The organism is Anaerostipes faecis (assembly GCF_910574135.1).
Classification (GTDB): Bacteria; Bacillota; Clostridia; order Lachnospirales; family Lachnospiraceae; genus Anaerostipes; species Anaerostipes hominis.
In genome coordinates, this window is record NZ_CAJSYK010000006.1 from 1 (window position 1) to 57,671 (window position 57,671).

The following is a 57,671-nucleotide window of genomic DNA, read 5'->3' on the forward strand; positions in this document are numbered from 1 at the left end:
AATACTCAAAACATCAAGCTCACCTTCTGTTGATTGTTCTAAATTTAATATTCTCAAACCAATTCGTGTTAAATTTTCAAGGTACAAACAAAATCAGATATTTATTAATGTGTCTTTTGACACCCTAATCCAACCAGAGAATTAAGTGAATCTGCTGGCGGTCCAATTCTCATATCTTTTTTTGTTTCACCATATGGAATATTTGTCCCCGCAACAACAAAAATAACATCATATTCACTTTGTATGCGGTCAAGTTCTGCTGCCTCTGGAGAAATAAAATTAGGCTTGATTTCAAGTCTGGAACCCAATGATAAATTCCATACTTTAATATCTCTATTTGAGGCGACAATGTTTCGTATCATTTTCAATACAGTAAACGAACTAAAACCCTTATGTGTTGCAACACCAAAATGTCGTACTCGGAATCTGCCACACCCATCATCAAGTGACGGATTACCTTGCGGACCATCTACAATAATATAACTTACTTCTGTTCCATGCTCATAATCTTCTGAGGTCAAAGGAATATTCGGATCAAGTAAATTTTTATATTCCACCCACTCATGAAAATACACCTTTTCATTAAATTGTGTGTCAATAACTCCTATTACAGGTTCATTGGTCGGATGAGGTATTAGGCTTTCTTCATTACTAGGCTCCTCCTTATCATCTAACACCTCATCTCTCGTAAGCCGGGAAAAATCAGTGACACTCATCGCAATCAGATACGAAGCGTTATTATATAACAGTTTCGCTTCATCTGGATTAAGTCTTAACGTAGTGCCATCAATAATACGTTCATCAACAATATGAATCCCAAACTTTGACAACAATTTCTTTGTTTCAATGCCCGTCTGATAAATTGTGATAATGGACTCCTCTGTTATCTCTTCTGTTGCGCGATCAATATCAAACCTTTCAACGTAAAATCCATCCACCACAGCATTTAAAAATTTGGATTTAGAAAATTCACGAAATCTATCCGCCGGCGTCTCTGCTATCTTTTCTGTCTCCTCGCTAGTAATATCTCCATTAAAGTATTTTTCAATAACAGATATTGTTTCATTCAAAACTACGATTGCTTTTTCAATCGTTTTAAGCGAAACATAATGAGTAAACACATGCTTTTGTATCTCTTTACCATCCTCGTCTGGTTCCCATATAAACTTAACTCCTCTGATAGATTTCGTAGGCGATTTACTATTCTCAGACAACAAAATTTTCAGTCTATTACTCTTTGCAACAATATGCGTATAGTGTACGCTAACCAAAGCACCATTGATATCTGTATTGGTTCCCCAGTATTGCAAAATTCTTTTCAATTGCTCAGATAATTCAATAAGATGTAACGAAGACACACTTCTTCCCTTTGGAAGTCTCGGCGAGCCAGGTTTGGAGCCATTAGGCCTTTGTTCAAACCTTCCTTTTAATTGTAAAATGTTATTCATTCATTACACCTTCTTTCAGTTCTCTTGCAACACTACTTTTTGATTTTCCAACCAGTATTTCTATTTCTCTAACTGTAAATTTCTGACTCTGAAGTTTTTTCAAATCTTCCGGTTTTTCATTGCAAACTGCATAGTAAAGCCTTCTAAAATAATCCATACCATCACGTGGATTGCTAAATGCGATAGACGTTTTAATCAAATTTTTCAATTCTCCCGGATATGGTATCTGTGGCATTAGTTTCATTATTTTACGGAACAAGCGGATATCCCTATTTGCCAGTTTTAATTTATCAAGATATTGATCTAACATCTTCTCTGCAATCGTAAGAAGATCTTCTTGGGTATATCTATCAAAATCAATAACTGAATCAAATCTTCTAATTAACGCTTTGTCAAAATATTTATAAAGATTCGTCGTTGCAACTAAAACAACATTTTCATTCATTCTATCGAATCCCTTCAACATAGCAGAGGTGGCGCGTCCCATTTCCCGTAAATCATTCTGATTCGTTCGATCTAAAGCCAAGGCATCGATTTCATCAAACATGACAATTACCTTATTTGGTTGAACAAAACTATTTATTTCCTTGAATAACATAGATAAATTCTTTTGTGTCTGTCCAAGCTTACTATCAATCACTGCTGAAAAGTCCACCATAAAAATTTCTCTATTCAATATTCGTGCAACTTGCTTAACTGCCTCTGTCTTCCCTGTTCCTGGCGCTCCCTGAAATAAAAACTTATTAATTCCAACATGACGTTCAATTGCATTTACTACGCCCAATAAATCACTGGTAATTACATCTGGAAGTAACAGAACCTCTTCCTTTCCCTCAATTTTTTCAAAAAAGGGAGAAGTATTCTCCGACATCTGTGGTACAAACGTATTCACATTGGACAATAAGGACATAATATACTCCGAAAGCTGATAATCTCCAGAAGCATCAAATCCTTTAGCAATTTCATAAGCTTCATTTCGAAAGCCCGCATCATTCTTTTCTACATAATACTTTATTAAACTTATCACATTTTTTTTCTTCATGATACGCACTCTCCTCCTCATTTTTCTATGCTTTAGCTTATCATGTTGGGACATTTTTGTCAATATTGGGACAAATATCACAAAAACTAAAGGAGCATTTACACACGATCCTGTAAATGCTCCTTTAGTTTTTATCCTATAAATTTATATACAAAGCAGTTTGCCGCTGTTACACCGCTTTCTGCTGGTGTCTCCTTGTTACCTTCCCATCTTGAAATGGATGAATACGCTCAAATCTCACATGAAATTCAATCATTGTTTCTAATGTTATATTTATAGTACTGTTATACCACATCAACAGTTTTTGCATTTCATTATGAACATTTTCTGGAAGAACAGTTTCCATCCCGCCCACTTCATTTGGCAGAGTTTTATAATCACCAACTAAAAACCAGTCTTTTCTGGAATCACTGGTCCCCGATTTTAATAAAAAATGGAGTTCTTTGATAAACTTTTCTGTCAAGTCTGCTTTTGACTGTTCGATAATAAAATCAATTCAGCGGAAATGGTTTACGGTTTCGATGATATTATCTACATTTAGGCTCTCATTCTCAATACCAACCGTATTTGTTTCAAAAATATATCTCGTCTGATCATGGGTCAGTCTGCTGCCTTCAATATGATTGGAGTTATATGTCAGATCAATCTGAGTCTTATGATAAATACCCCCGGATTTTTCCGTCTTCTTTTCATACTGTAATATTTCTAAAAGTGTTTTTGGCTAATTGCCTTTTTTATTTTTACGTTCTGGCTTCACTGCATTTTCTGGTATATTCCATATTTTTCCTGTAAGAAAGGCCCCTTGTACCCGGCCATTAGCACAATAATTCCGCACGCTGCGCTCAGAAATTCCCCATTTGTCTGCCATCTGTGATACAGAATAATAATCCATTTTAAATCCCCCACATCATATAATTATCTATTCATAAATCCAATTCTTGTACCAGTATACCACATTATCGGCAATATTCCATTATGTTTTTTCGATTCCATAGCGTTTATTGCCGATATCAGTCAAAAACATCCATCCAATTTATTTTTGGAGATTCCATTGACAGACAAATCCTATTGTCGGGCTATGATTAGTTTTTATAATAACTGCTTAATTTCCATGTTTTATTTGTTCTTACAAATACAGCTGTGGCAGGATTAGCCGTTTCCGAATCTTCGGGAATAAAAACAAGAAAATAGCACACATCATTAGGAAGATATTTTTTCTCTTTATCATTAATCTGGTCTTCCGGAAATATTCCATATTTATCGTAGCTGTTTTTTTCATAGTTTATAGATTCAAATTTGATCTTGTTTTCCTTCAAATATTTTTTCAATTTTGCTTTCATCTTTTTAATATCCGCCGGACTCTGATTCCATGAAATTTTGCTTTCTGCAACCTGTTCTGTCGATTGTGTCTGTTTCTTTTCAGTAGACTGTATCGTTTTCTTATTGTTACAGGCAGTAAGAAATACTGCTAACAGTAAGCAAGTAATTAAAACTTTTTTCAAGATTTTCTCCTACATTTAAAGAAGCCCTCATTTCATGTATCTTAATTAAAATAAAGATAACGAAAGAAGGCCTATAAATCAATACAATTACAATAATTTTAGTTTCTGAGCTAATCTTAAAATAGCATGTCCCTTCGGCATTTGTTTCAACTCTTCTTCTGAAAAAGTTTGAAATTTAATTACAAATATAAAGTAAATAATCATACCAACAGGCACCGCAACAGCCAAGCAAGCCGCATAACCTAAGCTAGATCCAGATATAAACTGTTCAAAAGCCCAGGAAATGATAAATATTACAATTCCCATGATTCCAGCACTGAAAACAGGTTTTAATACAGATTTTTTTACATCCTGTCTATACCCTGTAAATTTAGTGAGCGCCCGGGCGTTCAGCATGCTCATGACGACTGAAAAAGCCACCGTTGCCAAAACGATTGCATAAACATTGGCATTTGTGGTCTGAATTAAAAGTACCAAAACTGCAACATTTGCTATAACTGAAATTGCCGAATGCTTTACCGGTACTCTCATCTTCCCAAGTCCCTGTAGGATACCGTTTGTCATAGTAGACAGACAATAAAATACAATAGAAACAGCTCCGACTTGCAGCATCCTCGGACTCAATCCCTCAACTGCATATTTGGGTCCGAACAACAGTCCAATCACAGGTTTTGCTAAAACCGCAATTCCAACTGCGCATGGAATAGCAATCAATAATATAAACCGGACGGCTGTATCAATATTTCTTTTGATTGCATCCTGGTCATTGACCGCATAAGACCCTGCAATGTCAGGTACAATCGCATTGGATAAAGAAGATGCGATCGCGATGGGAACATTGATCAATACATTATACTGGCTTGAAAACAGGCCGTAAAAAGCAGATACTGTTGTCTCCGGCAATCCTTTATTCGTCAGCAGATGTCCAAATAAAGTAGAATCTATACTGGCACTGCAGTTATATATAAATGTACTGAAAATTACCGGGGTGATCGTAAAGAGCAGAATCTTTACAATTCGTTTGTAGGATTCGGTCTTTTTTGTTTTATCGTGCTTTATCTGTAACTTTACTTTTGGTCGATAACTTAAATAAACAATAAAGCAGAATAAAAGTCCGATCAAAACACCTGCTCCAGTACCTATGGCACTTCCTGCTGCTCCGTGTTCAGCCAATTTAAAAGCTGCTGCTTTTGTAGCATGTCCTACATAAGGCGCAACTAATACATATGCCATGACAACGCTGACCACAGCATTAAGCAGTTGTTCGATGATCTGTGATACGGAGGTAGGCACCATAGTATTGTGCCCTTGGAAATATCCCCGCAGTACACCTAAAATTCCGGAAAAGAATATTGTTGGCGACATAGTCCTTAGTGCAAAGACAGACCCCTCATTCGGAACAAGAAAAGGGGCCCCAACATATGTGAAGATGAACCCTGCACCGCCAACTACTGTCGCGTATACTAAAGCTCCATGAAACACTCTCTGTGCATTTTTATACTGTTTCATTGCAAGCCTTGATGCAATCGCTTTGGATACTGCCAGTGGAATGCTAAACGATGCTATCAGTAAAACCACACTATAGATCGTATATGCAAATCCATAGTATCCCATTCCCTGCTCGCCAATAACAGAAAATAATGGTCTTCTATACAGTAATCCAATAATTCGGCAAAGCATCTGAGCCGCAATCAATATGGTTCCTTGTACTAAAAAACTGCTCTTTTGTTTTTTCCCCATAGTTACCTCTAATCTCTCGTGTAGTGGACCAGCTGCAAGATCTCTTCCTGTTTCTCTTCCATCACCGCACGTTCTTCATCTTCCATGTGGTCATATCCAAACAGATGAAGCATACTGTGGGCGATCAAAAAGGCATATTCTCTCTCCAGGCTGTGTCCGTAAGCCTCGGCCTGTTCCTTTGCCTTGTCCATGGAAATCACAATATCACCCAGCATCAGCTCCCCTGAATCCGGGTGAAACGCTGCCGGATCTTCTTCCAGTCCGTCGAAACATCCCGGCTTTTCGTACTCGACCATCGGAAAGGAAAGAACGTCCGTGGGACGGTCAATGCCCCTTTGTTCCAGATTGATCCGATGGATCTCATTATTTCCCACGAGCATGAGATTCACTTCGCACTCAAAAGGGCATGTTACATAATCCACAGCAGCCTCAATAACTTGTCCGGCAATCATTTCACAGTCTATGCCTGCTGTTCCTTCATACTCATTCTCTAAAAAAACACTCATAACTTTACCTGTCTTTCGTTCGTTTCCGGGGAGTTTTCTCTTTTTTCTTTCGGTTTTTGCTTTCTTCATATTTATCATATGCCGTGACGATCTGCTGTACCAGAGGGTGCCGCACGACGTCCTTGTTTGTCAGCTTACATATTCCGATATCCGGAATTTTCCCAAGTACTCTTACTGCTTCTTCCAGGCCTGAAATACTGTCAAACGGGAGATCTTTCTGGGTCAGATCACCGGTAATGATCGCCTTTGATCCAAAACCGATCCTGGTTAAAAACATCTTCATCTGGGCGGGTGTCGTATTCTGTGCCTCATCCAGGACGATGTAGGAATTATCCAGTGTCCTTCCCCTCATATAAGCCAGAGGAGCTACCTCAATCAGACCCTTTTCCATGTTCTTCATAAAGGCATCTGCCCCCATGATCTCATAGAGAGCGTCATAGAGCGGCCTTAAATACGGATCTACCTTGCTCTGCAGATCCCCCGGAAGAAAACCAAGCTTCTCACCGGCTTCTATGGCCGGCCTGGTGAGGATGATGCGGTTCACTTCATCATTCTTAAATGCAGTGATGGCCATGGCCATGGCCAGATAAGTCTTTCCGGTCCCTGCCGGTCCGATTCCAAACGTGATCATCTTCTCTGAGATCTGTTCCAGATATTTTTTCTGTCCCAGTGTCTTGGCTTTCACAGGCTTTCCCTGGACGGTGTGGCAGACCACATCCTTATCCAGTTCCAGCAGATGGCCGCTTTTTTCTTCCATGGACAGGGACAAAGCGTAATTGACATTCTGTTCTGTGATAATGTTGCCTCTCCTGGAGAGTTCCAGCAGTTCCCCGATCACAGACTCCGCTTTTTTCACAGCTTCTTCGCCGCCCACCACTTTCAGCTGTCCGTCTCTTAAAATCAAGTTTACATGAAGAGTCTTTTCGATCTTCTTCATGTAAACATCAAATTGTCCAAATACATTTCCTCCATGCTCAGAAGGAAATTCCAAATCTATTTCTATTGGATTCATAGGTACTCCTCAACATTTTATTTTCTTATATTAATAGTAGTTTACCATTTGCCTCCGATCTTTTCAACATTTTGTCATACGGCAGCAGACAGAATTACTGCGGAGCAGCGGTTGTCGGCGTAATTTTTTCTACCTGTTTTTTCGTCAGAGATTTTATATTTCTGATCTTTCCAACCGGCTCCTCAACATCAATCGTCCCCTTGGCAATGTAGTCATTTCCCTGTCTCTCATATTGAATGTTGGTTTTTATCACTTTAATTCCCTTTTTCTTCTTGTCATTGACATATGCGGAGAGCCGTTTTTTCAGCTTATCCTGAGCCTGTGCTTCCGTCAAAACTCTTCTTTTGGGTTCGTATCCTTCAAACTTCTTTGTTGTGATGCCGATTGGAAAATACAGATCACCGATGTGCAGCAGTTTCTTCTCACCTAAGACGTCATAATCCCCTTTCTGCTCCTTGATCGGAAGCTTGAGCTGCCAGTTTAACAGCTGTATACTTTCCACCCGCGTACTTTTCGATATAAACTTTTTCTCATAAGTGGCAATCGGTATGGTCTCCTTGTAATCTTCTTTGATTCTCAGAATAATTTGCCCGTCGGCTTTGATCTTGCTTGTCTCGGTGACCTGATAATCGTCACTGTAATAATAGATCATTCCCGAAATGAGCGTATCTCCCCTTTTTACTTTGTCTCCCACCTGGACTAAAGGAGTGCCGCTTTTTACTGACATAGAAGTAATTGTTCCCTTTTTATTGGAAACAATATCACATGGCTTTCTGGGATTTTGTTTCGTTTTCCTGTCCAATGATTCCTTTATGTCAATATGTAATCTGGTGCCGTTGATGGAACAGGAAACCCATGCAATGCCTTCGTGGTCTTCCCGGATATGTTCCTCTAACAGGTTGCAGTCAATCTTTTTCTTATACGTCCCGATTTGATAAAAATTGCTCTTTACATATTTCAGCATATCGCTTTTGGAATACCGTTCATTTCCCGACACTGTGATCTCCCAGATAAACTGGGACATTAAAAACATCAGGACTAAGGCCATGCCGATGCCGAAGAAAAACACCTTTCGTTTCCGGTGCTCCAATAAAAAAAAGGGAAGCCCCTTTCTCCCCAGAATCCGGACTGAAGTCCCGGTTTTTTCTGCAAGTGCCAGAACAGTTTCATAGGCTCTCTTTTGTACGGAACACTGATATCCATTCCCACCCGGCTTCAGATTCCAGAGCACCAGGTTTTGTTTTGCACATAGGTTAAGAAAACGTTCCACGGAAGGACCTGATATCTCTAAAAATATACTTCCGAAAAAATACTGTATTAATCTGACCATCCTGATTCTCCTTTATGCGTATTCCAGCCGTGTGATTTCGCCGGTCACCTTCATAATTTCCATGGAATAATATTGAATGACAAGATTTGTCCCTATGATCCTCAAAACCACGTGGTTTCCCTGGACGGCGATTTGATTTTCTTCGTAAGACAGGATTCCCTTATAATTTTCAATCATCACCTGTTCATTGCCGGTTAAGGTAATAATAAAATCGCCAAAGACCACATCTCTTGGAAGGGATAAACCTTTGGCTAATGCCTCCTTTGGCTTTTTCTTCATATAGACCCTCACTATGCTTTTTGGCGCAGCAGCACACTTAAGCATCCTATCGTTGTTTTAATATATGCAAAAGAAAAGCACCGTATACCTCAAGTATACGATGCCTGCTTCTATTATTTTACTTTTCTTTTACGAGCCGCTTCAGACTTTTTCTTACGACGAACACTTGGTTTTTCGTAATGCTCTCTTTTGCGGATTTCCTGCTGAATACCTGCTTTGGCACAGTTTCTCTTAAATCTGCGAAGAGCGCTGTCTAAAGATTCATTTTCTTTAACGATAACGTTTGACATTCTTAATTCCTGACCTCCCCTCCAGCCTTATATTGTGCATTATGACTGTTTGGGCACTTTCTTGCACTAGATTATTATACCATAATTGGGATATTCGTCAATAGTTAAAATCATGTTTTTCAACGGAAAAAATGAGTTTTTATAATTGACTTTAGAGAGGATTCCAGATCTCTTTAAGAAGATGCTCGGGCACCTTTGTCTTTACCTCTTCTTCAACTGCGTAAATACAATAATTTTTTAAATCTTCTGCGGCTACCCCTGCACTTCCGGTAAAAGCCCTCGGTGCCATTCCCTGCTGCCGGCCTAAAAAGGACAGCGGTGAGTCGCTTCCAGTATCATTGACGGTGTCTTTTACCTGATATGTATATTTTACATGATAGATGTCTAAGATATCCCGGATTTCATTGAATTTCTTTACGGATCTGCCCTGATAGATCTGCTGTTTTTTCTTTAGCATATAACATTCTCCTAATATCCGAATCGTTAAATTGGTTCCACAAACTTTTCATATATTATATCATTCTTTTAATTTTCAATCAACTATTTATACAATCACAATATCATGAGTATTTTAATAGCTTTTCATTCTATTTTTTTCTAATATATGTTAATATAGTATTAATTATAAATTTATTAATCTTTATAAATAAAGATTTATGAAACAACTAGTTCATCTAAAAGAAAGGAAGGTACAAATGAAAAAATTGAAACAAATATGCAGCGTAATGTTATGCATGATTATGGTGACCGTATTTACCATAACTCCAATCCGTGCAGACGATGTAACAACACCTCCAACTACTACTATTTCAGGAACTGCTTCTATCACAGGAACCGTTTCACAATTTTCCGAGACTAAGGATGTAAAAGTTTCAATCTTCATGTCCTCAAAAATATCTCTGTCCATAAAATTCCCCGCAGTCTTTATCTGCTCCTGCGTGATTTCCTTACTTTGAATACGCCAGCCAGCAGACCAAGAGATACGAACATTAGTGCAAGCCATGTTGTCATATTCGTGCTGTCGCCGGTCTTGGGGCTGTTAGCCGTTGTCTGCTTATCTGTACTTTCCGGTTTCTTATCTGTATCCGTTGCAGACGGTTTCTTGTTATCGTCTGTTGTTGGCTTCTGTGTGTCTTTTTCCTTGACAGTCAATGTAACTTCAACATCTTTTACAGTATTGTAATTATCCGTATCTTCTGGTGTATAAGTTACTTTGAATGTATTCGTTCCAGCACTTCCAACAGAAGTTGTTGTAGCGTCCTGCCACGCAAAGCCCTCTGGAAGTGCTACGTTTGCAAGGGTCTGTCCGACAGTTGCCGTCAAGCCAGTTGGTGCTTTATAAGTCGGGTCTGCCTTGCTGATTGTAAACTCTTTCCAAGCTGTCTCCGCTCTCTTATAAGTATCGTCTTCTGCAACAGTCGCTTTCACTCGATATGTGCCAGCATTTTTTGGAGCAGTATCAATATCATTCCAATTATTACCGTCTTTGACCTGATAAGAGAATGTAACATCTCTGTTATCGCCTGTTACGATACAATCATCTTTTGATAATGAAACTGGGGTTTTATCATAAATCCTATCAAGATTAAGTGGGTTTTTGAATGTAATTGAGTTGTCAGCTTTTTCAATCCATTTAGCCTGATAAGTATGACCGGAATTATCCAACTTGTTTACCGGGGAGTTTATTATGTCAATTTCTTCCCACCCATCAAAAGTGTATCCAGATTTTACAGGAGCTGCATATTCATCAAGAGAAAACACCGTATCCTCTGGAAAAGTCCCCCCATCTGTAATAAGAAATACGTGGCTATATCCGCTATTCGTATTTAGGTTATTATGGGTACCACCAATGTTTGCAACTTGCGCTTTGTCAGAAACATATACAACAGCAGAGTTACTGCCCGTGTAGGTAGCGAAAGAGTTAGAAACAAAGGTTGTCGGGATATTTTCGGTCATGTTAAAAATGACCTTATTTCCAAAGTTGGATAATCCATACTTTCCAATACTGTTTAAAGTTTTAGGTAGTCTAATGTAGCCTGCTAAATTGCAGTTGTTAAAGCCATATTGTTTGATTTCTGTTAGCGTGTCGGGCAAGGAGATGCTTGTATTCGTGCTCCAATTTTTAACATTCTTAAATGTTTGGTCTCCTACGCTAGTAATCCCCTCAGAAATAATTACCCTGCTGACATCGTTTTGGTTCCACGGTTGTTTGCCTACTATCACATCTCCACAAGTAGATATTTCCCCAGATCCGGAAAAAGTCAAGGTGTCACCTTCAACATTGTATTCAGTCAGTCCGATTACCCGAATGGTGTAATCGGCTTGTGGTTTATTTATATAATATTCAGTAAAATCAGTACTTCCTGCACGGCAATCCGCTACCCAGTTACCATCAGCATCAAAAGCAGCGCATGCAAGAACTGCATTCTGAATATTGTCAGCATAAGTAACTGATAAAGAAACTTTTGCGTCTTTGGAAACAGTTATTTGCTGGGCGTTATCTGTATTTGTAAATTTAATCTCATTGATAACATCGCTATATTTGCTAAAACTATCAGAGTCAATTGTTACAGTAACGTTATTGCTAGTATCAGACTGTGGCACAATGCCTGTGCCGGAACCGTCATCCAGACTAGCAGGAGCAATACTACGGTTCAGATTCGTAGGTTCGCTCTCTGTTTCCGGGTTTACATCATCTTTGCCTGTAGTGTCTGTATCTTTGGTGTCGTCCGTTGTTGCACCAGTCGTATCATCTGTTGTATCAGTGTTATCTGTCATATCCGTCGTATAGTCAGCTTCATTTTCCTGCACTATAGTATCATCATTTTCCTGTGCGAAAGCAAGATTAGACTGTACGCCAATGACCATACATAAGACGAGCACGCAGGCGAGTAGGCTTTTCAATTTTTTTTGCTTCATCTTATTTCTCTCCTTTTTGATTTTTCATATTTGTGGAGGTCTTGAACCAGACAGGGCAAATCCTGCATCTCCATGAGCCGTTGTTTCTCTGGTTCGCTCTCCCGATTTCTCATTATAAGAAATCTTCGTTTTGCCGTTATCTCGTTTTCCCCCTCCCCTCAATGTAGATTATGATATTCACATCAGGATAAAAGGATTGAGTGGTCAGAAATACACACGGCACAAAAAGCAGACTTTTTGTGCCGTGTGTGTTATCATTTAGTATAGGATAATTTTGGATAAAAATTGTGGTTTTAAACTTAAATCAGTACAAAAAAACAAAGTTTAGAAGTGGTGTAGAAAGTCTGCTTTTTGTGCCGTGTGTATTTCTGACCACTCAATCCTTTTATCCTGATGTGAATATCATAATCTACATTGAGGGGAGGGGGAAAACGAGATAACGGCAAAACGAANNNCTTCGTTTTGCCGTTATCTCGTTTTCCCCCTCCCCTCAATGTAGATTATGATATTCACATCAGGATAAAAGGATTGAGTGGTCAGAAATACACACGGCACAAAAAGCAGACTTTCTACACCACTTCTAAACTTTGTTTTTTTGTACTGATTTAAGTTTAAAACCACAATTTTTATCCAAAATTATCCTATACTAAATGATAACACACACGGCACAAAAAGTCTACTTTTTATGCCATTTCTCTATGCCTTTGGTTGCTGGTAACGGGCTATCCACCTCGCAAACGTGGTGTGATGATAGATTTCTTCAAAATCCTCCGGGAAATCATGTTTTGGTCGCCCGAACTGTACGCCTTTTTCCTTTGCGATACGTATTCCCTCCGCCTGCCTTTGTTTTGTGTTTTCTCTTTCAATCTGGGCGACGTAGGAAAATATCTGTAATACCAAATCCGCTATAAATTTTCCCGTAACGCCATTGCTCCAGTATTTCATCATAATCACGTCCCAGACGGTCTATGGACTTGATATAAAGCTCGTCGCCTGCTTTCAGTTTCCTCACCAGCCTTTGATAATTCCTGCGTTCAAAATCCTTTCCCGACTGTCTGTCAATATACATCTGTTTCTTCGTCAGTCCAATTTCCTGCATGGCTTCCACCTGTCTTGCGATATTCTGGTCTTTGCTCGAAACTCGGATATGTGCGTATTTCGCCATGTTAAATTCCTCCTTTGTCTGTTATCCACAAAGGAAATTATAATCAAGGCAATATTTCAAAATATGAACAAAACAATAAACAAACGACGTACAAATCTATGAAGAAATGTACAAGAAATAAACCATACTATTTTTCCATAATCATCCTTTTTTATTGATATGAAATTATTTACTTTTTTTAGAATAGCACAATTAAAATAGTAGTTTTTTGTCCTGTCATAGATATCATACAAATTCAACTAATTCTATAATTATATTTTAAATACGCTCATAACAGTAAAAACCATGGAATGCAACCCTTTGCTGCACGTCCATGGTTTTTTAACTTAGTTCTATTTACTTCAGCTGTCCGGCCAGTTCTTCCTTCGCCTTCGCGATCGCATCATCGATTCCTTCCGGCTTCTTTCCGCCTGCCTGCGCCATATTCGGACGGCCGCCTCCGCCGCCTCCGACACATCCTGCGATGCCTTTGATCAGATTTCCCGCATGGGCTCCGGCTTTCTGTGCCCCGTCGGTAGCCATAGCCACAAGGAACACTTTTCCGCCCAGAGAAGATGCCAGAACTATGACGCCCTCCCCAAGTTTTTCTTTCAGGGAATCACCCAGCTCGCGCAGGCCGTTCATATCCACATCGGTCACTTTTGCCGCCAGAAGTTTCACTCCGTTTACTTCCTGCACCTGATCCATCACATCCCCGAGAGCATCTTTCGCCAACTTGCTCTTTAGAGACTCGTTTTCGCTGTGAAGTTCTTTCAGCTCTGCCATCAGGGCTTCCAGACGTACCATCAGTTTAGACGGGGTTGATTTTACAACCTTTGCGGCCTCCATAAGTTCTTCTTCCATCTTCTCATAATACTCAAAGACCGCTTTGTCTGTGATAGCCTCGATCCTTCGGACTCCGGCCGCAACTCCCGTCTCTGAAAGAATCTTGAATGCAGTGATGGTGCCTGTGTTAGAAACATGGGTACCTCCGCAGAGTTCCACAGAGAAATCTCCCATAGAAACGACACGCACTTCATCCCCGTATTTCTCGCCGAACAGAGCCATAGCACCGGTATTCTTGGCCTCGTCCATAGACATCAGCTTCGTCTCCACCGGCAGACTGGCAGCAATCTCCTCATTTACGATATCCTCCACCTTTTTGATCTCATCCGGTGTCATCGGAGAGAAATGAGTAAAGTCAAACCTCAAATGCTTTGCATTGTTGCTGGAACCGGCCTGTTCTACATGGCTTCCCAGCACGGTGCGCAGCGCCTTCTGCAGAAGATGGGTGGCACTGTGATTCTTCTCTGTCTGACGGCGGTTTCTCTCATTAACATTTAAAAGAACCTTCTCACCGACACTTAAATTTCCTTCATTTACATATCCTACATGTCCGAATTTTCCTCCGGAAAGCTTAATCACATCTTCCACGGCAAAAGAGGAATTTTCGCTCAGGATCACGCCCTGATCCGCTTCCTGTCCTCCGCTTGTGGCATAAAACGGCGTCCTGGAACAGATGATCGTTCCTCTCTGCCCTTCCACTAAAGAGTCCGTCAGCTCTTTATCCGTCGTCATGGCAATGATCTCTGATTCGCAGGTCAGTGAATCATATCCGACAAACTCAGAGGTCATAGCAGGGTCCAGCTGTTCATAGACTGTTGCGTCAGCTCCCATGTAGTTGGTCGTCTCCCGGGCCTCTCTCGCCTGCTTTCTCTGCTGTTCCATGGATTTCTGGAATCCTTCCTCATCTACGGAAATGCCTTTTTCCTCAAGAATCTCCTTTGTCAGATCCAGAGGGAATCCATAAGTATCATAGAGCTTAAAGGCATCCTTTCCTGCAAGCTCCTTCTTTCCTTCTTTGGACATGGCTTCTTCCATGTCCGCAAGAATCTGAAGTCCCTGGTCGATAGTCCTGTTGAACTGTTCTTCCTCTGTTGTAAGAACCTTGTAAATAAATTCTTCTTTTTCCTTCAGTTCCGGATATCCGTCTTTGGACTCTGCGATCACGGTCTTACTGAGTCCGGCCAAAAACAGATCCTTCATGCCAAGCATCCTTCCGTGTCTTGCCGCACGGCGGATCAGACGGCGCAGCACATATCCGCGGCCTTCATTGGACGGCATGACACCGTCGGAAATCATAAAGGATGCAGACCGGATATGGTCTGTAATCACTCGGATAGAAATGTCATTCTTCTCATCAGCGCCATAAGTCACGCCTGCCAGTTCACAGATCCTGTCACGGATCGCTTTGATCGTATCCACATCGAAGATAGAATCCACTTCCTGGACTACGACAGCCAGACGCTCAAGCCCCATTCCGGTATCAATATTTTTATTGTCTAATTCTTCGTAATTGCCGTTTCCGTCATTTTCAAACTGTGTGAAGACATTGTTCCATACTTCCATGTAGCGGTCGCATTCACAGCCCACCGTACAATCAGGGCTTCCGCATCCGTACTTCTCTCCCCGGTCATAATAAATCTCTGAACACGGTCCGCATGGTCCTGCACCGTGCTCCCAGAAGTTGTCCTCTTTTCCGAAACGGAAGATCCTCTCAGGAGCAATGCCGATTTCCTTCTCCCAGATCTCGAATGCCTCGTCGTCATCCAGATAGACAGAAGGATACAGACGTTCCGGATCAAGTCCCACAACCTCAGTCAAAAACTCCCATGACCAGCGGATTGCTTCCTTCTTAAAATAATCCCCGAAAGAAAAGTTTCCGAGCATCTCAAAAAATGTTCCGTGACGCGCTGTCTTTCCGACATTCTCGATATCTCCGGTACGGATACACTTCTGACAGGTCGCAACTCTGGTCTTCGGGGGCACTTCCTGGCCTGTAAAATATGGCTTTAACGGGGCCATACCTGCATTGATCAGCAAAAGACTCTTATCATTCTGAGGCACCAGAGAAAAACTCTTCATCACCAAATGATCTTTGCTCTCAAAAAAATCAAGGAACATTTTCCTTAATTCATTTACTCCATACGATTTCAAATCTCCATCCTCCTAAAAATTAATATGAAACTATTCTGCCCGGACAGATGCCTATGGTGGCAGCTTCCTTTACAGCAAAGAAAAACCTTCTGCTGCATCAGAAGGCTTTCCATTCTATCTTACACATCTTATTCCTGATCCGGTTTCTGCTCATTCTTTGCTTTCTGCTGCGCTTTCTTCTGCATCTTACCGACAGCCATCTTCTTTCCGAAAAAAACGCCTCCTACCGATACGGCAAGCAAAAAAATAAACTTGATCAGATATGTGACAAACTCTGATAAATATGCGTGCATGTCCTGCCTCCTTTATCAAACCACGGTTCTTTGGTTTGCTCATGTGGCAATTATATCAAATCGGACAGCGAATGACAATTATTTTCTTTCAATTAATTCCCTGGTCACCTCGTCCCAGGTCATACCCCGCTCTGCCATCAGGACCATCAGATGGTACAGGAAATCAGAAATCTCATACTTCATTTCCTCCACATCCGGATTTTTCGCCGCAATGACGATCTCCGTGGCTTCTTCCCCTACTTTTTTAAGGATCTTATCAATTCCCTTTTCAAATAAATAATTCGTATAGGAACCTTCCTTCGGATGCTTTTTGCGGTCCATAATCACATCGTAGACAGACTGGAACACTTCCATCGGGTTGTCATCTTTGTATTCCTTCTTTACAAGATCCGTAAAAAAGCAGGAATAGCTCCCTGTATGGCAGGCATTCCCCAACTGCTCAACCTTAGCCAAAAGTGTATCTTTGTCGCAGTCAATGGTCAAAGACTTTACATACTGATAATGTCCCGAGGTATCTCCCTTGGTCCACAGCTCATTTCTGCTGCGGCTGTAATAAGTCATGATACCGGTCTCGACGGTCTTTTCAAACGCTTCCTTTGTCATATAAGCAACCATGAGCACTTCATTGGTCTTATAATCCTGAGTTACCACGGTTAGCATTCCATCACTGTTTAATTTAAATTCATCAAAGCTCATAGAACTTTCAAATGTGTTGACGCCGAATTTTGCAGCCCTGCACTCGTGTTTCAGTTCCATGACTCCAAACGTCTCTCTGGATGCCACCGCCAAATCGTCGGCACCGGTAAGTTCTAAGATGCGGACAGCTTCTTTCGGATCTGAAATGCTCACCATCACCGGAAGGCCAGATACTTCTTTAATTTCTTTGATCAGGGATGCAAATGTTTCATACCCTTTGTCTGCCAGCAAAAGCAGTTCTCCAGCTCCGAGCCTCGCCATTTCCTTCGCAAATGATACCGGTTCTTCCTGGCTTTCCAGATCCACGGACACGATGATCTGATCCTTTCCGAACCGGTCCCCGGCCTTTTTAACGATTTCCTTGTCCACAAGGACTGTTTTTCCAAGGCAGACCTTATCGGCTCCGGCATAAAGAATCTTCTTCACGTCTTCCAGGTCTTCAATGCCTCCTCCGGCATAAAGCGGGATGTCAATATCCTTTGCAATCTCTTTCACTGTCTCCGCAGTTATTTTCTCGTCGTAATAGCTGACGGCATCTGCACCTGAATGATCGTATGCCTTTGCCGCTTCTGCAAGCTTTTCCCCATAAATGCAGGGAATGATTTTTTTCTGTCGTTCCATCTATAATGCCCCTTTCGTGGAAAGCACATCCGCAATCCGCGGGTCCATACCGGTTGCCTCGTCCAATGCCTTTGCAAATGCCTTAAATGCCGCCTCCATCAGATGATGGTTATTGGTGCCGGAGAGCTGCCTGATATGCAGATTCATGGCACCGGCATAAGATACCGCATAGAAAAATTCCCGGACCATCTCCGTGTCAAATCCTCCGACCCTGTCCGCAGTAAAGCTAAGGTCCGTGTCAAAATACGGCCTTCCGGATAAATCCAGACCGCACAGCACGAGAGTTTCGTCCATCGGCAGTACAAAGGAGCCATACCGTTTGATGCCCTTTTTATCTCCTGCCGCCTGTTTGATCGCTTCACCAAGAACGATCCCCGTGTCTTCAATGGTGTGATGGCTGTCCACATGCAGGTCGCCGTCCACCTTCACTCTCAGGTCAAAAAAACCATGCTTTGCAAAACTGATCAGCATGTGGTCAAAAAAACCGATCCCTGTGTCCACCTCAGAGGCTCCCCTGCCGTCCAGGTCGATAAACAGTTTAATCTTCGTTTCACTTGTGTTCCGGATAATTTCCGCGCTGCGACTCATATTGCTTCCTTTCTCTATTCGTTTTCAAATCTCACTTTAATAGAATTGGCATGGGCTGTCAATTCTTCCTGCTCTGCAAATGTTTCGATATCTTTGTGGACCGGTTTAAGAGCCTCTCTCGAATAATAAATCACACTGGATTTCTTGATAAAATCGTCCACACTCAGTGGTGAGAAAAACCTTGCTGTTCCGTTGGTGGGGAGTACATGGTTCGGGCCTGCAAAATAATCCCCCAGCGGCTCACAGCTGTACTGTCCGACAAAGATTGCCCCCGCGTTTTCGATCCTTGTCATGACATCAAACGGATTTTCCATCATGATCTCCAGGTGCTCTGAGGCGATAGAATTTGCCGCGTCCACTGCTTCTTTTAAATCTTTGGCGATTAAAATATATCCGAAAGAATCCAGAGATTTTTCCATGATCTCCGTTCTTGAGAGCTTTTTCAGGAATCCATCCACTTCTTCAGAAACCTGTTTTGCCAGTGTCTCACTCGTCGTCACCAGGATAGCGCTGGCCATCTCATCATGTTCTGCCTGGGATAACAGGTCCGCGGCCACATACCGGGGATTGGCGCTGTCATCGGCCAGCACGAGGATCTCGCTCGGTCCCGCGATGGAGTCGATACTCACATTGCCGTACACTGCTTTTTTCGCCAGAGCCACGTAGATATTCCCCGGTCCCACGATCTTGTCTACCTTCGGGATTGACTCTGTGCCGAAAGCCAGAGCCGCTATTGCCTGGGCGCCCCCTGCTTTGTATACCTTTTCGGCTCCGGCTTCTTTGGCCGCCACGAGAGTATTCGGATTGACCTTTCCGTCCCTGCCCGGAGGTGTCACCATGATGATTTCTTTCACTCCTGCCACATGAGCCGGCACAACGTTCATGAGCACAGAAGACGGATAGACCGCCTTTCCTCCCGGCACATACACTCCGCACCTGGCAAGTGGAGTCACCTTCTGTCCAAGTAAAATGCCGTTCTTTTGTGTGTCAAACCAGCTGTTCTGCTTCTGCTTTTGATGGAAGTCCCGGATATTGACGATAGCCTTTCTGATGATGTCAAGAAGCTTTGGCTCTACTTTTTCATACGCTTCCTCGATCTCAGCCTCCGTCACCAGCACAGTGTCTGCCGTAAGCTTTGTTCCGTCAAACTTCTCGGTGTACTCAAACACCGCCTCATCGCCTCTGGCTTTTACATCATTGACGATGGCATTTACCTGCTCTTCGTACCCCTCGTAGTGATTCGGGCTTCTCTTCAGCAGATCGTTTAAAATATCCGCAATAGAATCTTCATTTACTTTTACAATTCTCATGGCACTACCCCTGTTTCTTCTCGTCTAACAACTTCTTTAATGCAGTCACAATTTTACTGATCCTCTCCTGCTCCATTCTCTGACTCACCTGGTTTACGACCATCCTTGCAGAGAGCGGACAGATCTTTTCCAGCACTTCCAGTCCGTTCTCCCTTAGTGTAGACCCCGTCTCCACGATATCCACAATAACCTCTGAAAGGCCGACGATCGGTGCCAGTTCCACGGAACCGTTGAGCTTTACGATCTCCACGGTCTGGAGTTTTTTATTATAGAAATACTCTTTCGCGATATTCGGATATTTGGACGCCACCCGGATCAGCTGACTGCCGTTTAAATACTTTTTGGCTTCTTTCGGCCCGCAAACGCACATCCTGCATTTACCGAATCCAAGGTCCAGCACCTCGTAAAGATTCCGTCCTTCTTCCAGGATCGTATCCTTTCCGACCACCCCGATGTCTGCTGCCCCGTATTCCACGTAAGTAGGCACATCGCTGGCCTTGGAGAGGAAAAATTTAAGCTTCAGATCTTCGTTTACAAAAATCAGTTTTCTTGTTTTTTCATCCTTCATCTCTTCGCAGGTAATCCCTATCTGTTCCAGCAAAGATAATGTCTTCTTGGCAAGCCTTCCTTTTGCCAATGCAAATGTTATATATCTCATCTCACTGCCCTTTCGTTAAATCCCTGACGGTATCCCCGGTTTCATAGTACAAAACGCATCCGATCCGGTGATCCGAAGACATGGTCATATAATCTTCCAGATTCCTGTCCTTCTTTTCCAGTATGACTGTCTTTCCTTCTTTCCGATAGCCCACAGCTGCCGGGATGGCGGCTTCCATGGCCTCCTCTTCATAGACGATCAGCATGTCTGTGAAATCGGCCTCCATTTGGATCTTCTGGCGTTCCAGCGCCATCATCAGGCTGTCTAGCACGATGGCAAAACCGATGGACGGTGCTTTCTTTCCGAACTGTTCGATCAGGTTGTCGTAACGGCCTCCTTTTAAAACTGCGTCTCCGGTTCCGTAGGTATATGCCTTAAAAATAACCCCGGTGTAGTAATTATGACGGCTCAGCATGCCCAGATCAAAGCTTATGTACTGCTCCAGCCCGTACACCTTAAGCATCCGGTAAACTTTTCTCAGCTTCCGGATGGCTCTCTTTGATGTCTCATTAGACACAAGGGCATCGGCCTTATCTAAGATGTCTACATCGCCGTTGAGCTCATTGAACTGGACAAAAACATCTTTTACGGCCTGGGGAATATCTAGGCTTTCCACAAATTCGATCAGGCCGAAGAAATTTTTATTGATGATCAGCTCTCTTAACTGCTCTTTTACGTCTTCATCTTCTATACACTCTACGAGTCCCTGGAAATACTCGACCTGGCCAATGGTCAGCCGGAAATCTTTCAGTCCGGCATTCAGGCAGCAGTCGAGCGCCATGGCGATGATCTCTCCGTCTCCGTGGCTGGAAGGATCATTGATGAGCTCTGCGCCCATCTGGCAGGTTTCCTTTAGTTTCAGCTGATAGCTGGAATTATTCAAAAAGACATTCCCGGTATAGGCAAACCGCAGATTCCGTTCCTCACTGTCATAATACTTTGCCACGCACCGTGCCACAGAAGGCGTGATGTCCGGCCGCAGGACCAGGGTATTTCCCTCCCGGTCAAAAAATTTGTACATCTCTTTAGAGGAAACAGTTCCTTTCTCACTGTTAAATATATCGAAAAATTCAAAAGTTGGGGTTATGATATTCTCATAGCCGTAGAGGGCAAATACATGATTTAATTTATCCTTTAACCTGAGTCTCTTTTTACATTCCAATCCGTATATATCCCTTACTCCTTCCGGCGTATGGACCCTCTTCTGATTCATAATTCTTCTCCTTCTTCACTTCAATACACTAAAGTGGTAATTCACTACCATGTTAAATACTTTAGTTATCATACCAGTCTATCTTTTCGTTGTCAACCGTTTTACATATCTCTGTCCGCGAAATCTTCCTCCATATGGCTGCTTGCGCCGTACATATCGCGTCCCACAACCCGTTTTGCGATCCGTTCTTCCTCGATCCACCGGCTCAGAAGATCCTTTACCCTTCTGGAATCAGCAATATTTTTAAGTTCAATTACCGGGTTTGAGGCATCCCTTGTGGTAAGGCGGATCGTCCCGGTGCCGAAAATGCGGTTTCCGAAAGTTTTCTCATAGGAGACATCCATGACTCTGTATAAGAGGCATTCTTCCTCATGTGTTGACAAAAGCCCTGTCTGCGTATATAATCTTTGGTTCTCAACTCTGTATTTTGTAAAGGTAATCGGCCACCACAGCAGATGACTGCGGTCTGACCATGTTTTATTTTGTTCATCTATCATTGGCTCGGTCCTCCATATTCTGAAAATTACCTTTCCATTATACCTGCATTAACGGCAAAAAATCAACCAAAACAGGGCGCGGCGTGATATAATACGATTAACTAAAAAATGGAGGTGCAGCTATGGCATTTGACGGATTTGTCATTTCAAATATCGTAAACGAACTAAATGAAAAAATATTAAACGGAAGAATTTATAAGATTTACCAGCCTGAGGCCGATGAGATCACCCTGGTGATCAAACAGAACCGGGAAAATTTAAGGCTCCATCTTTCTGCCAGTCCGGGCCTGCCGATCGTCTATCTGTCGGATCAGGGCAAACAGAACCCGATACAGGCCCCAAACTTTTGTATGCTGCTGCGAAAGCATCTGAGCAACGGCCGTATCGTCTCCGTAGAACAGCCGGGCTATGAGAGGATCATCGAGATCACCGTGGAACATCTGGACGAATTAGGCGATGTATGCCAAAAGAAACTGGTCATCGAACTGATGGGCAAGCACAGCAACTTAATCTTCGTGGGACAGGACGGAATGATCCTCGACAGCATAAGACACGTGGGGGCCAACATGAGCTCCAAACGGCAGGTCCTGCCCGGCATGGCTTACTCTATGCCTCCCACACAGCATAAAAAGGATATAGATTCTTTGACTCTGGAAGACTTTTTAGCCGGGATCAAGCCAAAACCTGTACCAGTCACCAAGGCACTTTACTCGTCCATCACAGGCATGAGTTCGTTTTTGGCAAATGAGATCTGCTACCGCGCTGGAGTCGACGGCAGCCAGTCCACAGATTCCCTCACGCAGGACCAGTGCTCCGGTCTCTACTCCCAGCTGAAAAAACTGGCTGTTTCCGTGGAAAAACACGAATATGTGCCCAATATTATTTATCAAAACGGGGAACCGAAAGAATTTTCCTGTTTTCCGATGACGTCTTATGAGACATCTTATGAAGTGAAAGTCTTTCCCACCATCAGCGATGTCCTGGTCATCTATTACTCTGAGAAGGAAAAATATGCGAGAATGAAACAGAAGTCTGCCGATCTGAGAAAAATTGTCCAGACGTCCATCGAACGCACGAGCAAAAAATATGATCTGCAGAGAAAGCAGCTGCTCGACACGGAGAAAAGAGATAAATATAAAACATATGGGGAATTAATTCAGGCATATGGATACGGCCTTGAACCTGAATCCAAATCCCTCACGTGCCTGAACTATTACACCAATAAAGAAGTCACCATCCCTCTTGACCCTTTCAAGACTCCTCAGGAGAACGCGCAGAAGTACTTTACCAAATATAATAAACTGAAACGGACCTATGAAGCTCTCTCCGAGCTTACGGTTGAGACAAAGGATGATCTGATGCATCTGGAATCGATCGCATCTTCCCTGAATCTTGCAGAGAACGAACAGGATCTTTCCTCCATCAAACAGGAACTCTCAGATTATGGATATTTGAAAAAGCGCGGTTCAAAAGGGGCTAAAAAACCGACGAAGTCAAAGCCTCTCCACTTTTTGTCCTCCGATGGATTCCATATGTATGTAGGCAAAAATAATTATCAGAATGATGAGCTGACATTTAAATTTGCCAACGGCGGCGACTGGTGGTTTCACGCAAAAAATATGCCTGGCTCTCACGTCATCGTGAAAAAAGAGCAGGCAGATACTCTGCCGGATGCTACTTTTGAAGAGGCCGGGCGGCTTGCCGCTTTTTACTCCAGCGGCCGTCAGGCGCCAAAAGTAGAAGTCGACTATGTACAGAGGAAGGAATTGAAAAAACCGCCGAAAGCAAAGCCTGGATTTGTTATTTACCATACGAATTATTCTATGATGTGCGTCCCGGATATCTCAGGCATCAAAGAACAGTAACCTATAAAGCATTCTGGCGGTTATCCTCTTGATTTAAGAGGCGTTCATGTGATATTCCAGCCTGAGTTTATCTGCGATCAGCGCAATGAATTCAGAATTTGTCGGCTTCCCTTTGCCGGCACTGATCGTATATCCGAACATCTCTTCCAGCAGCTCGATCTTTCCTCTGCTCCATGCCACTTCAATGGCGTGGCGGATAGCTCTTTCCACACTGCTGGAAGTAGTTTTATATTTCTGTGCAATCGTTGGGTATAGCAGCTTTGTTATGTAGTTCATCATGTTGACGTCATGGATCGCCATGATGATGCCTTCCCTAATGTACTGGTATCCTTTGATATGAGCAGGAATCCCCAGATCTCTGATGATCTTTGTCACATCTTTCTGGATATCATATTCTGTAAACGTTTTTTTGACCGGCTCGCTTTTCACCTCAAATGTCTTTTGGTAGTTATTATTTACTCTTTTCATTCTCATCATCTGATTGATCCTGTCCATTAAGACATTCGTATGAAACGGCTTCATCATACAGTAGTCGACACCCATAAGGCTGATACACTCGATCAGTCTCTGATTGCCGATGGAGGTAATTGCAATAAAAGAAGGTATCTTGTCGTCGTCCATCGTCCCGTTACACTGTTCAATCACACCCAGTCCGTCTAAAACCGGAAGGACAATATCGATCACTACCACATCGGGCTCATTTTCCTTAATCAGCTTTACTGCGGAAGCACCGTCATAAGCCACTCCCACTACCTGCATTTCATTTTCCATTTCTCTGCAAAGTTCCTTAGCCTCATTTTGACTGCTGACGGCGATCAAAATTTTTCGTTTATCATACATTATGTATACCTCTCCATCCAAATCTAACCATTCTAAGAGAGAAATATATCAAGCATATTCCCCTTTGTCAATCGCATAATCAAACAATATTTACTATCTTCCATCATTTTCAGACATTTTTTGCGACACGATTCGATCTCCGTATTCAAGTCTGATTTTATCTGCAATCAGTGCAATAAATTCTGAATTTGTCGGTTTGCCTTTCCCTGCATGGACTGTATATCCGAACAGAGCATCGATCGTATCCATTTTTCCGCGTCCCCAGGCTACCTCGATGGCATGGCGGATCGCCCGTTCCACTCTACTAGATGTAGTACCAAACTGTTTGGCAATTGTTGGATATAGTTGTTTCGTTATGGAGTTCAGAATATCCATGTCGTAGATGGCCAGCATGATTGAATCTCTCAAATATTGATAGCCCTTAATGTGAGCCGGCACACCTATTTCATGGATAATGTTTGTGATAATGATCTCCAGCTGGTTCTTATTCAGACCTTCCTGCTCCTTTAATGCGACAAAAGGCTTCTGTACTTTTTTGTCTAATTTTGCTTGTTTTATTTTTCGGATTACCATTTCCGAATCAAATGGTTTGAGGATAAAGTAAGATGCACCCAACTCCATCGCTTCTTCGGCAACACTTTCCTGACCCATGGCAGTCACCATAATCACCGTCGGCTGTTTTTCCAGTCTCTCATCGCGAAGCTTTTCCAACACCCCGATTCCATCAAGCTTCGGCATGATAATATCCAAAAGAACAACGTCCGGCTTTTTCTCTTTGATAATCTCCACGGCAGCTTCCCCGTTGCCGGCACTTCCGATGACCTCAATCTCCTGATCTAAGTTTAAAAGCTGAGTCATCATACTGACCATTTTCTGATTATCATCCGCGATTGCCACATTAATTTTGCTCATGTTAAGTCCTCCGATTCTGTTTTTATTTACAATATAATTATATATTTTTGCAAACTTTACAAACACCCCTTATCCTTCGCAAGTTTTTTGTAAATAACAGCAAAATCATCTTATTTAGAGGAATTCAGCATGTTTTCAATGAAGGTTGCGTACCCTTTTGTCGAATCATCCACAAACACATGGGTTACCGCACCTATAATGTGGTTATTCTGAATGATAGGAGTCCCGCTCATTCCCTGAACGATACCATTCGTCAGCCTTAACAGTTTTGGATCTGTAATCTCAATCTCCATCCCTTTCAACACATCATGGTTGGATTGATCCACACTTTTGATCTCAATGTCATAGGTCTCTCTCCTGCCGCTGATGCAGCTTATGATCTGCGCTTTACCTTTCTTCACTGATTGTTTATAGCCGATTCGGTAAGCCTTGTCTTTCTTATCCGACTGAGTCGTACCGTAAATACCGTATTTGGTATTCTTGCGGATGGTTCCCAGAAGATTTGCCTCCTTGTAAAAAATGCTTCCGACTATTTCTCCAGGAGATCCAGATTTCCCCTTCTGAATTGTGTCAATCTGCGGAGACAGCAGGTATCCGCCCTTGATGTCCATCAGCTTTCCGGTATCCATATCACAGATACCGTGTCCTAATCCTCCGAATTCGTTTCCGGCCACATAAGTCATAGTTCCAATGCCCTGTGTATTATCCCTGACCCAGGCGCCGATCTTGTACTGGCTGTCTGTGACAGACTGAACAGGCTTGACTTTAATCTTTGTTTTTTTATGGTTCCGGATCACTTCCAGGGTGACTTCCTTTCCGTTGCATTCGTTGATCTTTTTCATAAAATCAACCTTCGTTTCAACCTTTGAACCATTCACTGACAGAATATAGTCACCCTGATATAGTTTATTGGAGCTTGGGGAATGGTTTCCTCCGTCCACTCCGGTGATCATATCTGTTTCCAGCACAAGGATCCCATTGGTCTCTACATAGATGCCGACAATCTTTCCGCTGGGCACCAGTGTTTTTTGTTTGACGACATTCACCTTAATGTCCTTTAAAGGTATGGCGCCGAACAGCTTTGCTTTGATCTCATCCTGCCCCACCGAATCTTTGGTTAGCACGAACGGCCGGTTCAGTTTGATCTTCTGATCCTTGACAGTCCCGACGGCCGGCACGTCATACTTTAAACAGGCTTTTTCTCCCATGGTCAGCTCAATAGAATTGGGCAGTACATTTCTGCAGTATTTGAAATATACGGCACAGATTCCTACGATGTTTATGACAAACAGAGCAATGAGAAGTTTGCGGTAGTAGTATTTTCTCATGGTTTCCTCCTAAACAGATTAAATCATAAATGATTTAAAAAAGGACGTACGCTTTTATGCGATACATCCTTTTTATTATGTCTGAAACCTAAGAAAAGCACTCAGTATAATTTTGCGTCATTTGCTAAACTTTTCATTTCTTCTGAATTTTTTAAGACGGCCTCCGTAATGTCGTCGCCGTTGATCATACGGCTTAATTCCCTGAGAGAATCCGCCTCTGTGAGCTTTTGTATGGTCGTTGTCGTCTTCTTTTTATCTGCACGTTTTTCAATATAGTAGTGTGAATCTGCCATGGCCGCAATCTGGGGAAGATGAGTGATCGCCAGTACCTGATGGTCTTTTGCGATGACAGCCATTTTCCTGGCAACCTTGTTGGCTGTCTCACCGCTGATTCCCGTGTCGATTTCGTCAAAAATCAACGTTCCTACACGGTCCACATCCGCGAGGACAGATTTCACGGCAAGCATGATCCTGGAAAGTTCTCCGCCGGATGCCACATCCGCGATAGGCCTCACCGGAAGTCCCGGATTTGTGGAAATCATGAAGGATACCTTATCGATCCCATCGGCATGAACTCCTTCGGCCCCCGATACCTGAATCTGAAAGCGGACAGAGAGAAAATTAAGCTCCGAGAGCGCCTTAAAAATCTGCTGTTCCAATATTTTTGCGGCTTTTTTCCGCTCTTTTGAAAGCTTTTGGGCCGCCTGATAAAATGCCTTTTCGGCTTTGGCTATGTTCTCCATGAGACATTCTTTTTCTTCCTCATAGTGTTCATAAGTTATAAGTTTCTCCTCAGCATGCTGCCGGTAGTTTATGACATCCTGAATGGTCCTTCCATACTTGTCTTTCAGTCCGTTAATGAGGTTTAATCTGTCTTCTGTCTTCGAGAACTCCTGAGGGTCATATTCCATCGACGATATATATTCTGAGACCTGCTGGTTAAACCCATTAATAATATCTTCTGCCTGAAGAAGCTGCTCGTAGGAATCTGTCAGCCCGGAATCCAGGTTCACGATCCCCTGAAGCTCTTTTAAGGCACTTGAAAGCAGAGTTCCTACGGAAACCTCGGCTTCGTTTCCGGTACATTCATAAGCCTTTTTTACGCCCTCCATAATCTCCTGGCTGTGGATCATTTTTTGATAAGCGTCTTCCAGAAGTTCATCTTCATTTTTTACGAGATGTGCTTCCTCTATTTCCTGGATCTCGTGTTTTAAAAAGCTTATCTCCCGGAGTCTCTGGGCTTCATCTGTTTCAAAATCTCCTCTTCGGTTCAGAAGTTTCTGCAGTGCCTCAAATGTTCTCTTTGTGTCTTTCCTATATTGTTTCCCATTTTGGCTTAAAAAATGGTCTAAAATTGATTTGTGATTTTTTTCATTTAAAAGGGACTGGTGTTCCTGCTGCCCATGAAGGTTCATGAGCCTATCTGAAACCTCCTGAAGGGTCTTTAACGTCACCGTACAGTCATTGATGCGGTTTACATTCCGCTTCTCCGATATCACCCTCCTGACCAGGATCATGCCGTCCTCTGCGGGAAGGTCCCTTTGTTTCAAATCGTTTAAAATTTCTTCATCTTCCGTGTAAAATAAAAGTTCAATCAGTGCCTCATTGCTCCCCGGCCTGATCATATCCCTCGAAACCTTTTTCCCCAGGGCACTTTCAATAGAGCCGATAATGATCGACTTCCCCGCCCCCGTCTCACCGGTCAGTATGTTTAAGTGCTCGTCAAAATGGATCTCGATCTCATCAATCAAAGCTAAATTTTTTACATGCAGACTCTGTAACATAATTCACCTACTTATCACTTGTGCTCTCCATCATCAGACGGATCTCCCTGATGACGTCATCGCCCTTTTCCTGCTCTCTTACGGCACAAAAAATCGTGTCGTCTCCGGCGATGGACCCCATGAGTCCGGGAAGATCCAGATCATCCAGCGCTGCGGCACAGGCCATTGCCATGCCTGAAGCCGTCTTGATGACCAGCAGATTGCCGGATGTCTCCATGGAAACAATAGCGTCATTTAAAATTCTCTGATAGGACTTTGCCACTTCTTTTTCCCTGGCACTCAAAAGCCCGTATGCCTGCCTTCCGTCCGGCAGAGGAATCTTCGTAAGCTCCAGTTCCCTGATATCCCTGGAAACCGTCGCCTGGGTCGTACTGAATCCCTGGCCATTCAGCAGGCTGGTCAGTTCTTCCTGTGTCTCGACCGGCTGCTTTGCGATCAGTTCGATGATCGCCTGCTGTCTCTTTTTTTTCATGCTTTCCCACCAACTTTCACCCGAAGCGTATGATAAAAACTATTTTCCTGCACCTTGACAACCTTAGCAACTTTCCGGGACTTATGAATCTTTATGATATCTCCCGGATTCAGGCGCTCCGCCACCTGGCCGTCGAAAGTTACAAGCGCTTCCTCAAGCTGAGTTTTTCTGACCTTCTGGATATGGATCTCAATGGTATCCCACTCGCCGAGGACAATGCTCTTTGCCTGGAGAGAATGGGGACAGACCGGTGTGATCAGAATGACATTTGCCTCCGGATTGACAATCGGGCCTCCTGCCGAGAGATTATATCCCGTGGACCCGGTAGGGGTTGAGATGATGACTCCGTCTGCCGCATACACATCTAATAATTCTCCGTTGACAATGATCTTAAATGAAATGATCCGTGAAAAACCGCTTCTCGTAATGACGATGTCGTTGAGGGCAGACAGCCGATAGCATGAGATGTCCCGGTGGTAAATACATCCCTCCAGCATCATCCTCTCCTCGATATGAAAATGGTCATTGAGCAGATCATCGATCCCCTCCGACAGATGAGACATTTCAATCTCCGTTAAAAATCCCAGGGTGCCCAGATTCACTCCCACCACCGGGAGGTCATGAGGTGCTATGAGGCGGGATGCATGCAGCATCGTCCCGTCTCCGCCGAGTACAATGACACATTCCACTTCCCCGGGAATATTGGAATAGGACTGGGTATCTTCCGTAAAATCTTTTCTCAAAAAAGCGGCTCCGCCTTTTGACTCAATGTACTCCCTTATCTTGTTGGATATGGAAAATCCCGGGTCTTTCACTTCATTGGTCATAATCAAAAAATTCTTCATCGTCTTCCTTCTTCTGCTATTTTGCCCTCTCCAGATCACCGTGAGATGCCGCTACCACTTTCGGTATCTCGTCTCTCAGGTTGTTCTCGTGCTGCTTTTCTTCGGTCTTCTTCATATGAAGAAGATATTCGATGTTTCCCTCCGGACCTTTGATCGGAGAGTAATCAAGATGTAACAGTTCAAATCCATTGCTGCTGGCAAAATCCGTGATTTTTTCTATGACTTCCTCGTGGACGGCCGGATCTCTCACAACGCCTTTTTTCCCGACTTTTTCTCTGCCTGCTTCAAACTGCGGTTTGATCAGAGCGGTTACTTCCCCTCCGTTTTCCAAAATTCCATAGACGGCGGGAAGAATTTTGGTCAGGGAGATAAAAGACACATCGATGGAGACAAAACCCGCTGGCTCCTCTATGTCTTCCGGTGTCACATAGCGCATGTTTGTTCTCTCCATGCACACGACCCTCTCGTCATTTCTCAGGCCCCAGTCCAGCTGTCCATGCCCCACGTCTACGGAATATACCTTTTTGGCACCGTTTAAGAGCATGCAGTGAGTAAAACCTCCAGTAGACGCTCCAACATCCATGCATACCCTGTCCGTAAGCTGAATATCGAACTGTTTCATTGCCTTTTCGAGCTTCAGTCCTCCTCGGCTGACATACTTTAAGGTCTTTCCTTTTATTTCGATGGGAAGTTCTTCTTTGACCATAGTGCCGGCCTTGTCTTCCCTCTGTCCGTCTACAAAAACTACACCCGACATGATGATCGCCTTTGCTTTTTCCCTGGATGCCGCCAGCCCCTTTTTCACCAGCAGGACATCTAATCGTTCTTTCATGCTTTATCTCCAATCCAACCTTTGATTTTTTCTGTCATCGTATCACTGTCGATGCCAAGCATTTTCCTGAGCTGAGTTACAGAACCATGCTCCACAAATCGGTCGTCAATTCCGATATTCCGGACCCTGCCCTTGTAATCATGATTTGCCAGAATCTGTGTTACCTGCTGTCCGAATCCGCCGTTTAACACGCCCTCTTCCATTGTAACGATCAGGCGGTGTTCCTTTATGAGAGAACAGATCAGTTCTTCATCCAGAGGCTTCACAAACCTTGGATTCACGAGTGTCGGCTTATATCCTTCTTTTACGAGTTTTTCATAGACAATTGCTCCTTCTTCCATCAGATTGCCCAGCGGGAGTAGCGCGATCTCACTGCCTTGTCTGAGAATACTTCCCTTTCCCCTCATGATCGGCGTAAATTCCTCTTCAAACAGTGTGGAAGCAGTTCCTCTCGCGTATTTTACCGCCATGGGACCTTCTCCCTTTGTAAGGGCATAGGTCACCATTTCTTTTAACTCTCTGCCGTTGACCGGTGCCATAACGGTGACATTCGGGATCGACGACAGATAGGAGACATCAAAAATACCCTGATGTGTCTCTCCGTCGGCTCCTACGAGCCCGGAACGGTCTACTCCGATCAGCATCGTCAGTCTTCCGATCGCCGCATCATGAAGAATCTGGTCATAAGCTCTCTGAAGAAATGTGGAATAAACAGCTGCTGCCGGTTTCAGACCTCTGGCTGCCATTCCCGCACAGAACGCAATGGCATGCTGTTCTGCGATACCCACGTCAAAGAACCGTTCCGGAAACTGTTCCTTGAATCGTTCAAGCCCGGTTCCCTCCGGCATCGCAGCCGTGACAGCCGTGATCGTTTCATCCTTTTTTGCAAGTTCCGTCACAGTATCTGCAAAAATATCCGTGTAGGAAGGCCCTCCGGAAGACTGTGCGGACAGATTCTTTCCGGTACGCACAGAGAAAGGCCCGACTCCGTGAAATCTGGCCGGTTCCTTTTCCGCAAAGCGGTAACCCTTTCCCTTCTTTGTGACAACATGAATAATAATCGGCTCATCCAGCTGTTTTGCCCTCTCAAAGGTATCGATCAGGAGAGGTGTATTATGTCCGTCGATAGGGCCGATATAAGTGATCCCCATATCCTCAAACATCATCCCCGGAACGAACAGCTGCTTAATGGAGTCTTTGGAACGTTTCAGACCTTTGGCAATCGGCTCTCCGACTACCGGGATCTGCATCAATGATTTTTCTACGTTTCCCTTAAAATCTACATATTCTTTTTTGGACCGCACTTTATTCAGGTAGCCGGACATACCGCCTACATTTTCGGAGATAGACATCTTGTTGTCATTAAGGATGACGATTAATTTTCTCTTTTCTTCCCGAAGCCTTGCCATGTTGTTCAGCGCTTCATAGGCCATGCCTCCCGAAAGTGCTCCGTCGCCAAGCACTGCCACGATTGTTTCATCTGTGCCTTTTAAATCCCTGGCCTGCGCCAGTCCCAGGGCAACGCCGATGGAGGTTGAACTGTGTCCGCTGTGGAACGCATCGCAGTCACTTTCTGTGGGTTTTGGAAAGCCGCTCATGCCGTGGAACTGCCTCAGCGAAGCAAAGCCGTCTTTTCTGCCCGTCAGGATCTTGTGGATATACGACTGATGCCCTACATCAAATACCAGCTGATCTTTCGGAAAATCCAGAACCGTGTGAAGTGCCATTGTAAGCTCCACTGCCCCCAGATTAGAAGCCAGATGGCCTCCTGTTCTGCTGACATTCATCAGCAGGAATTTCCGGATCTCTTTGGCTAAAATCCGGTAATCTTTTCTGTCTATTTTTTTAATATCATTGGGATGATTGATCTGTTCTAACATGTCTACTCCTTTGGCAGTCCTTTTTATACATACTTCTTGAAATCTAGTAGGTTCTGTGAATCAAGTATTCTGCCAGACCTGTGAGATAACCGTCAGATGTATCATAGGTTCTCAGAATCTCCACTGCCTCCAGCGAGATCCTCTCTACATCCTTCCCGGCCTGTTCCAATCCTTTGATCGAGACATATGTGGTCTTCTGATTTTTCTCATCGCTTCCCACCGGTTTGCCGATGACTTCCTGCTGTCCTGTGATATCAAGGATGTCATCCTGGATCTGAAAGGCAAGACCGATCTTCCGTCCGCATTGTTCCATGGCTTTTACATCTTCCTGTGATGCACCGGCAAGCACCGCCCCGATCATCATGCACGCTTCAATCAAGGCAGACGTTTTGTTGTGGTGAATAAACATGATCTGCTCCATCGTAAGCGCAGTGCCCTCCAGTTCCACGTCTGCCACCTGTCCTCCGATCATGCCGTAGATACCCGGTTTCCGGGCAAGAATCCGGATGGCCTCTGCCACTTTTGGAAGGTCTGCATCCTCTAAAACAAACGCAGCCGAAACAGTCTCAAATGCATAGTTGAGCAGGGCATCTCCCGCAAGGATCGCCATATCCTCTCCGTAGACGATATGACAGGTTTTCTGTCCCCTTCTGTAGTCGTCGTTATCCAGAGCAGGAAGATCGTCATGGATCAGGGAATAGGTATGGATCATCTCAATCGCAGCCATAAAGGGTTCAATAACTTTTCCCTTTCCCCCGAACATCTTGTAGGTTTCTTCCATCAGCATTGGTCTCAGCCGTTTCCCTCCGGCTTTCACCGTTGTGTTCATCGCCTTGAGCACTGTTTTCTGAAAGCCTTCCGGTTTCGGAAGATAATAATCCAGTATTCCTTCAATATGACTTATACGCTTTTTAAGCTCCTGATCAAACTCATTCATTGTTCTCTCCGTTTTGTTCTAAAATAATCAGCTCTTTTTCCACCTGGTCCAGAGAATCCTTACATTCTTTTAAAGTCGAAACCCCTTTTGTATAAAGTTCTACCGCGTCGGCAAGCTTTACGTCCTCCTGCTCTAAATTCTTTAATATATCGTCTAACTGGCTGAATCCTTCATCAATATTAAACTTCTTTTTTTCCATAAGTTACAACCTGATTTCCTTTCCAAAAATATCTTCTTAATTATATCATATTTGATTTGAATTGAAACCCATGAGTTTTTCTTCACTATCTTCAGTCAGCTTTTGAAATGCTTTCTTCCGATAGTGAAGAAAAACTATTGCACAATGGCGCCTCCTGTTTGAAGCATTCCTTATCCAGTAGATATTACGTCCGACATCTTCATGACTGGAGTGAGGTATTCTACGTACTGAATGGGAATCATTCGGAATCTGTCCTGTTGATCAGGGAACAAAAGAAAAGACAGGATAAATCTCCCCGTCTTCTCATCTTATATATTTTAATAAAAATTTACTGCTTTCCTGTTTCATAATACATTCTGTAAGACAGAAAAACTTTACAACTCTTGTTACTGTTTATCCATTACAACACTTTATGGAAAAGAAGAGTTCTATATTTCAATACAACTCTTGTTACTGTTTATCGTAAAGGAAACGAAAACAAAAGGAGGAAAACAAGAATTTCAATACAACTCTTGTTACTGTTTATCCTGAAAACGGATTTCAGCTTTGTAAATGCTTCATCCATTTCAATACAACTCTTGTTACTGTTTATCCAACGTTTTTATGCCGTTTCTTGTTTTTATTATAGTCAGTTTTCCTGATGAAATCAACGTTTCTTTGATTTTTTCCCAACCGATTGTATAAATTGCTAAATCACCTTTAAAATCTCCTTCTGACTCCCATTTTAAGCGGTTCTTTGACGTTTTTTGAGTTCTTGAGGTTGGGAAAACTAAGCATTTGTGAAAGACAAAGTGGGCAAGCCCTACGGGCAGGATGCACAGCTTCGCGCGCGGAACAAAAGCTGTGCATAGAAAAAATTGGTTCACGAGGTGTGTAAAGCACACTTTTGTTCTTTATTTTTCTCTCGGTATAACTTGTGTTACTTTTGTTTTTATAGATCCGTCGGAGATGGTAATCTGTACTTCATCACCTTTGGATATCTGAGTCGCCGATACAACCGGACGCCCGGATTGATCTGACAAATATCCATATCCGCCGATCAGTTTTGCCGTAGGGGAAAGGCCGTGAAGCCGCTGTGCATATAGTTCAAGGCGATGCTGATAACGGTTCCGCAAAAAATCCATCCTCTTTGTCAGGCGGTCTTCTAATTCTGCAAGCGTCATCCTCTGCTCCTGCAATTGAAGCTTCGGATCAAAACTGCGCAGTTTTCCGCTGTACTGTTCCAGACGGAGTTCATAATTTCTCAGAATATGGCGGATCTGTACAGAAAGACTTCTTTTCCTTGCGTCAATCGCATCCAGCGTCTCCCTTAAATCCGGAACTGCAAGTTCACACGCCGCCGTGGGTGTGGCTGCCCTTAGATCTGCAGCATAATCTGCGATGGTGGTATCCACTTCATGGCCTGTCCCGGAAATAATTGGCGTTTTGGCCGCATAAATGGCCCTGGCGACCATCTCTTCGTTGAATGCCCAAAGATCCTCGATCGATCCGCCTCCGCGGCCGATGATGATCGTATCAACCCCATAACGGTCCAGAGTCTGAATTCCTCTCACGATCGTATCTGCTGCTCCGTCGCCCTGGACCTGTGCCGGATACAGCACGAGTTGTATATATGGATTCCTCCGCTTTGCAACACTCATGATATCGTGGATGGCGGCTCCTGTCTTCGCCGTCACGATGCCGATGGTTTTAGGATTTTGGGGAATGGGCTTTTTCTTTTCGTGATCAAATAAGCCTTCCTTGTAAAGCTTATCTTTCAGCTTCTCAAACTCCACATAGAGCCGTCCGATCCCGTCCAGAGAAATCTCGTTGGCATAAAGCTGATATGTGCCGTTTCTCTCAAACACACTGATGCTTCCCGAAACAATGACCGTCTGACCGTTTTCCATCTCAAAATCCAGCCCGTTTATCCTCTGGTTGGCAAACATCACACAGGAAATCTGACTTTTATCATCCTTCAGTGAAAAGTAGATGTGCCCGGAAGAATGGTATTTGCAGTTTGAGACTTCTCCCTTGATATAAATCCGGTTCAGGGCATAATCGCTCTGAAAGATTCTTTTGATATACGCATTGATCTGCGCTACTGAAAATACTTTATTCATCTAACCAATCTTTCCAAGAACCCCATTGATAAATGAGGCGGCCTTTTCGTTGCAGTAGGTCTTGGAAAGTTCCACTGCCTCGTTGATCGCCACTTTATCCGGAATATCCTCATCAAACATTATTTCATAAACTGCAATTCTCAAAATCGTAAGCTCGGCTTTTCCAAGTCTCCTGATATCCCAGCCTTTGCTGTTTTCATTGATCCTTTGGTCGATTTCTTCAAGACGGGAAAGCATATCGAGAGTCCTTGTCTTTATGTAGTCTTTCTCTTTGTTCCTGAAAAAATCATTATTTGCGAAATACAGGTCCGCCTGCGCTTCAAACTCCTCGCTTGTGTGAAAATCGATGGAAAAGCACAGACGGAACATCTGCTCTCTTAATTTACTCCTTGTCATCATACGGTCCTTTCTCTACACAGTAAGAACGGAACTGCTTTTCACAGCTCCGCATCTTTTGATTATTCTTCTTCCAGCGCTACGCCGGCAATTCTTACGTTGACTTCGTCGATGGTCAGGCCTGTCATATTTTCTATGGCTGTCTTGACCTTCTCCTGCACTTTCTTTGAAATCTGTGCAATGCTGACCCCATAATCCAGTTCGATGGCCAGATCGACACTGACATGGCTTCCCTCCACGTTGACGCGGACACCTTTGGAAAGCTTCTTCATGCCCAGCTTGCTCACAAGCTCGTTGGTGATATTGCCGCACATGCCTGCCACGCCTTTGACTTCTGTCGCCGCAAGACCCGCGATGATCGCGATCACTTCGTCCGCGATCTTCACTTCTCCGAGCAGCCCTTTTTCCTGAATCTTGTAACCACTACTTTTATTCTCCATAAAAAGCCTCCTGCTGATTGCTTCTAAAAACTTTTTCTTCTGTTTTATAATTCTTCATATACAGTATGTTAATTATACCAAAACTTATCGATGTTATGCAAGAAAAAAGAAAGTGTGCAAATCCCTGTCCCCGGAATTTACACACAAAGCCTTTAATCTTCTGTTTTTATCGATGTGATCACGACATTTTCCAGCTTGCATCCCGTCTTTCTCGTAACGATATCTTCAATCTGGCTTCTCTCCACTTTGGAGACATCTTTCAGGTTCACCAGGACATCCACGTTTCCGTTTTGAATGGTCACGATGGAATTTAAAAATCCCTTGGCGCCCAGAAGGTTTTCGGTAGCCGTCTCCATCTCCATCTGTTCTGCCAGGGTAGCAAGCTTATCCACCGCATCCTGTTTGACACTGTCCTTGACTGTCTTGTCTTTGATGATTTCTTCCAAAGTGTCCTTTGCCTTGCTGTGGGTCTGTTCTCTCTCAAGCTTCGCCTTTGCCACGTAATTTCCCACCTGGGCGTTAGTGAGCACTGCTTCCCCCACATCCGTGATGTCATCTTTTGCCTGACTCTGGGAGGCATTTTTTGCCGTGTTGCTTACAGTCTTTGCTTTGTCCTTTGTTGTAGTAATGTACTGACCCGTATAATTTACATAGCCCGCGACCGCTATAATAACAGCCAGAGTTGTGATGATTAACTGATTTTTTTTCACGATTTTCTTCATTTCCTAGTCCTCCATTTTTAACACCTTTATTTTATAAGATGAAATGTGAAACAACACACTCACCGCATCGACGATATTCTGGTTGACAATATCGCTTCCTCCGCCTTGTGCGACCACTACAACTCCTTCCACTTCAGGTTCTACTTCCTTCACTATGTAAGGGACCTTCTCCCCGTTTTTATCAATCAAAACGGTCTCCTCATCTTCCTTCACCGTTTTTTCGTCCTTTTTTGTGCTCTCTTCATAAGGTGTATCCTTGTTGACGACCGACTCCTTTGAAGATTTCAGAGTGATCATCACTTTTACTTTTCCCACGCCTTCCACATTTTTCAACGCTGCTACAAGCCTTTGTTCCTGCTTTTTGACATAGGCATCCGTGGATGACACGCCCTCATTGCTTTCTGAGTCTTTGGTGCTTTTGGTCGTTTTCTTCCCTGATGAAGGAAAAGAAAATACGATCAAGGCAATACCAAGAACAAAGATCAAAACAATTTTCTTTGTGCCCAGAGATTCAATTTTTTGGATCAGTTCATTTTTGTCCATCATACATTTCCTACTCACTTATATTGATATGACTCTCATCTACATTATAGAAGTTCAAAAGTATTGTTTTTACTTTCTTTGCTTCGGATTCTTCATCTCCAACCTTCACGGAAATCTCATCGATCTCCGGATCATCCTTTGTATTATCCGTATCTACTTCCACTTCTTTTGCCTGGATCTTATAGGATTGAAGGATTTTTTTTATTTTCTTCTCTTCGCGGCTTTTATAAGTCTCAAGAGCCTGGCTCCTGAAAGAAGCTTCTGTGCTGTCAGCATTCACATTGGAAAATACCGCCAGGTCTTCCGGTCCTATATTCATAACATAGGCAATCGGTCTCATCATCAGGGCCAGAAGCATAAAACCGGTCACCAGTCGGATGTAGGGCTTGTATTTATCCCCCTGGCAAAGCTGGCCTACCAGTGTCATAAGAATCAGAAAAAAAACAATCGCTTTAATATACTGCATATGCCGTCACCCCGTATAGTAATTAATATTTGTGGAAAAGGCTACGATGGCGATGGACAGAATAAACAAAATACTCAGAGTAAACACTGTCCTGAGCAGCAGTTTTCCGCTCTTGATCACCGCATCCAGAGACCCTGTGATCCGTTTGTCTGAGACCGGCTGAAGCAGAATTCCTGTCCCAATATAAGAGAGAAGAATTCCGCCGATCTGCATCAGCGGAACAAGAATAATGACACAGAGAACAAAAATACCCGCCACTCCGATGCTGTTTTTGATCACGACAGCTGACCCGATCAGAGTCGTTGTCACCGTGCTGACGCCCTGTCCCACCCCAGGAATCATGGACACACCTTTTTTTAAAATACCGTCTTTTACGGAATCTACTGCCGGCAGGAGCATGGCCTGGATCATCTGGATTCCCAGAACCACAGCCAGCAGTGCCTTTAACAGGGCTCTCACTGCCCATTCCAGTGTATCGCAGAGCCTGGAAAGCTTCTCCTCCAGCGAAATGTGATTCACGATCTTTAACACAAACAGGATTTTTACCGCCGGAAAGATCACACTCTGGACCAGAAGAGAAATGATATAGATCACAAACAGATACATCTCATACAGAGCCACCGATGTGGATACTCCCGTGGTTGCCACCACTGCGATAGAGTAAGCCGTAATCAGTCCTTTCATGAAATCAATGAGCGTAGAGATCACCTGATCCGTGATAGAATTTAAAAAGAAAAAAGAATTCGCCATCAGACCGATCAGAATCATGTAAGTGACATAAAAGGCTGTATCTCCTGTATTTCCCTGAAAGAATGCATCGGAAAAATTTTTAAACACTGCTGCGATGATCGCCACTACGATCAGCTGTTTCATAAAATTCTTATTTTCGGACAAAATCAAAAACAGCTGGTCCCCGACACTTTGCCTGACCATGGAAAAAGCGCCTTTTATATTTCCAGTTATCAGCTTTTTCACCAGTTCCTCATAAGAGAAACTGATGTTTGATTTCTCCAATGTCTTCTCCACCTGTTCAAACGAATATTCGCTCAAATCTTCCTCTTCGTTTGCTGACACCTTTGCTGTGAAGATCAGCACAAAGATAAATGCCAGCAAAATGATCCGTTGTCTCATCCCATCAGCCTTTCTAATGTCGTCAGCAGAGATTCCAGGATCGGCAGGCTGACAACCAGTATAGACAGCTTTCCCGCCATCTCCACCTGTTTTGCCATGGTTGCCTGTCCCGCATCTTTGCATATATTTGAGGCAAACTCACACAGAAAAGAAATCCCGACCAGCTTTAAAAGAATTTGTATGTAAGTTCCCGGAATTCCTGAATAAGACTCAATGGCGCCAAGTAAGTCTATGATCTTCCCCATCTCGTCCAATGCATAGATTGCCAGAAACAGGCTGGATACAAGGCCGATCACCAGGCTGTACTCCGGCCTGATGGATTTAATTTTCAACGTAAGTATACTGGCTATGATGCCAAAAAGTGCGATCTTAACCATAGGCCCGCCTCCTAAGATATGGTGAACAGTGTCTGTACACTCTCGAAAAGATCATAGATATAAGGGATTACCCATGACAGTACAAGGATCAGCCCCGCAAGGGTGATCAGAAATGCCTGTTCGTCCCTGCCCGAGTGTTTCAGTACTTGCACCAGGATCGTGACCAGAATTCCCACAGCCGCAATCCGAAAGATAATGTTTACGCTCATAAGATCCTCCTTACAATAAAATAATCACAACGAGAAGTCCAAAGGACAATCCAAGGCTCTGATATAATTTACAGTTCTTGATCACCTGGTCTTTGATCTGATACATTCTCTCCTCGATCTGCTCAATCGTAAAATCAATGGTCTTCACCTGCATGTCCTTGTCCAGATAGCCAATCGTATCTCCCATGGTGATCAATGGCTCCAGCATCTTTTTCTCCAGGACATACGGTATGAGATCCTTCTCGACAGAACTCTTCCACACTTGAGAAAATGTTTCTTCCTGGTAAGAAGAGAGTTTTTTTGATACGTCAGAGAGAAAAACAGAAAACTCGGCATTCATCTTCCCGGCTATGGTGCCGATGGCATCGGGAAGAGGCGTCAGTCCATAGCGGATCTCGCCCTGCAGAAGATATAAAAGCCTTTTTAATTCAATCCCCTGCTCCAGTCTCTTTCTTTCCCTCGACGCCCGGTAAAATCCAAGGATACCGCCGGAAATAATGACTATAGCCGCACCCAGCAGTTTAACCATAAAGCCTCACCCCCTCCTCGTCCAAAATCTCCTTGACGATTCCCGCCTTCCCCTGTTCACTCAGGACAACATAGCGTTTAAAAACTTTTCTTTCGATCATTTCCCCAACATACGGCACTTTTTTCAATTCCTCCATATCTTTGCCGTGGATCGTCGCCATCAAAGTACAGCCGCAGTAAGCACTGTACAGCATAGCGTCCACGTCCTCTTTTTTTCCAATTTCATCTACTGCTATCACATTTGGAGCCATAGAGCGTACAAGCATCATCATTCCTTCCGACTTCGGACATCCGTCCATCACATCTGTGCGGATGCCCACTTTGTTCTGCGGTACTCCCATATAAGAAGCCGCAATCTCACTGCGCTCATCCACCACACCCACAGTCTCGCCGCCGTCGGAAGCCATGCGGATCATATCCCTTAAAAGCGTTGTTTTCCCTCGCCCCGGAGGCGAAATGATCAGCACCGGGAGAAGCTGTCCATCTTTCGTGCAGTGTTCAAATATCCCCTCCGCACAGCCAATGACCTCATGGGCCACACGGATATTCAAAAAAGTGATGTGCTTCATCGTCTTGATCTCGCCGTCCTCAATAGACACTTTTCCTGCGATCCCTACCCGGTGTCCCCCTTTCACGGTCAGAAACCCCTGTCTTAACTGGTCTTCATAGGCATAAAGAGAATAATTGCTGATGTATTCCATCATCTGTTTTAGCTCTTCTCTCGTGAGAACATGTACAAAATGATGGCTGGTCGTAAGCTTCCCTGCAGTGGACAAAAAATATTCTTTATTTTCATAGCGGACGATCACAGGCTGATGGATACGCAGCCGGATTTCCTGAAGTTCTCTCGGCTTGAGACCGCTTTTCTGCATCAGCCCCCGGACAGACTTCGGGAGTATGTGGTAGATCTCACTTGTGTTTTCCATAGGACTCCCCCTTCTTCGTAAAGCTGTATAACCCTAATATATGTACCGCACAAGGTATTTAGAAGCGCAAAAAAGCACCAAGATTAAAAATTGAACCGACCCCCAAAAGTCAGACCAAAAATCTAACGATTGGAGGTCGGTCTTATTATGGCAAAATATAGCCTTTAGCTAAAAAAGAAAGTAGTTGAAGCGGTGTCATCGCGGGGAGGATGACCTGTGTCGTTTTCTCGCCATATTTCTATATATCGTTCTAAGCCTTTTAGAGCTTGATACTTGACCGTAATACAAAAATTCCGGGAAGGAGAATCTCCCTTCCCGGAAAAAACAATAAACTTTCATAAAATAGTTGACAAACCCGTCATAATACTTTCATGATTTTCAAATGGCTGTCTATTTTCAAATATGCACCGGTCAGTTTCTTTACCTCTTCTATCGTTGTTTCCGGAGAGATTTCAACCAGCTTAAATCCGTCTTCCTCCACATCAATGACAGCTAATTCTGTAATAATTCTGCGGACCTTTTTGACCGCAGTCGGCGGCAGCGTCACTTTATCCAGCAGCTTTGGTGTCCCTTTTGCCGTGTGGGTCATGGCAATGATTACTTTTTTTGCTCCTACCACCAGATCCATCGCTCCGCCCATACCGGAAACCATTTTACCCGGTACGATATGGCTTGCCAGTGTTCCTTCTTTATCCACCTGCAAGGCTCCAAGAATCGTTATATCCACATGTCCTCCTCGGATAATCCCGAAGGATGTACTGCTGTCAAAGAAGGAAGCACCTGATTTCACAGAAACATTCTGTCCCCCTGCATTGATAACATCTTTATCTTTTCTTCCTTTCGGTGCTGCGCCTCCCATGCCCAGAATTCCATTTTCGCTCTGCAGCGTAACCTCCAGATCATCTGTAATATAATCAGAAATCATGGTTGGCAGCCCGATCCCTAAATTTACCACATCACCATAGTTTAATTCCTGTGCAGCTCTGCGGGCAATGATTTCTTTTGGATTCATTCTACACCTCCGCATTTTTGTGGTTCCTGTACAATATAATCAACCAAAATTTTAGGTGTCATGACATGATTGGGGTTAATCTCTCCTGCAGATACTATTTTTTCTGCACCTGCAATCACAACCTCTGCTGCCTGTGCCATAAGCGGATTGAAATTCTTTGTGGTTCCATCATAGTAGATATTTCCATCTTCATCTACGACAGATCCTCTGATCAAAGCTACATCTGCCTTTAATGGCAGCTCCAACAAATATTCTTCTCCATGGATATTGACCGTTTCTTTTCCTTCGGCCACTTCCGTCCCGACTCCGGTTGGCGTCAGCACCCCGCCCAAGCCGCTACCACCTGCCCGGATCCGCTCTGCCAGCGTTCCCTGGGGCACCAGTGTGACTTCCAGCGTTCCCTCTGACATTTGTCTTCCCGTTTCAGGATTGGTTCCAATATGAGATGTTATAATTTTTTTCACAAGTCCTGCACTGATCAGTTTCCCGATCCCTGTTTTCTCATTCAACCCGGAATCATTAGAAATGACCGTCAGATTTTTATATCCTTTCTTCACGATTGCATCCATCAGTCTTTCGGGAGTTCCATTTGACAAAAATCCTCCGATCATCAGGACCGATCCATCATGAATGAATTCCATTGCTTTGTCTGCAGTGATTCTTTTTTTCATGGCAATCTCCCCTGAACTTAATTTAAACTCAATATATTTTTTGCATCCTCCGGTGTCGCCACCTGATTCCCAGCTGTTTTAATGATTTTCGCAGCACGCTCCACTAACTGGGCATTTGATCTGGCTAATTCCCCCGGTCCATAGTATACATTATCTTCCATTCCAACTCTGAGATGTCCTCCCATGGCAACCGCAGCCAGCATGATCGGGACATGTTGTTTTCCAATTCCAAGTGCACCCCATGTGCAACCTTTGGGAATCAGATTTTTCAAATACACAAGATTTTCTACGGTTGCGGCGCTGCCCCCTGCTGCTCCCAATACAAATTGATAGTGAGCCGGAGCCTTTAATACACCTTTCTTTAAATAATGTATGGAATTGTAGATCATCCCGGCATCAAAAATCTCGATTTCAGGCTTTACACCGCATTCTTGCATCGTCATTCCTAATTCCTCTAAAAACCTGGGATGGTTAAGAAACAGACTGTTGTGCATCCAGTTCATGGAACCGCAGTCGTACGAAGCCAGATCCGGCTTACAGACCTTAAGATGTGCCTGTCTTGTTTCATCTGTTGCATTCAAATCACCGGATGTAGTGCAGTTTATCAAAATATCGCACTGTTCACGGATATATCCCACGGTTTCTTCAAACCTGGCAGTATCCATTGTTCCCTTACCTTCATCATCTCTCATATGAAGATGGCAGATGGCTGCCCCTGCTTTATAGCACTCATAAACATCATCTGCGATTTCCCTTGGTGTCATGGGAATATTCGGATTATCTTTTTTCGTTGGCCACGCCCCTGTGGTTGCGACCGTGATCATTGTTTTACTCATCCTATCCTCCTAAAGCTCTTTTACTGATTCCTGTACTATGTGATCCTTGTTGAATTTATATTCATTGACAAATGATACTGCAATAGAAACGATCAATGCTGCACCTGCAAAAATCAGGTACGCATAGTTCAGGTTGCCAATGACATTTGTTACAATCCCATTGATCAGGAAGCACCATGCTGTTACAAAGCCCTGTATCGGAAATATGACGGAATTCACCTTATCAAACCCATGTCTTCCAAAAATAGATGTAGGAAATGAAGTTGTGAAATTGGCACTACCGCCGATTCCAAATCCGATCATAAAGATTGAAATATAGAAAAGAATCCCTGTAGTCCCATCAGAAATTACATTGATGACCAAAGCCGCTGCATACCAGACTCCGAAGCCCTGCATTGTTTTTTTTGTTCCAATCCGGTCATCAATGATCCCGATCAGCCAGGAACCGAACACACCTAATAGTGCAACTACCGTCATCAAGGATAAGGCGTTGGCCTGGCTCATCCCAAAATCCCTGATGTTTCTGGTGACCAGCTGTTGCATAACGCCTACTGAACAAATCTGGAACATTCCAGTAAAAATAGCTGCTAACCAAAGCTCTTTGGTTTTTAGCAGTTTTGATGTAGTCCATTCAGAATCTTCTTTTGAAGTGAAATATTCTTTTTTGTAAACCTCATCCGGCACATTATCTGGATTCAATCCCCGTTCCTTAGGTGTATCCCTGATGAAAACAGCACCTATTACTCCTAAGATAACTGCTGCAATCCCAATAGGGATGCATCCTTTGGCGATCCCTCCGCAGACTGCCACCAGGCCGGTTAAAATTGCTACATAAAAGGCTGATGCAAAGTTATGTCCCATGGTCGTGTATCCCATCACGATACCCTTTTTCTTTGGAAACCAGTTGGCTACCAGAGTACCGCCTGCTATGTAGCCCGCTGACATCATCCCCGTTGCACATAAAATCATTGCCGCCGTATACACAGGAAGCGTTGTGGCACTTCCGCAGATGATATATGCGATTCCTGCTATGATCGTAAAAATTGATGAAGTTGCACGGGCGCCAATCTTTTTATTGATCTGCCCTACGATAATAAAACCTATGACAGCGATCATTCCTGCATATCCATTTGCCTGGATGACCGTTCCCGGGCTCACTCCTATATTCTGGGCTGCCGCAGGGGCCAGTACGTTCGTTCCGTCATTGATCATACCTACATAAAAGAAGAACATAAACAGACAATAAAGAATCGTTCCCCAGCCAGCCACTCCAAAGTTTATAACAGAGTTTTTTTTATCCATAAAATCCCTTTCTTTTCCCAATGAAAGCCGCTGCTTTGGCGGCTTTCACTCATTGCTGTTTATTATCTGTTCATGCATCCTGTTCCACCATACAGATAAGTTCTGTCCGGTACATCATTTAGATCATCTTCATCAATCTCCGCAACACAGCGTGCCATGGAGCCGTCACCCATGTACCACCGGATTGGAAAACAATTAAATCTGAACCGTTTTCCGGATACTTTGTCCAGATCCCCGCCAAGGTTTTCTACACCGACAATTCCATGACCTAACAGCATTTTATGGCAAGGTTCCCATGTACCCCAGCATCCGATGGCTTCCAGCTCCCCAAATTTTTCATCGTAGGCTTCCTGTCCATGAATCCTTATGTATTCTTCTTTGTCAAACTCAGCATAGGCTTCTTCTCCGAACTGCTCCTTGTATTCTTCTGTAATCGGTTTTCCTGAAGCACCTAATAAGTTCATGCGGGTCATACCGTTATTGCCCATTGCCGTATGGAGCGGATGATCCAGTGCCTGCATATCCATGGCTACACATTTCACTTTGTGTTCCACGAACCATTTCCCCGCATCAATCCCTGTACCGCAGGAATAATGATAATATTCTTTGGAATCATCAAACTGACGGTGCATTCCTGTATTTAAGCAGACCACCATTCCCTCTAATTCCTCTGGCCTGATATCTGCACGCTTACATGCATCCTCCAGATGTTCCGGCATAATCAGTCCCCAGCGATCTACATTAATTTCAAGGCAGACTGCATCTCCTGTATAGGCATCCACCGGCATTTCATGGGTATAGCGTGCCCTTTTGCCATCAAACTCAACTTCCATAACATGACGGGGAGCGTCACAATGTGTGCCTGTGTGCATCGTACATCCGATATACTGTGTCAGAACACCTCCTTTTGCCATGGTATGTTTGCTGTCAATCACCGGCTTATCAAAATAAGGCCATCTTGGAATCTCTGCGCTGAATGGATGTGTTAAATCAATAAATACTTTTTTTCCCATAATTTTTTCCTCCGAAACTATTTTCCATAAATCATTTTGATAAGATAATCATTTAAACCATTTTTAGAAGCATTAATCTCTTCCTGTGTGTATTCCCTGAAACCTTTTCCTGTCTTAAATCCCAGATCGCCATGTTCTTTTAGATTTTTCAATAATGGAGAGGGTTCTTTGGAATCTTCTAAATATTCCAGTACATAGTCGTGGATATTCCATGTCAGATCGACACCGACCATATCCGCATTTTCGATGGGCCCTAACTGCGGAAGTCTCAGACCAAAACTGTACTTCACAGCTTCATCCACTGTTTCAGCATCTGCTATTCCCTGTTCCACAATGGAGATTGCTTCTCTCCAAAGCGCATGCTGCATACGGTTTGCAATGAATCCGGGAACATCCTTCCTGCATAAAACAGCTTTTTTCCCAGCCTCGTTCAGAAACCTGATCACATCCTGCGCAGTTTCAAAATCAGTCCCCTCTGCGATCACAACTTCCACCAGCGGGATCAGATACGCCGGGTTCCAGAAATGGGTTCCTACAAAACGAGCTTTCTTTTGTAATTTCTTTGATATTAAGGTAGGACTCATGACCGAGGTATTGGTAGCAAAGATTGTGTCCTCTCTGCAGATTTCCTCCAACTGTCTGAAAATATCCTGTTTCAATTCCAGATTTTCAAATACACATTCAAATACAAGATCGGCATTTGAAGCTGCATCTTCCAAATCAGTTGAAAAATGAATCCTTTTAACTCGTTCTTCCATCTCCTCCTTCGTAAAGATGCCTTTTTCTCCCAGCATCCCAAAATCCTTCTGGATATCCTGGTAAATATCTACGTCCTTCACATCATATAAACAGACTTTTACGCCTTCTATGTTGGTGCAGACCTGAGCAATCCCTTTTCCCATCATTCCGGCACCGACTACTGCGACTTTTCTGATCATCATCTTTACTGCCTCCAATTCTAATTAGCCCAGTATCCGCCTTCTGTGGCCACATTTGCACCGGTCATAAAATCACTGGCAGATGAAGCGAGGAAAATACATGGCCCTACGAAATCCTCCGGTTCCCCGAGCCGTCCAATCGGAAGACGTTTCAGGAAATTTTTATAGACTTCACTGTCCGGGTCAAACATCCACTCTGTAAGATCTGAGCGGAACACTGTCGGATTAATCGTATTGACATTGATTTTATATTTTGCTGTCCACTCACAGGCAAGAGACTGTGCCATCAGGTCAATCCCTCCTTTTGCTGTACAGTAGCCCGTATAATTTGCCATACCCATCTTGGATCTGGCAGAAGATACTAAAATAACTTTTCCGCCTTTACCCTGTTTTATCATTTCTTTGCCCACATACTTACAGAACAGCCATGTCCCCTGTACATCTGAATCCATGATCTTTTTCCACATGGACAAATCCTGTTCAATGATCGGCTGAGGATGATTGTATCCCGCAGATGTTACCAGTACATTGATTTCTCCGAATTTTTTTACCGTATCATCTACGACCTTGATGACATCTTCCTCAACCGCCGGATCTCCGCAGGAATATCCGCATTCTATCCCTTCTGCTTCCAGTTCATCACATAAGGCTCTGCATGTTTCTTCTTTTCTTCCGGTTACCATGACCTTCATTCCGGCATGTCCATATCCAAAGCAGACCGCTTTTCCCAAAGCCCCTGTGGCACCTGTGATGATTGCAACCTTCCCTTTTACATCAAACATATTGTTTACGAACTCTTTATTTACCATGATGCTCCTCCGCTTCTTCTATGCTTCCGGGTAATTGATGATTACCAGCATTTTTGCTGCGTTATTTGTTCTGTTCTCTAAATAGCGCCCCTCATTCGGAGGGAATGAAATAGACTCTCCTGCATGGATGATATATTCATGATTGTCCGAATCCCGGACAGACATCTCACCTTCCAGCACATAGTATACTTTTTCCAGTGGATTATCTTCATAGGCATACTCTGCTCCTCCGCCCGGAAGGAATGTTGACAATCCGACCCAGAATTTCTCTGCCCCTGTTTCCTCTTTTCCGTGAATACGCATGGCAGTCATCCCATAATGTCCCGGTGCTTCATAGGTTTTTAATTCTTCTAATGTTCTTTTGACCATTCAAATCTCCTTTCTAAATTTTGATACTTTTTTCACAAATTAACCCGAAGTAGATGCATCTTTTCTGTTTTCCTTCGACATCTATGATGATAGCATTGTATTTTTATGCGTACAATACTTACAATTCTGTCACTCAGTAACCATTTGGTTACCTGCCAACCATAAAGTAACTACCTTTTCACCGCATATTCTCTTACTTTTCCGGTTATTTGCCCCAGCACTTCCGTTATTTTTTTATCAAAATCATTTACAAAATTATTCTCAGTGTTATACAATACACATAACCTTATAATTAGACAACAACATTACAAGGAGAAATTCTATGGAGCAAAAAGGTACAAACCCCTATCATTTTGCCTTAAATTGTATTAAAGGAAAATGGAAAATGACATTACTCCATCACATTCACTACCATGGAAAGATCCGTTTCAACCAGACCCTAAACCATTTTCCTATCAGTGAGAAGGTATTAAGCCAGCAGTTAAAAGAATTAATGCATGATAGATTGATCCGCAGGATCCAGTACAATACAATCCCCCTGAAGGTTGAATATGTCCTGACCCAAAGCGGCGAAGATCTGATACCGGCCCTTGATATACTTTATGTATGGAGTATGCGCAGGATGGCTGAATCCGGAATTGAGATCGACCCTGATAATTTTGATGTACACTCGGATCGTAAATACATAGAACAGCTGGAAGATATCTTTCGGATGTATGAGAGGCAGCAGGAATTGCTGCATTACGATGCACAGAAAAAATATGATATCGGAAAATAAAAAAAGTTGCCCAGTTCACACTGGGCAACACCAATATTAAATCCATGATATTTCCGGTACAGGAAATTACTCTTCTTTTTCTCTGCGGTTATTGTAAAAAAACATAACGACCGCTGCCGCTATGATAATGAAATACCCAAGGATGCTGAATCCATCCGGCACCTGCCCGAACAAAAAGAATCCGAGAAGTGTTGAAAAGATAATCTGAGTATAGTCATAGATGGATATTTCTTTTCCGGGCGCATACGTATAAGCCGCCGTGATGGAAAACTGCCCGCCAGCTGCGGCAAGTCCGGCCAGGAGCAGATACACAAGCTGTATCCCTGAAATTGGACGAAAAGTTCCAATCATAAACGGAATGCAGCTTATACAGGAAAATGTAGAGAAGAAAAACACGATGAACGGTCCTCTCTCTCCTCTGGTTCCAAGCTTTCTTACACAGGCATAGGCACATCCTGCGAACATCCCTCCTAAAAATCCGATGAATGCCGGAAGAACCAAGACCGATGCAAAACTTGGTTTTACAATGAACATACTGCCGATAAATGCGGATGTGATACAAGTCAACTGGAATACGGAAATTTTTTCTCTCAGGATCAGATAAGAAAATACAATGACAAAAAAAGGTGACAATTTGTTCAGCGTAGACGCATCCGAAAGCACCAGATGATCCACCGCATAAAAATTACAAAAAATACCTAAGGTCCCTGCTAAGGACCTTAGGATAAACCAGTGTAAATTCTTGATCTGAAAATGGAATCCGGCGCCGCTTCTTTTGATCATCACAAATGCAAAGATCAGGGCTACCAGATTCCTGAAAAAGCTCTTTTCAATCGACGGAAGATCTCCGGAAAGCTTTACAAATGCATTCATCCATGCAAAGCAGAACGCCGACAGGATGATGCAGACGATCCCCCGAATCTTCTGGTTTTTTGACAAGCTTATACCCTGGATAAATATTCCCCGGTTCTTGTATCAATCTTCAATGTATCACCCTGGTTGACAAACAGAGGGACATTGACATTTGCACCCGTCTCTACCGTACAAGGCTTTGTAGCGCCCTGAGCTGTGTTTCCTTTTTCTCCCGGTTCACATTCCGTCACGAGCAGTTCTACATGCAGAGGAGCCTCTACCTGGAAAACTGTTCCGTTGTGTGAAACCAGAGTAACATTCATATTTTCTTTTACAAACTTCAGTGACTCCCCAATGGTGTCCGGGTCCAGAGCGATCTGGTCGAAAGTCTCCGGATCCATGAAATGGAATAATTCACCGTCTGTATATAAATACTGCATTTCTTTTCGTTCGATGTGAGCATTCTCAAACTTCTCAGATGGACGGAAAGACTTTTCAATCGCACCCCCACTCTTGATATTTTTTAACTTCGCGCGCACGAAGGCTGCTCCCTTTCCAGGCTTCACATGCTGAAACTCAATAATCTGATAAATATTGCCTTCGTATTCGATGGTCAGCCCATTCTTAAAATCTCCTGCGGATACCATATCGTAATTTCCTCCTTAATCATTTTGTTCTATAACATTCTATAATAAATGGTACTTCTTATCAACTATTTATTTGCCAATTTATATACATTAAAGATATCTTCTTTATTTAAGACACGAAAAGCCCCAATGGTCCTCGTATCTTTGTAGGAACATCCGTCGGCCATCGTCCACAGTTCGTCCTCTGTCTTAAGGCCGATTTCTTTGGCTTCTGAAAAACAGGTCGGCATATCCAGTAACTTAAAGTAATTTACGGTAGCGTTGATCGCTTTTCTCGCCACTTCTTCTTTATTGTCCCCGGAAATTCCCCACACCTTATCGGCAAAGCGCACAAACCGGTCTACATCTTCCATGTAGGAATACTCTGCCCATGCTCCCCAAACGGCGGAAAGGCTGGCTCCGTGGGCGATATCAAACTTGGCGCTCAGTTCATGTCCCAGCTGGTGAGGAGCAAAATCTTTCTCAGCGCCAAGACCGGTCAGTCCGTTGTGTGAAATACTTCCGCACCACATGATCTCGCTCATGCTCTCATAATTATGAGAGTCCTGGATCGCGATTCTTCCGTTGGCGATCACGGTCCGAAGAAGCCCTTCGGCGATCTCGTCGGTCAGCTGATTGCCCTTTGTCTTCGTAAAGTAACGGTCCAATGTATGCATCATAATGTCGACAATGCCGCAGCCCACCTGATACTTGGGAAGCGTATAGGTAAGTTCCGGATTCATGATGGCAAACTCAGGGCGATTCAGATCCGTACTGAGACCTCTTTTTACCTGGATCTCCGTATTGGTGAGGACGGCTGAATCACTGGTCTCACTTCCAGCGGCTGCGAGAGTCAGGATGACACCTACCGGCAGTGTTTTTTCCACTTTCTTTTTCCGGGACCAAAACTCCCATATGTCCGTATCCGGATTTGCAGCTCCGTGCGAAACTGCCTTCGCAGTATCGATCACACTTCCGCCTCCCACGGCAAGAATCAGATCTGCCTGGAATTCAACGGCCTTCTGAACAGCTTCTCTGGCAAAATCAAGTCTTGGATTCGGTTTTACTCCGCCGATGGTCTCCACCTTGAGCCCTGCCGCTTCCAGTGTCCCGGTCACTCTTCCAAGCAGCCCGCTCTTTACGACACTTCCTCCTCCATAGACAACGAACACTCTGGAGCCGTGATATTTCTTCGCCAGCTCTGCCACCCTGTCCTCTGAAGCTTTTCCAAAAACAATCTCTGTCGGTGTGTAATGGGTAAATGCCTGCATCTTCATTCCTCCTGTTTTATAGATGGGTTAATTTTCCAACGATCTCTTCCGCAATCTCTTCGACATTTTTATGATCTGTATCTACAATGATATCTGCCGCCGCGCGATACTTCGGTCTCCGAATCTCCATCAGTTCCGAGATGTACTCCGTATTCTTGCGCCCTCTGAGCAGGGGACGTTCGTCACTGTCTTTGACACGCTCCAGGATCGTCTCCGGTGAAGCAGTCAGGAGAACAACCCTGCCGTTCTTCTTCATCTCCCGGACATTAATCTCTCTCATCGCCACTCCGCCTCCGCAGGAGACGATCTGGTTATTCTTTTTCTGGAGCTCGATCAGAAGGTTGGTCTCGCAGTTTCTGAAATATTCTTCGCCGTACTCCTCAAAGATCTTGTTAATCGACATGTGTTCTTTATTAACGATTACCTGATCCATCTCTACCTGCGGTGACGCAAGGATCTTGCTTAAATAGTCAGATACTGTACTCTTTCCGACACCCATAAATCCAATCAGAAAGATATTGTGTGTAAACAAAGTCCTTGCCTGGATTTTCCTGCTGTTTTCCACAATATACGTAAAAATATCAAGGATCTCTTCCTTATATGTATTCTCTTTTACATGCTCTTTCAGCATTTTGCGCTGCCGCTTTTCCTGTTCCGGCTGCAGAATCGGAAGTCCGTTCTCCTTTTTGTATTCCATGATCTCTTTGATAATGTCCATCCGGTCTTCCAGAACCGACACGATCTGTTTGTCGCAGACTTCCAGTCTTTCTCTGATCTCTTCTAACCTTCCCATTGTGTTCCTCACTTTTCTTCAATCGTAGTCTAATGTGGTTCAGTATACCATAATCCGGCATTTCTTTCAATATTGTGCTCAGCCGTACCTCATCGTTTTATATCTGGTGCCGGGATTTAATAAACCCTATAAAGTCTTCAACGATCGGTGAGAGATATTTATCCTTCTGTGTAACGAGATAGATATATCTCTTGATCTCAGGCCTTTTAATGGGGATTGCCTCCACCTCCATGGTTTCCAGAATAGGAATTCTCGGCACAATAGAAATCCCGAGCCCGGCGGCCACAAGGCCTGCAACAGAGGAATCCTCCTCCCCTTCATATGCGATGAAAGGCTGCGCTTTTACCTCAGTAAAAAGTTTATTGATAAACGGCCTCAGACCGCTTTTGCGCGAAAACATAATGTAAGGATAATTCGTTGTCTTTGCCAGGTCAACGGCCTCTTCCCCTGCCAGAGGATGTCCTTTGGGCGTGATCAGCACAAGCTCTTCTTCCACAACAGGAGTGAAATTCAACCGGTCTTCACCCTCTTTATAGGATGAAAATACGAGATCATAGGTACCCTTTTTCAATTCCCCGATCATCTGCTCTGTGGTTCCCTGTCCAAAAGAAAAACGGATATTCTTACCCTCATTCTCTTTCATGTAATCACTCATATTTTGTGGGATAAAATGACTTCCCAGAGTATAAATATATCCGATGTCGATATATCCGCCGGCCATTCCGGATACTTCACCCACCACACGCCTTCCTTCATCCAGCATGTCCAGTGACTGTATCACATATCGGCAAAAAAGCTCACCCTCTTTGGTAAGCCTGGCATTTCTTCCAACTTTTTCAAACAATTTGACATTTAACTCCTTTTCAAGAGCATTGATGGCATGGCTCAGACTGGGCTGGGTGATATTTAAAATGTGGGCAGCCCTGGTGTAGTGCTGCTCTTTCGCCAGTGTTCTCAAATAATATAGATGATTCAGATTCATATGATCCCTCCGGAATTGGTTTTCTTAGTTATGAGTATACCATACCTTACCGTGCGAAGCACGTCCACCCGAAGGGTATAAGTTACGGTGTGCCCTGTGGGTATACCTTATCGTGCGGAGCACGTCCACCCGAAGGGTATGAGTTACGGTGTGCCCTGTGGGTATACCTTATCGTGCGAAGCACTCCCATCCGAAGGATTTACAATACGGTGTGCCCTGTGGGTATATTCTTCATTGCATTTGTATACACAGTTTGATATAATTATTGCAGTGAAATAGAAAGAAAAATGGAGGAACTAACTATGGCTGCAAAGAATTTCCGCAATCTATTTGAACCATTTACAGTAAAATCAATGACATTAAAAAACCGTATTGTCATGACGCCGATTGGAACAAATTTTGCTGAGCGAACAGGAGAAGTCAGTGATAAACTGATTGCATATTATAAACAACATGCAAAAGGAGGCATAGGCCTCATCACAGTGGAAGGTGCCAGTGTCGCATCCCCTCAGGGATCTTTAAGCACGAACCAGTTGAGAATTGACCATGACAACTACATCCACGGGCTGTACAAGCTCTGTGAAGCGATCCATGAATACGGATCCAACGCTTCCATTCTGCTCAATCACGGCGGTGCCGACTCGGACGGTTCTGTGACAAATATCCAGCCGGTATCTGCTTCTGATATTCCATCAAAAGCTGGAGGAGACATCCCGAGACCTCTTACGATAGAAGAGATCCACGGTATTGTCCAGAAGTTTGCAGACGCTGCTAAGCGCGCAGTCACAGCCGGCTTTGATGCTGTTGAGATTCAGGCAGGACACGGCTATCTGCTGAACCAGTTCTTATCCCCGCTGACCAATGACAGGACAGATGAGTTTGGCGGTTCCAAAGAAAATCGTGCACGCTTTACAACGCTCGTCTTAAAAGCAGTCCGCGAAGTTGTAGGCGAGAATATCCCGATCTTTTTGAGAATTAGTGCAGATGAGCTCACTGAAGGCGGAAACTCACTGAATGACACATTGGAGATCGTTGAATATTTTGAAGATTATGTAGACGTATTTGCAGTATCCGCAGGTCTTACCTGTACAATCCAGTATCAGCATGACGCAGATTACCTTCCGGACGGATGGAAATCTTACATGTCCAAGGCTGTTAAGAAGAAAACAGGAAAGCCATGTACCGCTGAAGGAAATATCCGTGAACCTGAGATCGCCAATGAGATTTTAAAGAGCGGCCAGTCTGACCTGATCGGTATCGGCCGAGGACTGATCGCAGATCCTGAGTGGGTCAACAAAGTACAGTTCGGAAACACCGATGATATCAACAAATGTATCTCCTGCAACAATGGATGTACTGCAACGCTCAGCAGCAAACCGATGCGCTGTACTGTCAATCCATTTGTAGTAAGCGGAGAAAATTATAAAAAAGAGCATATCAAGAAGCCTTGCAACGTGGTTGTTATCGGAGGCGGTACCGCAGGCCTTGAAGCCGCATGTACTGCAGCAGAGGTGGGATGTTCCACTGTTCTGATCGAAAAGACCAACCAGCTTGGCGGACTGGCCAGACGTGTGGGCAACATGCCGAATAAAAAACGTCTTGGTTACTTCCCTGCTTATCAGGAAAAAAGAGCCATGGCCCTTAAAAACTTGTTTATCTGCAAGAATGTAGAAGCTACCGCGGAATTTGTAGACGGATTCAAACCGGACATCGTTGTCAACGCAACCGGCTCCAACCCACTGCTTCCGAATATTCCAGGCCTTAAGGAAAACCTTGAGAAAGGAAATGTCTCTACGATCTTTGACCTGGTTGACAAGGTAGACACATTTGAAAAAACAGATCTTTCCGGCAAAAAAGTCGTTGTCATAGGCGGAGGAAATGTCGGTTTGGATGTGGTTGAATTCTTTGCTCCTAGAAAAGCAGAAGTGACCATTGTAGAGAAAAAGCCTCATTTTGGAGAAGACCTGGATCTGATCACAAGAACCGGTGCCAATGAGCTTTTGGAGAAATATAAAGTCACTCAGTATCCGAATGCCAACCTTTTGAAAGTGAAAGAGAATTCTTTCATTGTCCGTCATGACTATAAGGATCTGGAATTAGATTTTGACTACGGATTTATCTGTCTCGGAATGCAGTCTGCCACACCGGCGCTGCAGGCTCTGTACGATCATTTTGTGGATGAGGGCATTGAAGTTCTCAACATTGGTGACAGTGCAAAGACAAGGCGTATGATCGAAGGTGTCAAAGAGGGACGTGATATCCTGATCGCACTTGAGAGACATCACTTCTTATAAATTTCATTAATGATATTTTAAAGGTCTTTGGGAAAAGCTATTGTCATGCTTTTTCCAAAGACCCTTTTTATTTATTAGGTAAACCGAAAAAGATTTATTATTCTTTTTGTTGAGGTATTATAACTACTGATTTTTAAGGATAACATGTTGTTTTCGTTAATATCAGTGCTCACTAGAATCTGGGTGTCATCATAAGCTGTTGTAAATACTTTGATTTCTTTATTTTTTTCGTCAACCCCCTTTATTTTTCTTGGGTTTTGAATCATTTTACATGTATACAGGCAGTTAAAAAAACTTCCTTGTTCTAAATCTGCAATTTTTTCGAGATCATTTCCTCTATACTCTTTCATTGTTACTGTTGTAAAATTTGCAACCCAGCTGATTAGACTGTCATTTTCCTCCGCCAATAATTTACTGTCAGAATTATATGAGTTATAGAGCAAGATTTGTTCCCCATTGTTACTGGGAAGTAACTCTGTAGTCTCTTCCGACTGTGAATGATTCAAATCATACTTTTTCAAATCTAATATTTTATCAATTTGAAATCTACTATCTGCTTTTCTCAGAATTACAAGAGATGTAACATTTGAGATTAATATTTTGTCTTTGTTGTAATATATCAGCTCCCATCCATCACCTGGGGCTGATTTTTTTTTATTTACTTTATAAAATTGTTGCTTGGTCAACGTTTTCATATCTTCTGTTTTTACTTTTTTTGTCTCAGGATATTTTTTCTGCTCTTTAATGCCCGTAGCCTGACACGCTGTTCCAAAAACAATGATAAATACGGAAATAAGTAATTGAAGTATTTTTTTTCTCATAATCCTACCTTTCTGTCATTTATATGAACCACTTATATGAACATATTTCGCTTGTGTCATCCATCCTCGAGAACTCAGTGGGACGTTTCGCAACATGTCTTTTTTCTTATTGCTTGAATGTTGACAAATAAAAACATCCTTTTTTCTGTTCCATGGATCACCTGGAGTAGTAGGATTAGGGACATAACCAGAAATGATTACACTGTGTGTAGCTGTATACTGTCCTACCTTACTATTCCATGGTACTTTCTGAACAATATCACCTAATCTGCATCCTTTCATATTAGTCTTAGATGCTTTCAAGCCCTTTACTGATGATGATCCCTTATTTTCTCGCCAGTAGTTGTGAAACATCTGTGCACCTTTCCATGATGAATTGTATCTATACCATTTTTTAGATGCTTCTTTACCTTCTTTATCTTCAGTAATTCCGCCAGCTTTTAGGCATTGAGAAGTGAAATTTGTACAGTCTCCATCCCCAGAAT

The 57,671-nt window shown here is 43.4% G+C and carries 58 protein-coding genes and 2 pseudogenes (1 of these 60 running past the window's edge); 3 read left to right on the plus strand and 57 right to left on the minus strand.

Annotation, left to right across the window (positions count from 1 at the left end; genetic code table 11):
• Positions 1-104: 104 nt before the first annotated feature.
• The 21 genes and pseudogenes from QGT46_RS05560 to QGT46_RS05660 form a co-directional block, all read right to left on the minus strand.
• Positions 105-1,448, minus strand: coding sequence for a S8 family peptidase (locus QGT46_RS05560; RefSeq protein WP_301589905.1), 1,344 nt, complete (start codon positions 1,446-1,448; stop codon positions 105-107).
• A complete protein-coding gene (locus QGT46_RS05565) occupies positions 1,441-2,490 on the minus strand; it encodes an ATP-binding protein (RefSeq protein ID WP_024727755.1) in 1,050 nt (349 codons plus the stop codon). The genes QGT46_RS05560 and QGT46_RS05565 overlap by 8 nt, the downstream gene beginning before the upstream one ends.
• A 205-nt stretch (positions 2,491-2,695) precedes the next feature.
• Positions 2,696-3,382, minus strand: a pseudogene (locus tag QGT46_RS17230) (Fic family protein); the annotation flags it as partial.
• 190 nt (positions 3,383-3,572) lie between these two features.
• Complete coding sequence (locus tag QGT46_RS05575) at positions 3,573-3,992, minus strand: hypothetical protein (protein WP_024727757.1); 420 nt, start codon at positions 3,990-3,992, stop codon at positions 3,573-3,575.
• 87 nt (positions 3,993-4,079) lie between these two features.
• Positions 4,080-5,732, minus strand: coding sequence for a putative polysaccharide biosynthesis protein (locus QGT46_RS05580; protein WP_148459210.1), 1,653 nt, complete (start codon positions 5,730-5,732; stop codon positions 4,080-4,082).
• 8 nt (positions 5,733-5,740) lie between these two features.
• Complete coding sequence (gene ybeY / locus QGT46_RS05585; protein ID WP_024727759.1) at positions 5,741-6,238, minus strand: rRNA maturation RNase YbeY; 498 nt, start codon at positions 6,236-6,238, stop codon at positions 5,741-5,743.
• Between the two features lie 4 nt (positions 6,239-6,242).
• Positions 6,243-7,250 carry a PhoH family protein gene (locus tag QGT46_RS05590; protein ID WP_148459212.1) on the minus strand — a complete coding sequence of 336 codons (1,008 nt, stop codon included), beginning with the start codon at positions 7,248-7,250 and terminating at the stop codon, positions 6,243-6,245.
• Between the two features lie 94 nt (positions 7,251-7,344).
• Positions 7,345-8,580, minus strand: a complete 1,236-nt coding sequence (locus QGT46_RS05595) for a sporulation protein YqfD (RefSeq protein ID WP_148459213.1) — start codon at positions 8,578-8,580, stop codon at positions 7,345-7,347.
• A 12-nt stretch (positions 8,581-8,592) separates the two neighbouring features.
• Positions 8,593-8,859: a YabP/YqfC family sporulation protein gene (locus tag QGT46_RS05600; RefSeq protein ID WP_024727761.1), complete on the minus strand. Its 267-nt coding sequence runs from the start codon at positions 8,857-8,859 to the stop codon at positions 8,593-8,595.
• A 113-nt stretch (positions 8,860-8,972) separates the two neighbouring features.
• Positions 8,973-9,149 carry a 30S ribosomal protein S21 gene (gene rpsU, locus QGT46_RS05605; RefSeq protein WP_006567174.1) on the minus strand — a complete coding sequence of 59 codons (177 nt, stop codon included), beginning with the start codon at positions 9,147-9,149 and terminating at the stop codon, positions 8,973-8,975.
• Between the two features lie 151 nt (positions 9,150-9,300).
• Positions 9,301-9,606, minus strand: a complete 306-nt coding sequence (locus QGT46_RS05610; RefSeq protein ID WP_006567175.1) for a hypothetical protein — start codon at positions 9,604-9,606, stop codon at positions 9,301-9,303.
• Between the two features lie 467 nt (positions 9,607-10,073).
• On the minus strand, positions 10,074-12,068 hold the full coding sequence (locus QGT46_RS05615; RefSeq protein ID WP_148459215.1) for a leucine-rich repeat domain-containing protein: 1,995 nt from the start codon (positions 12,066-12,068) through the stop codon (positions 10,074-10,076).
• Positions 12,069-12,764: 696 nt separating this feature from the next.
• Positions 12,765-13,233, minus strand: a pseudogene (locus QGT46_RS17475) (recombinase family protein).
• A 336-nt stretch (positions 13,234-13,569) separates the two neighbouring features.
• Positions 13,570-16,209 carry an alanine--tRNA ligase gene (alaS, locus tag QGT46_RS05625; protein ID WP_148459217.1) on the minus strand — a complete coding sequence of 880 codons (2,640 nt, stop codon included), beginning with the start codon at positions 16,207-16,209 and terminating at the stop codon, positions 13,570-13,572.
• Positions 16,210-16,337: 128 nt separating this feature from the next.
• Complete coding sequence (locus QGT46_RS05630; protein WP_009289798.1) at positions 16,338-16,502, minus strand: hypothetical protein; 165 nt, start codon at positions 16,500-16,502, stop codon at positions 16,338-16,340.
• 78 nt (positions 16,503-16,580) lie between these two features.
• Positions 16,581-17,819 carry a bifunctional phosphoribosyl-AMP cyclohydrolase/phosphoribosyl-ATP diphosphatase HisIE gene (hisIE, locus tag QGT46_RS05635; RefSeq protein ID WP_148459218.1) on the minus strand — a complete coding sequence of 413 codons (1,239 nt, stop codon included), beginning with the start codon at positions 17,817-17,819 and terminating at the stop codon, positions 16,581-16,583.
• A complete protein-coding gene (hisB, locus tag QGT46_RS05640; protein ID WP_024727767.1) occupies positions 17,820-18,407 on the minus strand; it encodes an imidazoleglycerol-phosphate dehydratase HisB in 588 nt (195 codons plus the stop codon).
• Between the two features lie 14 nt (positions 18,408-18,421).
• Entirely contained in the window at positions 18,422-19,717 is a 1,296-nt protein-coding gene (gene hisD / locus QGT46_RS05645) for a histidinol dehydrogenase (protein WP_024727768.1), read from the minus strand.
• Between the two features lie 4 nt (positions 19,718-19,721).
• Positions 19,722-20,375 carry an ATP phosphoribosyltransferase gene (hisG, locus tag QGT46_RS05650; protein ID WP_148459220.1) on the minus strand — a complete coding sequence of 218 codons (654 nt, stop codon included), beginning with the start codon at positions 20,373-20,375 and terminating at the stop codon, positions 19,722-19,724.
• A 1-nt stretch (position 20,376) separates the two neighbouring features.
• A complete protein-coding gene (gene hisZ, locus QGT46_RS05655; protein ID WP_148459221.1) occupies positions 20,377-21,588 on the minus strand; it encodes an ATP phosphoribosyltransferase regulatory subunit in 1,212 nt (403 codons plus the stop codon).
• Between the two features lie 101 nt (positions 21,589-21,689).
• Complete coding sequence (locus tag QGT46_RS05660) at positions 21,690-22,085, minus strand: PH domain-containing protein (protein ID WP_024727770.1); 396 nt, start codon at positions 22,083-22,085, stop codon at positions 21,690-21,692.
• A gap of 122 nt (positions 22,086-22,207) precedes the next feature.
• Here QGT46_RS05660 and QGT46_RS05665 point away from each other — a divergent pair, with 122 nt between their 5' ends.
• Entirely contained in the window at positions 22,208-23,950 is a 1,743-nt protein-coding gene (locus tag QGT46_RS05665; protein WP_024727771.1) for an Rqc2 family fibronectin-binding protein, read from the plus strand.
• Between the two features lie 33 nt (positions 23,951-23,983).
• Here the strand turns inward: QGT46_RS05665 and spo0A (QGT46_RS05670) are convergent, their stop codons facing one another.
• From spo0A (QGT46_RS05670) to QGT46_RS05810, 29 genes are all read right to left on the minus strand, one after another.
• Positions 23,984-24,790, minus strand: coding sequence for a sporulation transcription factor Spo0A (spo0A, locus tag QGT46_RS05670; RefSeq protein WP_024727772.1), 807 nt, complete (start codon positions 24,788-24,790; stop codon positions 23,984-23,986).
• A gap of 93 nt (positions 24,791-24,883) precedes the next feature.
• Entirely contained in the window at positions 24,884-25,702 is an 819-nt protein-coding gene (gene spo0A / locus QGT46_RS05675) for a sporulation transcription factor Spo0A (protein ID WP_022260673.1), read from the minus strand.
• A 110-nt stretch (positions 25,703-25,812) separates the two neighbouring features.
• Complete coding sequence (gene spoIVB / locus QGT46_RS05680) at positions 25,813-27,030, minus strand: SpoIVB peptidase (RefSeq protein ID WP_024727773.1); 1,218 nt, start codon at positions 27,028-27,030, stop codon at positions 25,813-25,815.
• Positions 27,031-27,131: 101 nt separating this feature from the next.
• Entirely contained in the window at positions 27,132-28,814 is a 1,683-nt protein-coding gene (gene recN, locus QGT46_RS05685; RefSeq protein ID WP_148459223.1) for a DNA repair protein RecN, read from the minus strand.
• A 7-nt stretch (positions 28,815-28,821) separates the two neighbouring features.
• Positions 28,822-29,286, minus strand: a complete 465-nt coding sequence (gene argR, locus QGT46_RS05690; protein WP_024727775.1) for an arginine repressor — start codon at positions 29,284-29,286, stop codon at positions 28,822-28,824.
• Positions 29,283-30,131 carry an NAD(+)/NADH kinase gene (locus QGT46_RS05695; protein ID WP_148459224.1) on the minus strand — a complete coding sequence of 283 codons (849 nt, stop codon included), beginning with the start codon at positions 30,129-30,131 and terminating at the stop codon, positions 29,283-29,285. The genes argR and QGT46_RS05695 overlap by 4 nt, the downstream gene beginning before the upstream one ends.
• 16 nt (positions 30,132-30,147) lie before the next feature.
• Positions 30,148-30,963 (minus strand): TlyA family RNA methyltransferase, encoded by an 816-nt coding sequence (locus QGT46_RS05700; RefSeq protein WP_024727777.1) that lies wholly within the window; start codon positions 30,961-30,963, stop codon positions 30,148-30,150.
• The gene (gene dxs / locus QGT46_RS05705) at positions 30,960-32,843 is read right to left on the minus strand and encodes a 1-deoxy-D-xylulose-5-phosphate synthase (RefSeq protein ID WP_024727778.1); all 1,884 of its coding nucleotides are present in this window, start codon (positions 32,841-32,843) and stop codon (positions 30,960-30,962) included. Before dxs ends, QGT46_RS05700 begins: the two co-directional genes overlap by 4 nt.
• 43 nt (positions 32,844-32,886) lie before the next feature.
• On the minus strand, positions 32,887-33,780 hold the full coding sequence (locus tag QGT46_RS05710) for a polyprenyl synthetase family protein (RefSeq protein ID WP_148459226.1): 894 nt from the start codon (positions 33,778-33,780) through the stop codon (positions 32,887-32,889).
• Positions 33,773-33,979 (minus strand): exodeoxyribonuclease VII small subunit, encoded by a 207-nt coding sequence (gene xseB / locus QGT46_RS05715; protein WP_024727780.1) that lies wholly within the window; start codon positions 33,977-33,979, stop codon positions 33,773-33,775. The genes QGT46_RS05710 and xseB overlap by 8 nt, the downstream gene beginning before the upstream one ends.
• Positions 33,980-34,872: 893 nt before the next feature.
• Complete coding sequence (xseA, locus tag QGT46_RS05720) at positions 34,873-36,081, minus strand: exodeoxyribonuclease VII large subunit (RefSeq protein WP_024727781.1); 1,209 nt, start codon at positions 36,079-36,081, stop codon at positions 34,873-34,875.
• Positions 36,082-36,480 carry a transcription antitermination factor NusB gene (gene nusB / locus QGT46_RS05725; protein WP_235824549.1) on the minus strand — a complete coding sequence of 133 codons (399 nt, stop codon included), beginning with the start codon at positions 36,478-36,480 and terminating at the stop codon, positions 36,082-36,084.
• A 59-nt stretch (positions 36,481-36,539) separates the two neighbouring features.
• Positions 36,540-36,917, minus strand: a complete 378-nt coding sequence (locus QGT46_RS05730; RefSeq protein ID WP_024727783.1) for an Asp23/Gls24 family envelope stress response protein — start codon at positions 36,915-36,917, stop codon at positions 36,540-36,542.
• Between the two features lie 152 nt (positions 36,918-37,069).
• Positions 37,070-37,639 (minus strand): SpoIIIAH-like family protein, encoded by a 570-nt coding sequence (locus QGT46_RS05735; protein ID WP_006567201.1) that lies wholly within the window; start codon positions 37,637-37,639, stop codon positions 37,070-37,072.
• Positions 37,640-37,642: 3 nt separating this feature from the next.
• A complete protein-coding gene (locus tag QGT46_RS05740) occupies positions 37,643-38,185 on the minus strand; it encodes a stage III sporulation protein AG (RefSeq protein ID WP_148459229.1) in 543 nt (180 codons plus the stop codon).
• A 7-nt stretch (positions 38,186-38,192) separates the two neighbouring features.
• Positions 38,193-38,648, minus strand: a complete 456-nt coding sequence (locus tag QGT46_RS05745) for a stage III sporulation protein AF (RefSeq protein WP_024727785.1) — start codon at positions 38,646-38,648, stop codon at positions 38,193-38,195.
• 6 nt (positions 38,649-38,654) lie between these two features.
• Entirely contained in the window at positions 38,655-39,779 is a 1,125-nt protein-coding gene (locus QGT46_RS05750; protein WP_024727786.1) for a stage III sporulation protein AE, read from the minus strand.
• On the minus strand, positions 39,776-40,156 hold the full coding sequence (locus tag QGT46_RS05755; protein WP_148459231.1) for a SpoIIIAC/SpoIIIAD family protein: 381 nt from the start codon (positions 40,154-40,156) through the stop codon (positions 39,776-39,778). The genes QGT46_RS05750 and QGT46_RS05755 overlap by 4 nt, the downstream gene beginning before the upstream one ends.
• Positions 40,157-40,167: 11 nt before the next feature.
• On the minus strand, positions 40,168-40,365 hold the full coding sequence (gene spoIIIAC, locus QGT46_RS05760) for a stage III sporulation protein AC (protein ID WP_006567206.1): 198 nt from the start codon (positions 40,363-40,365) through the stop codon (positions 40,168-40,170).
• Between the two features lie 10 nt (positions 40,366-40,375).
• Positions 40,376-40,894, minus strand: coding sequence for a stage III sporulation protein AB (locus QGT46_RS05765; RefSeq protein WP_024727788.1), 519 nt, complete (start codon positions 40,892-40,894; stop codon positions 40,376-40,378).
• On the minus strand, positions 40,887-41,819 hold the full coding sequence (gene spoIIIAA, locus QGT46_RS05770) for a stage III sporulation protein AA (RefSeq protein ID WP_148459233.1): 933 nt from the start codon (positions 41,817-41,819) through the stop codon (positions 40,887-40,889). The genes QGT46_RS05765 and spoIIIAA overlap by 8 nt, the downstream gene beginning before the upstream one ends.
• A gap of 358 nt (positions 41,820-42,177) precedes the next feature.
• On the minus strand, positions 42,178-42,831 hold the full coding sequence (locus QGT46_RS05775; protein ID WP_024727790.1) for a 3-oxoacid CoA-transferase subunit B: 654 nt from the start codon (positions 42,829-42,831) through the stop codon (positions 42,178-42,180).
• A complete protein-coding gene (locus QGT46_RS05780; protein ID WP_024727791.1) occupies positions 42,828-43,502 on the minus strand; it encodes a CoA transferase subunit A in 675 nt (224 codons plus the stop codon). The genes QGT46_RS05775 and QGT46_RS05780 overlap by 4 nt, the downstream gene beginning before the upstream one ends.
• Before the next feature lie 17 nt (positions 43,503-43,519).
• Entirely contained in the window at positions 43,520-44,338 is an 819-nt protein-coding gene (locus tag QGT46_RS05785) for a 3-keto-5-aminohexanoate cleavage protein (protein WP_024727792.1), read from the minus strand.
• Between the two features lie 9 nt (positions 44,339-44,347).
• Complete coding sequence (locus tag QGT46_RS05790) at positions 44,348-45,640, minus strand: MFS transporter (RefSeq protein ID WP_024727793.1); 1,293 nt, start codon at positions 45,638-45,640, stop codon at positions 44,348-44,350.
• Positions 45,641-45,702: 62 nt separating this feature from the next.
• The gene (locus QGT46_RS05795) at positions 45,703-46,653 is read right to left on the minus strand and encodes a cyclase family protein (protein ID WP_024727794.1); all 951 of its coding nucleotides are present in this window, start codon (positions 46,651-46,653) and stop codon (positions 45,703-45,705) included.
• A gap of 17 nt (positions 46,654-46,670) precedes the next feature.
• Positions 46,671-47,594 (minus strand): 3-hydroxyacyl-CoA dehydrogenase family protein, encoded by a 924-nt coding sequence (locus QGT46_RS05800; RefSeq protein WP_024727795.1) that lies wholly within the window; start codon positions 47,592-47,594, stop codon positions 46,671-46,673.
• Positions 47,595-47,611: 17 nt separating this feature from the next.
• A complete protein-coding gene (locus QGT46_RS05805; protein WP_024727796.1) occupies positions 47,612-48,400 on the minus strand; it encodes an SDR family NAD(P)-dependent oxidoreductase in 789 nt (262 codons plus the stop codon).
• 18 nt (positions 48,401-48,418) lie between these two features.
• Positions 48,419-48,769: a cupin domain-containing protein gene (locus tag QGT46_RS05810; RefSeq protein WP_148459236.1), complete on the minus strand. Its 351-nt coding sequence runs from the start codon at positions 48,767-48,769 to the stop codon at positions 48,419-48,421.
• A gap of 322 nt (positions 48,770-49,091) precedes the next feature.
• Here QGT46_RS05810 and QGT46_RS05815 point away from each other — a divergent pair, with 322 nt between their 5' ends.
• Positions 49,092-49,547 carry a winged helix-turn-helix transcriptional regulator gene (locus QGT46_RS05815; RefSeq protein ID WP_024727798.1) on the plus strand — a complete coding sequence of 152 codons (456 nt, stop codon included), beginning with the start codon at positions 49,092-49,094 and terminating at the stop codon, positions 49,545-49,547.
• Between the two features lie 66 nt (positions 49,548-49,613).
• Here the strand turns inward: QGT46_RS05815 and QGT46_RS05820 are convergent, their stop codons facing one another.
• The 5 genes from QGT46_RS05820 to QGT46_RS05840 form a co-directional block, all read right to left on the minus strand.
• A complete protein-coding gene (locus QGT46_RS05820) occupies positions 49,614-50,486 on the minus strand; it encodes a DMT family transporter (protein ID WP_024727799.1) in 873 nt (290 codons plus the stop codon).
• 2 nt (positions 50,487-50,488) lie between these two features.
• Complete coding sequence (gene efp, locus QGT46_RS05825) at positions 50,489-51,046, minus strand: elongation factor P (protein ID WP_024727800.1); 558 nt, start codon at positions 51,044-51,046, stop codon at positions 50,489-50,491.
• Positions 51,047-51,111: 65 nt separating this feature from the next.
• Positions 51,112-52,302, minus strand: a complete 1,191-nt coding sequence (locus tag QGT46_RS05830; protein WP_034549453.1) for an iron-containing alcohol dehydrogenase — start codon at positions 52,300-52,302, stop codon at positions 51,112-51,114.
• 10 nt (positions 52,303-52,312) lie between these two features.
• The gene (locus QGT46_RS05835; RefSeq protein WP_024727802.1) at positions 52,313-53,089 is read right to left on the minus strand and encodes a shikimate kinase; all 777 of its coding nucleotides are present in this window, start codon (positions 53,087-53,089) and stop codon (positions 52,313-52,315) included.
• A gap of 97 nt (positions 53,090-53,186) precedes the next feature.
• Positions 53,187-54,071 (minus strand): LysR family transcriptional regulator, encoded by an 885-nt coding sequence (locus QGT46_RS05840; RefSeq protein WP_024727803.1) that lies wholly within the window; start codon positions 54,069-54,071, stop codon positions 53,187-53,189.
• A gap of 302 nt (positions 54,072-54,373) precedes the next feature.
• On the opposite strand from QGT46_RS05840, the gene QGT46_RS05845 reads away from it, so the two are divergent.
• On the plus strand, positions 54,374-56,365 hold the full coding sequence (locus QGT46_RS05845) for an FAD-dependent oxidoreductase (protein ID WP_270431758.1): 1,992 nt from the start codon (positions 54,374-54,376) through the stop codon (positions 56,363-56,365).
• A gap of 74 nt (positions 56,366-56,439) precedes the next feature.
• On the opposite strand, the gene QGT46_RS05850 is transcribed toward QGT46_RS05845, so the two are convergent.
• Positions 56,440-57,186, minus strand: a complete 747-nt coding sequence (locus tag QGT46_RS05850; RefSeq protein WP_095142887.1) for a hypothetical protein — start codon at positions 57,184-57,186, stop codon at positions 56,440-56,442.
• 15 nt (positions 57,187-57,201) lie between these two features.
• Positions 57,202-57,671, minus strand: the 3' portion of a protein-coding gene (locus tag QGT46_RS05855) for an amidase domain-containing protein (RefSeq protein WP_270431759.1). Its footprint extends 736 nt past the window's final position; the window shows 470 of its 1,206 coding nt (coding positions 737-1,206); its start codon lies off the right edge, out of view; the stop codon is at positions 57,202-57,204.

Coding starts and splice junctions, on each gene's coding strand:
- hisG (WP_148459220.1), bottom strand. CDS start 20,375: ATGAGATATATAACATTTGCATTGGCAAAAGGAAGGCTTGCCAAGAAG.
- QGT46_RS05590 (WP_148459212.1), bottom strand. CDS start 7,250: ATGAATCCAATAGAAATAGATTTGGAATTTCCTTCTGAGCATGGAGGA.
- QGT46_RS05850 (WP_095142887.1), bottom strand. CDS start 57,186: ATGAGAAAAAAAATACTTCAATTACTTATTTCCGTATTTATCATTGTT.
- QGT46_RS05785 (WP_024727792.1), bottom strand. CDS start 44,338: ATGAGTAAAACAATGATCACGGTCGCAACCACAGGGGCGTGGCCAACG.
- hisB (WP_024727767.1), bottom strand. CDS start 18,407: ATGAGTCGCAGCGCGGAAATTATCCGGAACACAAGTGAAACGAAGATT.
- spoIVB (WP_024727773.1), bottom strand. CDS start 27,030: ATGAGAAAATACTACTACCGCAAACTTCTCATTGCTCTGTTTGTCATA.
- QGT46_RS05740 (WP_148459229.1), bottom strand. CDS start 38,185: ATGATGGACAAAAATGAACTGATCCAAAAAATTGAATCTCTGGGCACA.
- QGT46_RS05695 (WP_148459224.1), bottom strand. CDS start 30,131: ATGAAGAATTTTTTGATTATGACCAATGAAGTGAAAGACCCGGGATTT.
- ybeY (WP_024727759.1), bottom strand. CDS start 6,238: ATGAGTGTTTTTTTAGAGAATGAGTATGAAGGAACAGCAGGCATAGAC.
- QGT46_RS05835 (WP_024727802.1), bottom strand. CDS start 53,089: ATGGGAAGGTTAGAAGAGATCAGAGAAAGACTGGAAGTCTGCGACAAA.
- QGT46_RS05730 (WP_024727783.1), bottom strand. CDS start 36,917: ATGGAGAATAAAAGTAGTGGTTACAAGATTCAGGAAAAAGGGCTGCTC.
- QGT46_RS05775 (WP_024727790.1), bottom strand. CDS start 42,831: ATGAATCCAAAAGAAATCATTGCCCGCAGAGCTGCACAGGAATTAAAC.
- QGT46_RS05580 (WP_148459210.1), bottom strand. CDS start 5,732: ATGGGGAAAAAACAAAAGAGCAGTTTTTTAGTACAAGGAACCATATTG.
- QGT46_RS05630 (WP_009289798.1), bottom strand. CDS start 16,502: ATGCACGCATATTTATCAGAGTTTGTCACATATCTGATCAAGTTTATT.
- QGT46_RS05830 (WP_034549453.1), bottom strand. CDS start 52,302: ATGAAGATGCAGGCATTTACCCATTACACACCGACAGAGATTGTTTTT.
- spo0A (WP_024727772.1), bottom strand. CDS start 24,790: ATGTATGATAAACGAAAAATTTTGATCGCCGTCAGCAGTCAAAATGAG.
- QGT46_RS05710 (WP_148459226.1), bottom strand. CDS start 33,780: ATGAATGAGTTTGATCAGGAGCTTAAAAAGCGTATAAGTCATATTGAA.
- QGT46_RS05750 (WP_024727786.1), bottom strand. CDS start 39,779: ATGAGACAACGGATCATTTTGCTGGCATTTATCTTTGTGCTGATCTTC.
- QGT46_RS05700 (WP_024727777.1), bottom strand. CDS start 30,963: ATGAAAGAACGATTAGATGTCCTGCTGGTGAAAAAGGGGCTGGCGGCA.
- QGT46_RS05735 (WP_006567201.1), bottom strand. CDS start 37,639: ATGAAGAAAATCGTGAAAAAAAATCAGTTAATCATCACAACTCTGGCT.
- QGT46_RS05565 (WP_024727755.1), bottom strand. CDS start 2,490: ATGAAGAAAAAAAATGTGATAAGTTTAATAAAGTATTATGTAGAAAAG.
- argR (WP_024727775.1), bottom strand. CDS start 29,286: ATGAAAAAAAAGAGACAGCAGGCGATCATCGAACTGATCGCAAAGCAG.
- spoIIIAC (WP_006567206.1), bottom strand. CDS start 40,365: ATGAGCGTAAACATTATCTTTCGGATTGCGGCTGTGGGAATTCTGGTC.
- QGT46_RS05755 (WP_148459231.1), bottom strand. CDS start 40,156: ATGGTTAAGATCGCACTTTTTGGCATCATAGCCAGTATACTTACGTTG.
- QGT46_RS05840 (WP_024727803.1), bottom strand. CDS start 54,071: ATGAATCTGAATCATCTATATTATTTGAGAACACTGGCGAAAGAGCAG.
- QGT46_RS05845 (WP_270431758.1), top strand. CDS start 54,374: ATGGCTGCAAAGAATTTCCGCAATCTATTTGAACCATTTACAGTAAAA.
- QGT46_RS05815 (WP_024727798.1), top strand. CDS start 49,092: ATGGAGCAAAAAGGTACAAACCCCTATCATTTTGCCTTAAATTGTATT.
- xseB (WP_024727780.1), bottom strand. CDS start 33,979: ATGGAAAAAAAGAAGTTTAATATTGATGAAGGATTCAGCCAGTTAGAC.
- QGT46_RS05790 (WP_024727793.1), bottom strand. CDS start 45,640: ATGGATAAAAAAAACTCTGTTATAAACTTTGGAGTGGCTGGCTGGGGA.
- QGT46_RS05615 (WP_148459215.1), bottom strand. CDS start 12,068: ATGAAGCAAAAAAAATTGAAAAGCCTACTCGCCTGCGTGCTCGTCTTA.
- spoIIIAA (WP_148459233.1), bottom strand. CDS start 41,819: ATGGAAAACACAAGTGAGATCTACCACATACTCCCGAAGTCTGTCCGG.
- dxs (WP_024727778.1), bottom strand. CDS start 32,843: ATGTTAGAACAGATCAATCATCCCAATGATATTAAAAAAATAGACAGA.
- rpsU (WP_006567174.1), bottom strand. CDS start 9,149: ATGTCAAACGTTATCGTTAAAGAAAATGAATCTTTAGACAGCGCTCTT.
- QGT46_RS05780 (WP_024727791.1), bottom strand. CDS start 43,502: ATGAAAAAAAGAATCACTGCAGACAAAGCAATGGAATTCATTCATGAT.
- xseA (WP_024727781.1), bottom strand. CDS start 36,081: ATGAATAAAGTATTTTCAGTAGCGCAGATCAATGCGTATATCAAAAGA.
- QGT46_RS05660 (WP_024727770.1), bottom strand. CDS start 22,085: ATGATAGATGAACAAAATAAAACATGGTCAGACCGCAGTCATCTGCTG.
- QGT46_RS05745 (WP_024727785.1), bottom strand. CDS start 38,648: ATGCAGTATATTAAAGCGATTGTTTTTTTTCTGATTCTTATGACACTG.
- spo0A (WP_022260673.1), bottom strand. CDS start 25,702: ATGAGCAAAATTAATGTGGCAATCGCGGATGATAATCAGAAAATGGTC.
- QGT46_RS05800 (WP_024727795.1), bottom strand. CDS start 47,594: ATGATGATCAGAAAAGTCGCAGTAGTCGGTGCCGGAATGATGGGAAAA.
- hisZ (WP_148459221.1), bottom strand. CDS start 21,588: ATGAATCAGAAGAGGGTCCATACGCCGGAAGGAGTAAGGGATATATAC.
- QGT46_RS05600 (WP_024727761.1), bottom strand. CDS start 8,859: ATGAAGAAAAAGCCAAAGGAGGCATTAGCCAAAGGTTTATCCCTTCCA.
- QGT46_RS05810 (WP_148459236.1), bottom strand. CDS start 48,769: ATGGTCAAAAGAACATTAGAAGAATTAAAAACCTATGAAGCACCGGGA.
- QGT46_RS05560 (WP_301589905.1), bottom strand. CDS start 1,448: ATGAATAACATTTTACAATTAAAAGGAAGGTTTGAACAAAGGCCTAAT.
- hisIE (WP_148459218.1), bottom strand. CDS start 17,819: ATGGAACGACAGAAAAAAATCATTCCCTGCATTTATGGGGAAAAGCTT.
- QGT46_RS05765 (WP_024727788.1), bottom strand. CDS start 40,894: ATGGTTAAACTGCTGGGTGCGGCTATAGTCATTATTTCCGGCGGTATC.
- QGT46_RS05795 (WP_024727794.1), bottom strand. CDS start 46,653: ATGGGAAAAAAAGTATTTATTGATTTAACACATCCATTCAGCGCAGAG.
- QGT46_RS05595 (WP_148459213.1), bottom strand. CDS start 8,580: ATGGTCAGATTAATACAGTATTTTTTCGGAAGTATATTTTTAGAGATA.
- QGT46_RS05805 (WP_024727796.1), bottom strand. CDS start 48,400: ATGGTAAATAAAGAGTTCGTAAACAATATGTTTGATGTAAAAGGGAAG.
- efp (WP_024727800.1), bottom strand. CDS start 51,046: ATGGTATCCGCAGGAGATTTTAAGAATGGGCTGACCATCGAATACGAA.
- QGT46_RS05610 (WP_006567175.1), bottom strand. CDS start 9,606: ATGCTAAAGAAAAAACAGCAGATCTATCAGGGCAGATCCGTAAAGAAA.
- nusB (WP_235824549.1), bottom strand. CDS start 36,480: ATGATGACAAGGAGTAAATTAAGAGAGCAGATGTTCCGTCTGTGCTTT.
- recN (WP_148459223.1), bottom strand. CDS start 28,814: ATGTTACAGAGTCTGCATGTAAAAAATTTAGCTTTGATTGATGAGATC.
- QGT46_RS05665 (WP_024727771.1), top strand. CDS start 22,208: ATGGCATTTGACGGATTTGTCATTTCAAATATCGTAAACGAACTAAAT.
- hisD (WP_024727768.1), bottom strand. CDS start 19,717: ATGAGAATTGTAAAAGTAAATGAAGATTCTATTGCGGATATTTTAAAC.